Annotated in this window: 58 protein-coding genes and 1 tRNA gene (2 of these 59 only partly in view); 8 read left to right on the plus strand and 51 right to left on the minus strand. The window is 35.9% G+C overall.

Annotated features, from left to right (window positions below):
- The 15 genes from nusA to R4146_RS06120 form a co-directional block, all read right to left on the minus strand.
- Positions 1-638, minus strand: the 5' portion of a protein-coding gene (gene nusA / locus R4146_RS06050) for a transcription termination factor NusA (protein ID WP_339960526.1). It extends 460 nt beyond the left edge of the window; only the first 638 of its 1,098 coding nucleotides appear in the window; the start codon lies at positions 636-638; its stop codon lies off the left edge, out of view.
- A gap of 17 nt (positions 639-655) precedes the next feature.
- A complete protein-coding gene (gene rimP / locus R4146_RS06055) occupies positions 656-1,132 on the minus strand; it encodes a ribosome maturation factor RimP (protein WP_339960527.1) in 477 nt (158 codons plus the stop codon).
- A gap of 115 nt (positions 1,133-1,247) precedes the next feature.
- Positions 1,248-5,573 (minus strand): PolC-type DNA polymerase III, encoded by a 4,326-nt coding sequence (locus tag R4146_RS06060; protein WP_339960528.1) that lies wholly within the window; start codon positions 5,571-5,573, stop codon positions 1,248-1,250.
- Positions 5,574-5,634: 61 nt separating this feature from the next.
- Entirely contained in the window at positions 5,635-7,344 is a 1,710-nt protein-coding gene (locus R4146_RS06065; RefSeq protein ID WP_339960529.1) for a proline--tRNA ligase, read from the minus strand.
- Positions 7,345-7,368: 24 nt separating this feature from the next.
- The gene (gene rseP, locus R4146_RS06070; protein WP_339960530.1) at positions 7,369-8,643 is read right to left on the minus strand and encodes an RIP metalloprotease RseP; all 1,275 of its coding nucleotides are present in this window, start codon (positions 8,641-8,643) and stop codon (positions 7,369-7,371) included.
- Positions 8,644-8,661: 18 nt separating this feature from the next.
- Positions 8,662-9,450 carry a phosphatidate cytidylyltransferase gene (locus tag R4146_RS06075; RefSeq protein WP_339960531.1) on the minus strand — a complete coding sequence of 263 codons (789 nt, stop codon included), beginning with the start codon at positions 9,448-9,450 and terminating at the stop codon, positions 8,662-8,664.
- Positions 9,451-9,463: 13 nt separating this feature from the next.
- Positions 9,464-10,225, minus strand: a complete 762-nt coding sequence (gene uppS / locus R4146_RS06080) for an undecaprenyl pyrophosphate synthase (protein ID WP_339960532.1) — start codon at positions 10,223-10,225, stop codon at positions 9,464-9,466.
- A 371-nt stretch (positions 10,226-10,596) separates the two neighbouring features.
- Positions 10,597-11,019, minus strand: coding sequence for a hypothetical protein (locus R4146_RS06085; RefSeq protein WP_339960533.1), 423 nt, complete (start codon positions 11,017-11,019; stop codon positions 10,597-10,599).
- Positions 11,020-11,053: 34 nt separating this feature from the next.
- Positions 11,054-11,617: a ribosome recycling factor gene (frr, locus tag R4146_RS06090; RefSeq protein ID WP_339960534.1), complete on the minus strand. Its 564-nt coding sequence runs from the start codon at positions 11,615-11,617 to the stop codon at positions 11,054-11,056.
- 3 nt (positions 11,618-11,620) lie between these two features.
- Positions 11,621-12,343: a UMP kinase gene (gene pyrH, locus R4146_RS06095; RefSeq protein WP_339960535.1), complete on the minus strand. Its 723-nt coding sequence runs from the start codon at positions 12,341-12,343 to the stop codon at positions 11,621-11,623.
- A gap of 158 nt (positions 12,344-12,501) precedes the next feature.
- Complete coding sequence (gene tsf, locus R4146_RS06100) at positions 12,502-13,380, minus strand: translation elongation factor Ts (RefSeq protein ID WP_339960536.1); 879 nt, start codon at positions 13,378-13,380, stop codon at positions 12,502-12,504.
- A gap of 90 nt (positions 13,381-13,470) precedes the next feature.
- The gene (gene rpsB / locus R4146_RS06105; RefSeq protein ID WP_339960537.1) at positions 13,471-14,241 is read right to left on the minus strand and encodes a 30S ribosomal protein S2; all 771 of its coding nucleotides are present in this window, start codon (positions 14,239-14,241) and stop codon (positions 13,471-13,473) included.
- Positions 14,242-14,397: 156 nt separating this feature from the next.
- On the minus strand, positions 14,398-15,396 hold the full coding sequence (locus R4146_RS06110) for a D-2-hydroxyacid dehydrogenase (protein WP_339960538.1): 999 nt from the start codon (positions 15,394-15,396) through the stop codon (positions 14,398-14,400).
- A 73-nt stretch (positions 15,397-15,469) separates the two neighbouring features.
- On the minus strand, positions 15,470-15,730 hold the full coding sequence (locus R4146_RS06115) for a GIY-YIG nuclease family protein (protein WP_339960539.1): 261 nt from the start codon (positions 15,728-15,730) through the stop codon (positions 15,470-15,472).
- Positions 15,720-16,472, minus strand: coding sequence for a tRNA1(Val) (adenine(37)-N6)-methyltransferase (locus R4146_RS06120; RefSeq protein ID WP_339960540.1), 753 nt, complete (start codon positions 16,470-16,472; stop codon positions 15,720-15,722). Before R4146_RS06120 ends, R4146_RS06115 begins: the two co-directional genes overlap by 11 nt.
- A gap of 90 nt (positions 16,473-16,562) precedes the next feature.
- Here R4146_RS06120 and R4146_RS06125 point away from each other — a divergent pair, with 90 nt between their 5' ends.
- Complete coding sequence (locus R4146_RS06125; protein WP_339960541.1) at positions 16,563-17,189, plus strand: lysophospholipid acyltransferase family protein; 627 nt, start codon at positions 16,563-16,565, stop codon at positions 17,187-17,189.
- Between the two features lie 34 nt (positions 17,190-17,223).
- Here the strand turns inward: R4146_RS06125 and R4146_RS06130 are convergent, their stop codons facing one another.
- Together R4146_RS06130 and R4146_RS06135 are read right to left on the minus strand one after the other, a co-directional pair.
- A complete protein-coding gene (locus tag R4146_RS06130) occupies positions 17,224-17,439 on the minus strand; it encodes a YneF family protein (protein ID WP_339960542.1) in 216 nt (71 codons plus the stop codon).
- A gap of 69 nt (positions 17,440-17,508) precedes the next feature.
- The gene (locus tag R4146_RS06135; RefSeq protein WP_339960543.1) at positions 17,509-17,760 is read right to left on the minus strand and encodes a DUF896 domain-containing protein; all 252 of its coding nucleotides are present in this window, start codon (positions 17,758-17,760) and stop codon (positions 17,509-17,511) included.
- A gap of 149 nt (positions 17,761-17,909) precedes the next feature.
- Here R4146_RS06135 and lexA point away from each other — a divergent pair, with 149 nt between their 5' ends.
- On the plus strand, positions 17,910-18,536 hold the full coding sequence (lexA, locus tag R4146_RS06140; protein WP_339960665.1) for a transcriptional repressor LexA: 627 nt from the start codon (positions 17,910-17,912) through the stop codon (positions 18,534-18,536).
- Here lexA and R4146_RS06145 read toward each other — a convergent pair.
- The 10 genes from R4146_RS06145 to uvrC form a co-directional block, all read right to left on the minus strand.
- Positions 18,533-18,973 carry a nucleoside 2-deoxyribosyltransferase gene (locus R4146_RS06145; protein ID WP_339960544.1) on the minus strand — a complete coding sequence of 147 codons (441 nt, stop codon included), beginning with the start codon at positions 18,971-18,973 and terminating at the stop codon, positions 18,533-18,535. The genes lexA and R4146_RS06145 overlap by 4 nt on opposite strands.
- A 9-nt stretch (positions 18,974-18,982) precedes the next feature.
- On the minus strand, positions 18,983-20,152 hold the full coding sequence (locus R4146_RS06150; RefSeq protein WP_339960545.1) for a hydroxymethylglutaryl-CoA synthase: 1,170 nt from the start codon (positions 20,150-20,152) through the stop codon (positions 18,983-18,985).
- Positions 20,153-20,171: 19 nt separating this feature from the next.
- Positions 20,172-21,191, minus strand: a complete 1,020-nt coding sequence (locus tag R4146_RS06155) for a family 20 glycosylhydrolase (protein ID WP_339960546.1) — start codon at positions 21,189-21,191, stop codon at positions 20,172-20,174.
- A gap of 242 nt (positions 21,192-21,433) precedes the next feature.
- A tRNA-Ser gene (locus R4146_RS06160) sits at positions 21,434-21,521 on the minus strand.
- Positions 21,522-21,584: 63 nt separating this feature from the next.
- Positions 21,585-22,103: an adenine phosphoribosyltransferase gene (locus R4146_RS06165; protein ID WP_339960547.1), complete on the minus strand. Its 519-nt coding sequence runs from the start codon at positions 22,101-22,103 to the stop codon at positions 21,585-21,587.
- A gap of 24 nt (positions 22,104-22,127) precedes the next feature.
- Positions 22,128-24,446 carry a single-stranded-DNA-specific exonuclease RecJ gene (recJ, locus tag R4146_RS06170; protein ID WP_339960548.1) on the minus strand — a complete coding sequence of 773 codons (2,319 nt, stop codon included), beginning with the start codon at positions 24,444-24,446 and terminating at the stop codon, positions 22,128-22,130.
- A 14-nt stretch (positions 24,447-24,460) separates the two neighbouring features.
- Positions 24,461-24,796 (minus strand): LapA family protein, encoded by a 336-nt coding sequence (locus R4146_RS06175; RefSeq protein ID WP_339960549.1) that lies wholly within the window; start codon positions 24,794-24,796, stop codon positions 24,461-24,463.
- 14 nt (positions 24,797-24,810) lie between these two features.
- On the minus strand, positions 24,811-25,752 hold the full coding sequence (rnz, locus tag R4146_RS06180) for a ribonuclease Z (RefSeq protein WP_339960550.1): 942 nt from the start codon (positions 25,750-25,752) through the stop codon (positions 24,811-24,813).
- Between the two features lie 157 nt (positions 25,753-25,909).
- Positions 25,910-27,190 carry a GTPase ObgE gene (obgE, locus tag R4146_RS06185; protein WP_339960551.1) on the minus strand — a complete coding sequence of 427 codons (1,281 nt, stop codon included), beginning with the start codon at positions 27,188-27,190 and terminating at the stop codon, positions 25,910-25,912.
- 61 nt (positions 27,191-27,251) lie between these two features.
- Positions 27,252-29,054, minus strand: a complete 1,803-nt coding sequence (gene uvrC, locus R4146_RS06190; protein WP_339960552.1) for an excinuclease ABC subunit UvrC — start codon at positions 29,052-29,054, stop codon at positions 27,252-27,254.
- Positions 29,055-29,133: 79 nt separating this feature from the next.
- Between uvrC and R4146_RS06195 the strand changes: the two genes are divergently transcribed.
- Positions 29,134-29,307, plus strand: coding sequence for an SPJ_0845 family protein (locus tag R4146_RS06195; RefSeq protein ID WP_339960553.1), 174 nt, complete (start codon positions 29,134-29,136; stop codon positions 29,305-29,307).
- Between the two features lie 36 nt (positions 29,308-29,343).
- Here the strand turns inward: R4146_RS06195 and yihA are convergent, their stop codons facing one another.
- From yihA to rpsO, 7 genes are all read right to left on the minus strand, one after another.
- Positions 29,344-29,925, minus strand: coding sequence for a ribosome biogenesis GTP-binding protein YihA/YsxC (gene yihA / locus R4146_RS06200; RefSeq protein ID WP_339960554.1), 582 nt, complete (start codon positions 29,923-29,925; stop codon positions 29,344-29,346).
- Positions 29,926-29,970: 45 nt separating this feature from the next.
- Positions 29,971-31,215, minus strand: a complete 1,245-nt coding sequence (gene clpX / locus R4146_RS06205; RefSeq protein ID WP_339960555.1) for an ATP-dependent Clp protease ATP-binding subunit ClpX — start codon at positions 31,213-31,215, stop codon at positions 29,971-29,973.
- Positions 31,216-31,351: 136 nt separating this feature from the next.
- Positions 31,352-32,674, minus strand: coding sequence for a trigger factor (tig, locus tag R4146_RS06210; RefSeq protein ID WP_339960556.1), 1,323 nt, complete (start codon positions 32,672-32,674; stop codon positions 31,352-31,354).
- Positions 32,675-32,930: 256 nt separating this feature from the next.
- Positions 32,931-34,118 (minus strand): elongation factor Tu, encoded by a 1,188-nt coding sequence (gene tuf, locus R4146_RS06215; RefSeq protein WP_339960557.1) that lies wholly within the window; start codon positions 34,116-34,118, stop codon positions 32,931-32,933.
- A gap of 214 nt (positions 34,119-34,332) precedes the next feature.
- Positions 34,333-35,247: a hypothetical protein gene (locus tag R4146_RS06220; RefSeq protein ID WP_339960558.1), complete on the minus strand. Its 915-nt coding sequence runs from the start codon at positions 35,245-35,247 to the stop codon at positions 34,333-34,335.
- A 24-nt stretch (positions 35,248-35,271) separates the two neighbouring features.
- Positions 35,272-36,990 (minus strand): ribonuclease J, encoded by a 1,719-nt coding sequence (locus R4146_RS06225; RefSeq protein ID WP_339960559.1) that lies wholly within the window; start codon positions 36,988-36,990, stop codon positions 35,272-35,274.
- Positions 36,991-37,136: 146 nt separating this feature from the next.
- Complete coding sequence (gene rpsO / locus R4146_RS06230; RefSeq protein WP_339960560.1) at positions 37,137-37,406, minus strand: 30S ribosomal protein S15; 270 nt, start codon at positions 37,404-37,406, stop codon at positions 37,137-37,139.
- A 252-nt stretch (positions 37,407-37,658) separates the two neighbouring features.
- On the opposite strand from rpsO, the gene rpsT reads away from it, so the two are divergent.
- Complete coding sequence (gene rpsT / locus R4146_RS06235; protein ID WP_339960561.1) at positions 37,659-37,913, plus strand: 30S ribosomal protein S20; 255 nt, start codon at positions 37,659-37,661, stop codon at positions 37,911-37,913.
- 68 nt (positions 37,914-37,981) lie between these two features.
- Here the strand turns inward: rpsT and holA are convergent, their stop codons facing one another.
- The 11 genes from holA to R4146_RS06290 form a co-directional block, all read right to left on the minus strand.
- Positions 37,982-38,995 (minus strand): DNA polymerase III subunit delta, encoded by a 1,014-nt coding sequence (gene holA, locus R4146_RS06240; protein ID WP_339960562.1) that lies wholly within the window; start codon positions 38,993-38,995, stop codon positions 37,982-37,984.
- A complete protein-coding gene (locus tag R4146_RS06245) occupies positions 38,992-41,238 on the minus strand; it encodes a DNA internalization-related competence protein ComEC/Rec2 (RefSeq protein WP_339960666.1) in 2,247 nt (748 codons plus the stop codon). The genes holA and R4146_RS06245 overlap by 4 nt, the downstream gene beginning before the upstream one ends.
- A complete protein-coding gene (locus tag R4146_RS06250) occupies positions 41,239-41,721 on the minus strand; it encodes a ComE operon protein 2 (protein ID WP_339960563.1) in 483 nt (160 codons plus the stop codon).
- A 31-nt stretch (positions 41,722-41,752) separates the two neighbouring features.
- Positions 41,753-42,427: a helix-hairpin-helix domain-containing protein gene (locus R4146_RS06255; RefSeq protein ID WP_339960564.1), complete on the minus strand. Its 675-nt coding sequence runs from the start codon at positions 42,425-42,427 to the stop codon at positions 41,753-41,755.
- 63 nt (positions 42,428-42,490) lie between these two features.
- On the minus strand, positions 42,491-43,543 hold the full coding sequence (locus R4146_RS06260) for a SepM family pheromone-processing serine protease (protein ID WP_339960565.1): 1,053 nt from the start codon (positions 43,541-43,543) through the stop codon (positions 42,491-42,493).
- On the minus strand, positions 43,533-44,021 hold the full coding sequence (gene coaD / locus R4146_RS06265) for a pantetheine-phosphate adenylyltransferase (protein ID WP_339960566.1): 489 nt from the start codon (positions 44,019-44,021) through the stop codon (positions 43,533-43,535). The genes R4146_RS06260 and coaD overlap by 11 nt, the downstream gene beginning before the upstream one ends.
- Positions 44,021-44,584 (minus strand): 16S rRNA (guanine(966)-N(2))-methyltransferase RsmD, encoded by a 564-nt coding sequence (gene rsmD / locus R4146_RS06270; protein WP_339960567.1) that lies wholly within the window; start codon positions 44,582-44,584, stop codon positions 44,021-44,023. Before rsmD ends, coaD begins: the two co-directional genes overlap by 1 nt.
- A gap of 15 nt (positions 44,585-44,599) precedes the next feature.
- A complete protein-coding gene (locus R4146_RS06275; protein WP_339960568.1) occupies positions 44,600-44,860 on the minus strand; it encodes a YlbG family protein in 261 nt (86 codons plus the stop codon).
- 9 nt (positions 44,861-44,869) lie between these two features.
- Entirely contained in the window at positions 44,870-46,057 is a 1,188-nt protein-coding gene (locus R4146_RS06280; RefSeq protein WP_339960569.1) for an FtsW/RodA/SpoVE family cell cycle protein, read from the minus strand.
- 122 nt (positions 46,058-46,179) lie between these two features.
- Positions 46,180-48,015: a translational GTPase TypA gene (gene typA / locus R4146_RS06285; RefSeq protein WP_339960570.1), complete on the minus strand. Its 1,836-nt coding sequence runs from the start codon at positions 48,013-48,015 to the stop codon at positions 46,180-46,182.
- Positions 48,016-48,225: 210 nt separating this feature from the next.
- The gene (locus tag R4146_RS06290) at positions 48,226-48,510 is read right to left on the minus strand and encodes a UPF0223 family protein (protein ID WP_339960571.1); all 285 of its coding nucleotides are present in this window, start codon (positions 48,508-48,510) and stop codon (positions 48,226-48,228) included.
- A gap of 73 nt (positions 48,511-48,583) precedes the next feature.
- Here R4146_RS06290 and def point away from each other — a divergent pair, with 73 nt between their 5' ends.
- Entirely contained in the window at positions 48,584-49,144 is a 561-nt protein-coding gene (gene def, locus R4146_RS06295; protein ID WP_339960572.1) for a peptide deformylase, read from the plus strand.
- A 32-nt stretch (positions 49,145-49,176) separates the two neighbouring features.
- Here the strand turns inward: def and R4146_RS06300 are convergent, their stop codons facing one another.
- Positions 49,177-49,617, minus strand: a complete 441-nt coding sequence (locus R4146_RS06300; protein ID WP_339960573.1) for a hypothetical protein — start codon at positions 49,615-49,617, stop codon at positions 49,177-49,179.
- Between the two features lie 190 nt (positions 49,618-49,807).
- Between R4146_RS06300 and R4146_RS06305 the strand changes: the two genes are divergently transcribed.
- The 3 genes from R4146_RS06305 to R4146_RS06315 all read left to right on the plus strand — a co-directional run bounded on the left by R4146_RS06305 (position 49,808) and on the right by R4146_RS06315 (position 52,734).
- Complete coding sequence (locus tag R4146_RS06305) at positions 49,808-50,023, plus strand: DNA-directed RNA polymerase subunit epsilon (protein WP_339960574.1); 216 nt, start codon at positions 49,808-49,810, stop codon at positions 50,021-50,023.
- Between the two features lie 2 nt (positions 50,024-50,025).
- Positions 50,026-51,708 carry a ribonuclease J1 gene (gene rnjA / locus R4146_RS06310; protein WP_339960575.1) on the plus strand — a complete coding sequence of 561 codons (1,683 nt, stop codon included), beginning with the start codon at positions 50,026-50,028 and terminating at the stop codon, positions 51,706-51,708.
- A 72-nt stretch (positions 51,709-51,780) separates the two neighbouring features.
- Positions 51,781-52,734: a diacylglycerol/lipid kinase family protein gene (locus R4146_RS06315; protein WP_339960576.1), complete on the plus strand. Its 954-nt coding sequence runs from the start codon at positions 51,781-51,783 to the stop codon at positions 52,732-52,734.
- A 41-nt stretch (positions 52,735-52,775) separates the two neighbouring features.
- On the opposite strand, the gene R4146_RS06320 is transcribed toward R4146_RS06315, so the two are convergent.
- The 5 genes from R4146_RS06320 to R4146_RS06340 all read right to left on the minus strand — a co-directional run.
- Entirely contained in the window at positions 52,776-52,988 is a 213-nt protein-coding gene (locus R4146_RS06320; protein WP_339960577.1) for a hypothetical protein, read from the minus strand.
- A 118-nt stretch (positions 52,989-53,106) separates the two neighbouring features.
- Complete coding sequence (locus R4146_RS06325) at positions 53,107-53,565, minus strand: arginine repressor (protein WP_339960578.1); 459 nt, start codon at positions 53,563-53,565, stop codon at positions 53,107-53,109.
- 12 nt (positions 53,566-53,577) lie between these two features.
- Positions 53,578-55,011 carry an arginine-ornithine antiporter gene (arcD, locus tag R4146_RS06330; protein ID WP_339960667.1) on the minus strand — a complete coding sequence of 478 codons (1,434 nt, stop codon included), beginning with the start codon at positions 55,009-55,011 and terminating at the stop codon, positions 53,578-53,580.
- Positions 55,012-55,168: 157 nt separating this feature from the next.
- Complete coding sequence (locus tag R4146_RS06335; protein WP_339960579.1) at positions 55,169-56,155, minus strand: aldo/keto reductase; 987 nt, start codon at positions 56,153-56,155, stop codon at positions 55,169-55,171.
- A 110-nt stretch (positions 56,156-56,265) separates the two neighbouring features.
- A protein-coding gene (locus tag R4146_RS06340; RefSeq protein WP_339960580.1) for a peptide ABC transporter substrate-binding protein crosses the window boundary here: on the minus strand, positions 56,266-57,671 show its 3' portion. Its footprint extends 241 nt past the window's final position; only the last 1,406 of its 1,647 coding nucleotides appear in the window; the start codon falls outside the window, past its right edge; its stop codon occupies positions 56,266-56,268.

Here is a 57,671-nt window from a genome sequence, read left to right on the forward strand (position 1 = left end):
GGAACTTCTTGTTCAAATAACCGCTTTAATAAGCCAGGGGCAGTCCGACTAACGAAGACTTGTGGTCCCTTAGCAGCATTTTCGACCTTAGTAACATATACCTTAACCTTATCTTGTGGACGGTATTCCTCATTTGGCATTTGGTTGCTAACTGGCATTACAGCTTCAACCTTACCTAAGTTAATATATACAAACCGGTTGTCAGAACGTTCCACTTCTCCTGTGATCAATTCATCTTGGTATTGACTGAATTGATTATAAACCATTTCGCGTTCAGCTTCACGAACTCGTTGCATAATAACTTGTTTAGCAGTTTGGGCAGCAATTCGACCGAAGTTTTTAGGGGTCACTTCAATCTTAATGTCATCGCCAACTTCATAACCATGACTAATTTGCATGGCATCTTTAATGCTGTATTCAGTTTGTGGGTCTTCAACGACATCAACAATCTTTTTCACAGCATAAACATGGATGTCGCCCTTCTTACCATCAAATTCTACATCTACATTTTGTGATTGACCATAATTTCGCTTATAAGCAGAAATCAATGCTGCTTCTAAAGCTTCAATAATCGCGTCTTTCTTAATCCCTTTTTCTTTTTCTAAGGCATCAAAAGCGCCTAACAGTTCTTTACTCATTATGATTCTCCTTTAAATTAAAACTTGATTGCAAGTCTTATCTTAGCAACTGCCTTTGCAGGAATTTCTAATTCTCTAAATACACTCATATCATTGTATTCAATTACTAAATCTTGATTATCATTTACCTGTTTTAAAGTTCCTTCATATACCTTATTCTTTTTGATTGGATAATATAAGGAAACATGAATGTAACTACCAATTGCTGATTCAATTTCTTGTTGATTTCGCAAGGGCCGCTCAGCACCTGGCGATGATACTTCTAAATAATATGCTTGTGGAATTGGATCAGGATCCATTGCATCTAATTTTTCACCTAATTGATCGCTAATGATTGCACAATCTTCAATTGTAATTCCCTTAGGCTTATCAATATAAACCCGTAGATACCATTTTTGGCTTTCTTTAACATATTCAACATCAAACAATTCGAAATGATGTTCATCTAAAATCGGTGTTAAGACGTCTTTCACAATCTCAGGAACGTTACTCAATTTGTATGCATACCTCCTATAAAATCCAATAAAAAGAGTGAGCATCCCTGCTCACTCTTTTCAACGAGTATTAATTACTTAATTAAATATACCATATTTGTGGTTAAAACTCAAATCAAAGCATGTCGAACAAGCTTAGTTGATTCTCATCTGGCAAGCCCTTTAGGACTCCATTTTCATCCATAAAGTCAATGATCTTTTTGGACACCTTTCCCCGTTTAGCAAGATCTTCCTTAGAAATAAACGCCTTATCTTCACGCGCTGCTACAATTTGTTTAGCAACGTTTAAGCCTAATCCCGGAATCGATCTAAATGGAGCTAATAGTTTATTATCCTCAATTAACCACTTATCAGCATCAGATCGATTTAAATCAATCATTTCGAATTCAAAACCCCGTTCTAGCATTTCATTAGCCAATTCCAGCACCGTTAATAAATTCTTATCCTTAGCTGATGCGTCATTGCCTTGATCTTGAATCGCTTTCATTGTTTCTTTAACGGATTCCTTACCACTGGCCATTGCCACGATATCAAAGTCATCCGCCCGAATCGAAAAGTATGCTGCATAGTATACGATTGGAAAGTAAACTTTAAAGTATGCCACCCGTAAAGCCATCAAAACATAGGCTGCCGCATGGGCCCGTGGGAACATATACTTAATTTTTAAGCAGGACTCAATATACCATTCTGGCACATTGGTGCTACGCATCTTAGCTTGCCATTCATCAGAAATACCACGACCTTTCCGAACTGATTCCATGATTTGAAATGATGTTTCAGAATCAAGTCCCCAGTTAATTAAATCGGTCATAATATTGTCCCGACATCCGATTACGTTAGCAATCGTAGCGGTTCCTTCTTTAATAATTTCATCGGCATTCCCTAACCATACGTCGGTACCATGTGATAGTCCGGAAATTTGTAGCAATTGAGAATAGTTTTCGGGATGTGTTTGTTCCAACATCCCCCGTACGAACTTAGTTCCAAATTCTGGAACCCCAAGCGTTCCCGTCTTAGATTGAATTTGTTCGGGCGTAACCCCTAATACATCGGTCCCAGAGAAAATCGACATCACCCCGGGGTCATCCATAGGAATCGTTTGAGGGTCCACCCCAGATAAATCTTGGAGCGTTCTAATCATCGTAGGATCATCATGCCCTAAGATATCCATCTTTAAGATATTATCGTGAATTGAATGGAAATCAAAGTGTGTAGTTTCCCACTCTGCTTGTTGGTCATTGGCCGGATATTGAATGGGCGTAAAGTCAAAAATATCCATATCACTTGGTACGATAATAATCCCGGCTGGATGTTGTCCGGTAGTTCGCTTTACCCCCACAGCACCCTGTGCTAATCGATCCACTTCTGCTGATCGAATATTTTGTTCAGTATCTCGTTCATATGCTTTAACGTAACCATATGCCGTTTTGTCAGCAACCGTTCCAATTGTTCCAGCTCGATAAACGTTGTCTTCACCGAACAAGACCTTCATATAATTATGCGCAATTGGTTGATAGTCACCCGAGAAGTTCAAATCAATATCTGGAACTTTGTTTCCTTTAAACCCTAGGAACGTTTCGAACGGAATATTTTGGCCATCACCAATCATTTCAGTTCCACATTCTGGACATTTCTTTCGTGGTAAATCATATCCAGATGAATATTCACCCTTAGTGTAGAAATGAGAATACTTACATTTTGGACAACGATAATGTGGTGGCAATGGATTCACTTCAGTAATTCCAGCCATGGTAGCAACTAGACTCGATCCAACTGACCCACGAGAGCCAACTAAATAACCATCCTTGTTACTCTTAAACACCAACTTTTGCGCAATTAAATAAATAACCGAGAATCCATTTCCAATGATACTTTTCAATTCTCGATCAATCCGCTTTTTAACTAAGTCTGGCAGGGGATCACCGTAGTAATCATACGCTTTAGTATACGTTAAGTTTTTTATTTCTTCTTCGGCACCATCAATGTGCGGTGTATATAACTTATCTTTAACTGGTCGAATATCGTCATCAATCATATCAGCAACTTGATTAGAATTGGTAACTACGATTTGATGGGCATCTTCATCGCCTAAGTAACTAAAGTCAGCTAGCATTTCATCGGTCGTTAAGAAGTGGACTTCTGGTAACGTTTGCCGATTCAATGGATTGGCACCACCTTGCGAATGAATTAAAATCTTACGATAAATATATTCATGCGGATCCAAGTAATGGACATCCCCAGTTGCAACTACTGGTTTATCCAAGTCTTTCCCCAACTGAACCATATTGCCGATAATTTCATGAAGATGATCACGATCATGAATTAATTGAGAATCAAGCATTGGTTGATAGTCAGCTTGGGGTTGTACTTCGAGATAATCATAGAATTTGGCTTTTTCTCGAGCTTCTTCCATCCCCTTTTGCAGCATTGCCATGAATACTTCCCCAGAAGAACAAGCTGATCCAACTAAAATTCCTTCACGATATTTAGTAAGGAGACTTCGTGGAATTCTCGGGACCCGATAAAAGTACTTAACATTGGATAATGATACCAACTTAAATAAATTTTTAAGGCCAGCTTGCGTCTGTGCTAGTAATGTCACATGAAATGGCCGAGCGTGTTTATACGCATCATGTTCAGTCATATGCTGATTCAATTGATCATGATATTGAATTCCATACCGGTCTTCAGCTGCTTTGACAAAGATGTAATTTAAGTGCCCGGTACTTTCAGCATCATAAACGGCCCGGTGATGATGTTCCAAGTTCACATCAAACTTTTTAGCTAGGGTGTTTAAACGATAACTCTTTAAGTTCGGATACAGGAATCGGGCTAACGGTAACGTATCAATAATCGGATTTGGGATGTGATCCATTCCTAGTCGCTCATATCCTACGTTCATAAAGCCAACATCAAACGTAACATTATGCCCAACTACAATTGCATCACCACAAAATTCTCTAAAGGCCTTTAATACCTCAGCTTCACTCTTAGAACCACGCACCATGTCATCAGTAATGGATGTTAAATTAGTGGTAAATTCACTCAAGTCAAAGCCTGGATCAATAAATTCTTCAAATTGATCTACAACGTTATTGTGGACCATCTTAACCGCTGATACTTCGATAATCTTATCATAAATGGCAGACAGTCCTGTGGTTTCAATATCAAAAACAACGTAAGTAGCCGTTTTTAGTGGCGTATGGGCATCATTAAATGCAATCTTCATTCCATCATCGACTACATTAGCTTCGACCCCGTAAATCATTTTTAAGCCGTTTTTCTGGCCAGCGCTATATGCAGCTGGAAAGCCCTGTAGTGCAGAATGATCGGTAATTGCTAGTGCTGAGTGCCCCCATTGTTTAGCCCGTTTAGCATAAGCATCAATTCCATCGATTGCATCCATTTGACTCATGTTCGTATGCAAGTGTAATTCAACTCGTTTTTCCTCAGCTGTATCCTTACGTTCTTCATGTTTGACTGTATTAATATCAAACGCATTCATTGTTAGTTCATGGGTAAAGTTATCTTCTTGAACACTTCCGCGTAATTTAAGCCAACTGCCCTTTTGGATGGCTTCAAATTGCGCTTCATCTTGTTCGTTCCGTGAAAACTTTTTAACTACGATTGATGAACTAAAATCAGTAATTTTAATGATTAAAAGTTGCCGTCCAGACCGTAATGAGCGAATTTCCTTATCAAAAACGAATCCCGTTAACACCACTGAACGTTCTTCTTGGTTCACATCAACCAACTTCGTAATTTCGGCATCAGCACTGATGGCCTTACCAAATAAAACTGGTCCATTACTTTTAGGTGCTGCCTTAGGACTATTAGCTCGTTTTTCATTTGCTGCTTTGATGGCATTAATTGCCTTTTGTGCAATTTTAGCATCATTTTCAGCCTTATTATTTTTAAACTCTTGAATTTTAGCCTGGGTTTCATTTTGATCAACAAATGTATGAATATTAAATTCAGGGAATCCGCATCGATGGTAAGTATCTTCGATGGGTCCAAGCGCTGAGTTAACTAGAAAATCTTTTACGATATCATTTTCAGCGACTAAATTAACCCGGTTATTATCAACAGATGGCACACTCGTATCACAAATTTGTTTAACCATGACCGAGTTAATCCCACTATTATTAACGACCCAATCCCAATACGCCTTAATTAAATGGCTATTTAACTTAGGTTGGTCTACCGTAATATCAAAACTCACATTAGCCAATGGCTTAAAGGTAGTTAACAGTCGATGAACAAAGTCGTTGAACACGTTAAATGGTAATTGTTCTTTAAAATGTAGCTTAAAATGCCACGCATGGGTTTGTTTATGAATATCTAGTTGATCAATTCGTGCGCCATCAAAACATTCATCATTTTGATGGTCGGATAATTCCAATTGGCTCAACAGCTTGTTAAATAATTCATGTTTATCCAATTATTTAATCCCCCTTAATCAGCAATAAAACAGGGCTGATGAATACCAGCCCTGTTTAGTTCTAATTCAATTCTTTTTGCAAAATTCCAATCGTATTGGTAATTTCAGCCTGCTTAACTTCTAATGTTTCACCAGTTTTTCTGATTTTAATTTCAACAATTCCTTCACTCGCTTTTTTACCAACTGTAATACGAATTGGAATTCCAATTAAATCAGAATCAGCAAACTTAACCCCAGCTCGTTCTTTTCGATCATCCACTAGGACTTCATAACCAGCTTGTTTTAAATCTGCTTCGATGTCATTTGCTAATTGCATTTGGTCATCTTTCTTCGCGTTGACTGGAATCACGTGAATATCAAATGGTGCAATTGAAGTTGGCCAAACTAATCCATTTTCATCTGCTTGTTGTTCAGAGATTGCAGATAATAACCGACTAACCCCAATTCCATAGCTCCCCATGATCATTGGCGTTTTACGTCCATTTTGATCTAATACTTCAGCACCAAGAACTTTAGAGTAACGAGTCCCTAATTTAAAGACATGCCCAATTTCAATTCCCTTAGTAAACTGAAGTTTTTCAGAACCATCAGGTGATAAATCACCCTTTTGCACAAATCTAAAGTCACCATAATCATCAACTTTAAAGTCACGATCTGGATTAACATTAACGTAGTCATAACCAGTTTCATTAGCACCAACTACGGTATTAACCATATCTTTAACTGCTTGATCAGCCAATACCTTGATGTCATCATTAATACCAATTGGGCCTACATAACCAGCTTCAGCACCCATATACTTTTTAACTTGCGCTTCATCAGCAACATCTAAGTAATCAGCACCTAGGTAGTTTTGTAATTTAACATCATTAACATCATGATCACCACGAACTAGGACCAACACTGGTTGTTCATCAGCGATGAATAGAACACTCTTGATGATTTGACTAGGTTCAACAGATAAGAACTTAGCTAATTTTTCAATGGTCTTAGTATCTGGCGTAGCCTTCTTAGTCAATGCTAATGGCTCAGCATCGTTCTTACTTGGAATATAAGCAGATTTAGCCATTTCAATATTAGCAGCATAATCACCATTATCAGAATAAACAATGGTGTCTTCACCCACTGCAGCTGGTGCAGAGAATTCAATAGAGTCAGATCCACCCATTGCACCACCATTACCAATGATCATCCGGTAATTAAGGCCAATTTCATTAAAAATATTGCAGTACGCTTTTTCCATTTCATGATAAATCTTATCTAGACCAGCTTCATCAACCGTAAATGAATATGCATCTTTCATAATAAATTCACGGCCACGTAGTAACCCATACCGCGGACGATCTTCATCACGATACTTAGCTTGGATTTGATAGAGTACCAATGGTAATTTTTTGTAGGAATCCACTGAACTCTTTAATAGTTCAGTAAATGTTTCTTCATGAGTAGGTCCTAAAATAAAATCTGTATCATGACGATTTTTAAATTTAAATAATTCTGGGCCATAAGTGGCATACCGACCAGAATCCTCCCATAACTTGGCAGGTAATACGGCTGGCATTAACATCTCATTAGCATTAATCGCATCCATTTGTTCCCGAATTATTTTTTCAATTTTGGTGATTACTCGATAAGCCAATGGCAAATAAGCATACATTCCTGCTGATACTTGTCTAATGTAACCAGCTCTCAACATCATTTGATGGCTAAGTGCTTCCGCACCATTTGGCACTTCTTTTAATGTAGGAATTAACATCGCAGATTGTTTCATTCAAACACACCTCTAACTTAAAATTTAATGGATAAAGAATCTCTCAATATCGTTCCATGTTACTAGAACCATTAAAACGACCATAAAAGCAAATCCGATAAACGTAACCACGGTCTCGACCTTTTCAGATGTCCGCTTCCGTCTAATTGCTTCAATAATATTCATAATAATTTTACCACCATCTAGGGCTGGAATTGGCAATAAATTCATAATTGCTAAATCAATTGATAAATAAGCAATGAAATATACGATTCCAGTTAATCCTAAACTAGCAGCTTGTTCAGTATGAGCAAAGATGGCTACCGGTCCACCCAAGTCATTTAAACTAAAGTGTCCTGTAATCATCGTTCCAATTGCTACTAACAACGTCTTAACCATCGCAAAGGTTTGGGTAAACCCTGATACTAGCATGGCACCTAAATTGGTATTAATGCCCCGGGTGATTCCAATCTGGGCTGATTTTTTGCCGTTACTAGTAATTACCTTCGGCTTTAATTTAATTTGATCAGTTTGATTACCACGTTCCACCGTTAAGTTAACCGGACGGCCATTCGTTTTATCTGAAATATTGGTAACTAACGCAGTCCAATCGTTAGTCTTAGTTCCGTTAACAGCAGTAATTCGATCCCCATCTTTTAATCCAGCATCTCGCGCAACACTATTGGTTTTTGCAACTTGAATTTGATTTGAATTCGTCAAAACGCCACCTTGTAAGAACGAAAAGATTGTAAACGCAACAATTGCCAAAACAACGTTATTAAATACACCAGCAAAATTAGTTAGCATTCGTTTCCAAACTGATGCTGATTGAACTTGTACATCTAATGGTGCAATCTGAATGGCTGTCCCGTCTTTTTCAATAATCATGGCATCATGATCAACAGAATACCGTTTTACGTTAGACTCATCACCATTTTCATAACCTTCAATCCAAAGGCCCTTTTCTAGGTCTGCATTAGTAACTACTAGTGGAATTCCTTTAAATAAAGAGTTCTTATTACTAGTGTTAATTTGTTCTACCTTATCTTGATCATTTAACTTCAGTGATACGGTCATTCCGGGACGAAGGCTTTCTTCATCATCATATCCACCAGCCATTCGAACGTATCCACCTAATGGCAATAGTCGAATGGTATAGGTAGTTCCGTTATAATGGTGAGCAAAGATTTTGGGACCCATTCCAATTGCAAATTCACGAACCATAATCCCTGATTTTTTAGCAACAATAAAATGGCCAAATTCGTGAACTGAAACTAAAATCCCAAAAACAATAATGAAAGCAATTATAGTTGTAATCATTGTTGTGCTTCCTTTCTATTAAAGAATATTAAATAAGTGTAGTACTGGTAGTACAAACAATAAACTATCAAAACGATCTAAAATCCCACCATGGCCTGGTAAGATTTTACCAGAATCCTTTACGTCATAATGACGTTTTAAGGCGGATTCTACTAAATCACCAAATTGTCCCATTACTGATGCCACAATTGTAATTAACAACATTGGCACTAATGAATAAAAATGCTGTGGGAAAATAACCGTTAACGCCGTACAAACAATCGTTGCTAATAGTGAACCACCAATTGAGCCTTCCCAAGTCTTATTAGGGCTAATATGAGGGGCTAATTTATGTTTACCAAAGTGTTTACCAAAAATGTAGGCACCACTATCAGTTAGCCACACAATCAACAATGCATAAAACACAACGTTAAGGCCAGTAGAACGAGCCATAATTAAATAATGAAAACCAATTCCAACGTAAAAAATAGCTAGCGTCGAAATTCCAACATCATCAAAGTTAAACCGATTCTTTGTAAAAACCATTCGTAATAATAACAACATTACAAATATGTACAAAATAAATGTAGCTGTTAAATAACTTGGCATCATGTTAATTAATCGGTTGGGTGCAATTAAGAACATACATCCGACAAACGCAATTATTGACTCTGGTGAAACAATAATCATCTTTTTCATTAATAAAATTTCACCCAATGCCACTAATCCGAGTGCAAAAGTTAAAATATCAAGCCAAATTCCACCTAACAATAGGACTGGAATAAAAATGCATAGTGCAATTACTGCAGTAATAACTCTTTGTTTCATCATGAACTCCTTATTATTTTGATTTAATGCCACCAAACCGCCGATCACGATTCTGGAATTCTAAAATAGCATTATTAAGTGTATCTGCATTAAAGTCAGGCCATAGACCATCCGTGAATACTAATTCACTATAAGCAATTTGCCACAACAAAAAATTAGAAATTCGTTGTTCACCGCTAGTTCTGATTAACAAATCAGGATCAGCATAAGGCGCTAATGATGAGGTCATCAAATGCTTTGCAAATAATTGCTCATCAATGTCACTAGGATCAATTGTTCCTGCTTGAACGGCTTCAGCAATTGATTGCGTTGCAGAGACAATCTCACTTCTAGAGCCGTAATTTAAAGCAAAGTTCAACACCATTCCATCACATTGAGCAGTATCATCCATTGCCTTTTGAACCACCTGTCTGGTGGCATCCGGTAATTTATCAATATACCCCATTACATTCACTTGGACATTATTTTCAATTAATTCTGGAACAAAAGCATCAAAAAACTTACCAGGCAAGCTCATTAAATAACTAACTTCTTGTTCTGGACGTTTCCAGTTCTCAGTCGAAAAGGCATACAAGGTCAATACCTTCACTCCTAGATTACTAGCAGCTTTAGTAATCGTTTTGACCGTTTCCATCCCACGCTTATGACCAGCAATCCGTGGTAAATGCCTTTTTTGGGCCCAACGACCATTCCCATCCATAATAATTGCAATATGTTTAGGAATGCGTTCTAAATCAACTTTAGATGATGCTTGTTTCTCTTTTTTTCCAAACATATAAATCTGCTGTATAAAACATAGAAAAGTAGCTGACTTTTCAGTTTTATATCCTTTCGTATATAAATTGCTATTTGACTTGCTTCCATTAACACCAATATTCTGACGTTTAACCATTAGGTAATCACATTGATCATCTTTTGAAGCACCTGGATACCATTTAGTATCTCGGACATAGCCTGCCCGCAGTTTCCGTTTTTGATTGTATTAATTTTAATGATTTCATCACGGCATGATGCTCACGATTATCTAGGAACTCACCATTCCGCTACTTTTTATGAAACAAATAAAGGATGAGTAAATACCCATCCTTTATATCATACATTATTTAAATTAGATTAACCACCTGAATAAAACGAATTGTTAATCAATTATTTTTGGTCTGGGCGTTGAATTAATCTCCATTCACCACGGTTACTTTCAATTAAAGTATTAAAGTACTTTAATAAGCTATTTGCTTCTTCTGGTTCTCTTTCACCTAGCATGTTAAGACCTTGACCAGTTGGAATTGGTTCTGACAAATCAGTAATTTCATTACCATTTTCGATCTTAGCTTTAGAAAAGGCAATAATCCAATCATCGGCGATTAACTTAGAAACAACAATAAATAAGTTAAAATCATCCCGAACATAAGCAGGCATTACATAAATGTCATCTTGAAGTGCTTCTAGTTTATTACCAGCGTAATTTAAAAATTCAGTGTTCCCATTAACAACCGGTTGGTTTAACCGGAAAACCATATTATTAAATTCTTCTGAACCTGGTGTGATTTCTACATTTTCTTCTTCAGCCATAAAACATTACCCCTTTAAAAATAAATTTTATTTATTAATTATTGGTGATTTCTTTTTCCTTATCGCTAACAATCGTGTCAACACCCTTGATAGCGTCATCAGTAATCTTTTGCACTTGGTCTTCTAAGCGATGAACTTCATCTTCAGTAAAGTCATCGTCCTTACTACCCTTTTTAACCGCATCCATTGCTTCACGGCGAACGTTACGCACGGCAACTTTACTTTCTTCACCGACTGCTTTAACTTGCTTAGCAAGTTCTTGACGCCGTTCTTCAGTTAGTTGAGGGATTACTAAACGAATTACACTTCCGTCACTAGCTGGGTTCAAGCCTAAGTCAGCTTCGTAAATTCCCTTTTCAATGTCACTAAGTGAACTTTCATCATAAGGACTGACCATGATTACTCGTGGTTCTGGAATTGAAATCGAAGCAACTTGGTTAACTGGTACTTCTGCACCATAGTAGTTAACCTTTACTCGATTTAGGATACTGGCATTGGCGCGTCCAGCTCGAATACTAGATAATTCGCGTTCCAAAACATCTTGTGCTTTTTTCATTTTGGACTTTGCATTATTTAAAATATCATTTGAATTAGCCATTAATTAGTTCTCCTTTACTGTTGTACCAATTTGTTGACCTAAAACAACCTTTTTAATGTTGCCAGGTTTATTTAAATTAAATACGACTAATGGAATTTGGTTATCCATTGCTAATGAACTAGCGGTGGTGTCCATCACGCTTAATCCTTCATTAATAATGTCCATATAAGTTAGTGTATCATATTTAACGGCATCAGGATTAACATTTGGATCGTCTGAATAAATTCCATCAACCCCATTCTTAGCCATTAAAATAGCATCAGCATGAATTTCAGCGGCTCTTAATACTGAAGTAGTATCAGTTGAGAAGTATGGGTTACCAGTCCCACCAGCGAAAATAACAACACGATTCTTTTCTAGATGCCGGACTGCCTTTCGTCTAATGTATGGTTCAGCAATTTGTCTCATTTCAATTGATGTTTGAACTCGAGTTGGGACACCAACTGCTTCTAAATTATCTTGAAGTGATAATCCATTCATTACAGTTGCTAACATTCCAATGTAGTCAGCTTGTGCTCTTTCCATTCCCATTTTAGAGCCAGCTTCACCACGCCACATGTTACCACCACCGACAACAATTGCAACTTGGATTCCAAGGTCATAAATTTGCTTAATTTCCTTGGCCATTGAACGAATTACTGGTAGATTGATTCCAAATCCTTGTTCACCGGCAAGTGCCTCTCCACTAAGCTTTAAGATTATTCGCTTATACTTTAGGTCTGACATTGTTTTTCCTCCCCAAACTTTTTTATATCATGATAATTCTATCATAATATTAACAATAGTGATAGCTTATATACATCATCAGACGGGCAATTTAAACTTATATCAATAATTATTACAAAAAAAGCGTGCCCATGGCACGCTCTTTTATAAATCATTAATTATTTAATTTGACCATTTACTTCGTCAGCGAAGTTAGTTTCTTGAACTTCGATACCTTCACCAACTTCGTATCTAGCAAATGCCTTTAATTGAGCACCCTTACTTTCAACGAACTTAGCAACAGTTTGGTCAGTATCCATAATGAAATCTTGATCAGCTAAACTAATTCCTGCAAGGAACTTGTTTAAACGACCTTCAACCATTTTTTCAACGATGTTTTCTGGCTTGCCTTCATTTAAGGCTTCCTTCTTAAGCATTTCACGTTCGTGATCTAAACGATCCTTAGGAACATCGTTACGGCTTAAGAATTCTGGGTTAGCAGCAGCTACGTGCATAGCAACTTGCTTAGCAGTAGCATCATCAGCACCATCAATAAGTACTAATGCAGCAATTAAACCACCATTGTGTAAGTAAGCACCAAAATGACCATTAGCACCCTTTTGGAATACTTGGAAACGACGAAGTGAAACCTTTTCACCAGTAATTTGAGTAGTCCGAATGATACTGTCATTAATGCTACCATCTGGAGTAGATAGTGCTAATGCTTCATCCATGTTAGCTGGGTTGTTAGCAGCAATAGTATTAGCAATTAAATCAACTAACTTTTTGAAGTCATCGTTAGTAGCAACGAAATCAGTTTCAGCATTAACTTCAACGATCGCAGCATTGTCACCATCAATAGCGATTTGTGATAAACCGTTAGCAGCAACGTTACCACTCTTCTTTTCAGCCTTAGCAATTCCCTTTTCACGTAAGTAATCAAGGGCCTTCTTTTCGTCACCGTCAGAAGCAACTAATGCCTTTTTAGCATCCATCATTCCAACGCTAGTCTTTTCACGTAAATCTTTAACTTGAGCAGCAGTAATTTTAGCAGCCATATTAATTTCTCCTTTTATAAACAATAATAAAGGCTGACTCAAACCTAGGCCTTAGCGGTCCATAATTGAGTCAGCCCAAGTGCTTTATAATTATTCGTTATCTTCTTTTACATCGTCAGCATTTTCGTCAGACTTGTTTTCAAAGTCATTTTCGCTAACGCCTTCTTCACCTTGGTTACCTTCAATGATAGCATCAGCGATAGCATCAGCCATCTTGGAAGTAATAAGACGAACAGCACGGATAGCATCGTCATTTGATGGAATGACAACGTCTACTACATCAGGATCTGAGTTAGTATCAACCATTGCAACGATTGGGATGTTTAAGATGTGAGCTTCGTGGACAGCAATAGCTTCCTTACGAGGATCAACAACAAATAAAACATCTGGAACCTTAGGCATATCTTCGATACCGCCTAAGAAGTATTCTAACTTAGCCATCTTCTTGTTTAGAAGAGAAACTTCCTTCTTTGGAAGTAAGTCAAAAGTACCATCAGTTGACATCTTCTTTAACTTCTTAAGGTAAGCAATCCGCTTTTGAATTGTATCCCAGTTAGTTAAAGTTCCACCCAACCAACGGTGGTTAACGAAGTATTGGCCAGCACGAGTAGCTTCTTCTTCGATTGAGTTTTGAGCTTGCTTCTTAGTACCAACAAAAAGTACAGTAGCACCCTTTGATGCTTCATCCTTCATGAAATTGTAAGCAGCATCTACTAACTTAACAGTCTTTTGTAAGTCAATAATGTAGATTCCGTTTCTTTCAGTAAAGATGTATTCCTTCATCTTTGGGTTCCAGCGACGAGTTTGGTGTCCAAAATGAACACCGGCTTCTAATAATTGTTTCATTGAAATAACAGCCATGATATTTCCTCCATATAAATAAGTTTTTCCTCCCCATCGATCAACTAACTTCACAACTTAAATTAATAAGCACCGGCAAAGTCATCACGATAGGTGTGAAATATTAACTATATAATTATACAAAATCATCAGGATAATTACAATAGTTAGTTCGAATTATTTTTTAACAATTTTATCTGATTCACCAGTACTAATCACATCTCGACTAGCATCAAGTGACGTATTAACCATGCTTTGTACAGCTGTTTTAGTATAAAAGGCAAGGTGAGGCGTAACTAAGACATTATCGCGTTTTAGTAAGTTTTTGATGCGTTCATCAGAAATAGCGTCGAAGCTACCAAAGTCATGGTTAAAGATTCCAACTTCATCTTCATACACATCTAAAGCAGCGCCACCTACTTTACCACTATCTAAAGCTCGCATTAAAGCATCAGTATCAATCAATGAACCTCGTGCTGGATTTAAGATAATCACGCCATCCTTCATTTCGGCAAATGTTTTATCATTTAACATGTGTTCATTTTCTTTTACTGCTGGAGCATGAAGTGAGATAACATCTGCTTGTTGATATAATTCATCAGGCGTATCAACATAAATTCCTTCCTTTTCCAATTCAGGATTTTTGAAGATATCATATGCAATCACTTTAGCACCAAAGCCCTTATAAATTTGAATTGCAGCCCGACCAATTCGACCAGTCGCAAAAACTCCAACCGTCAATTGGTTCAATTCAGTTGCAATATTAGGAGCCCACGTTAAGTTTCCATTAGAAATCTTACGATTATAAATCTTGGTATTTCTTAGTAATTGCATTAATTGAGTAACTGTAAATTCAGCGATTGCTTGTGGAGAATATGCCGGTACGTTAGTAACCTTAATGTTATTTTGATTTGCAGCTGCAAAATCAACGTTATCCACCCCAACGTTTCGTAATGAAAGTACTTTTACGCCGAAGGAGCCGAGTTGATTTAAAATTTCTGCTGAATATGGAGCTTGTTGAAACGCAACCACTCCATCAAATCCATTTGCATTGCCAACAGTATCAGTAGTCAAAATATCGCTATCGATTTTAACATCGACATTTGGATTATTTGATTCCCATTCCTTTAAAAATGGTTTTTCATCATCACGAACTCCATAAACAATAATTTTCATAGCCTTAAGTTACCTCCTAAAATTTTTTCACAATTATAATTATAACATTCAGATCAGCATCCGACTATCAACTTTAATTTAGCTTATGCTTTTTTAAAAAGGCTACTTTAGCCCGCCGACTTTGATGTTTAAATGCATACTCAGCTCTAAGGGCATCCCCTTTGCTCGGAAATGATTGATGATAAATCATTTTAACTGGCAAGTGACTTCTCGTGTACTTAGCGCCACGACCAGTTTGATGCTGTTCAAGGCGACGTTTTAGATCAGTTGTAAAGCCACCATAAAACGAACCGTCCCCACACTCTAAGACATACATATAGTAATTAGTTGCCATATAAAACTCGGTGGATGGATTCTGTATATTCATCAGAATGATCTTGATAAACGGTAATGGCCGGCTTGATTTTTAACCCACCTGCTCGACCGTCCTTAATTCCTGAAACTAAAATCATGTTGGAATCACGATCTGAACGAGGATAAATAAATGTAATTTCCTTGGGGACTAGCCGGTTCGCCTGCATCTTATCTAGCAGTTCAATCAACCGATCTGGTCGATAAACAAAAAAGCACCGACCATTGGTTTTTAAAAGACCGCTCGTAATTGATAGAACCTGATTTAAGTTGGTCTTAATTTCATGACGCGCAATGGCTAAATATTGATTAGGATTTTTTTTGCTAGTATCTAAATCAGCAAAGTATGGTGGGTTACAAGCAACTACATCCACAGAGTCCTTTGGAATCTGAGCATATATATCGTTAATATCTGTATTATAAACGGTAATTTGATTCTGTAGATCATTCAACTGAACACTACGCTGCGCCATGTCTGCAAGCTTTGATTGCAACTCAACTTCATAGATCATCCCATTAGTCTTATGAGCACTAAACAATCCTACTGCTCCATTACCAGCACATAGATCCACTAATTTAGTTTTAGGACTTTTGGATACGGAAATAAAATCAGCCAATAAAACTGCATCTAATGAAAACGAAAACACGTTTGGGTTTTGAATAATTTTAATATCTTGACTATATAACTGATCAATTCTTTCATCATCTTTTAAAGCTACTTTCAAGTTTTTCAACCCCATTATAAAAATTTCTTGCAATCAAATATATTTCATAGAATAATAGCTAATGTATATTCATTTAGGAGGCAATATTACATGTACTCATTTTTAAGAATCATTGCTAAAATTATCTTTGCAGTGGTTAATGGCAACATTCACGTGAAAAATAAAGCCAAATTACCTGATGGAAATTATATTTTAGTTGGTCCCCATCGCGCATGGTTCGATATGATTGTCTTTGCCCTTGTGGCGAGTCCTAAAAAATTCACATTTTTAGCTAAAAAGGAACTATTTAACAATTTTATTTTAAGATATATCTTAAATAAAGTAAACGCAGTCCCCGTCGACCGTGATAATCCGGGACCATCTGTAATTAAAGATCCCGTCAAAATACTAAAGCAAACAGACCTTTCAATTGTTATCTTTCCAAGTGGCACTCGTCATTCAGAAGATTTAAAAGCTGGCGCTATTTTAATTGCTAAACTATCTGGAACGCCAATGGTTCCAGTGGTCTATCAAGGACCATTATCATTTAAAAAACTATTTACTCGCAAGCCAATTACGGTTTCATTTGGTGATCCAATCTATGTTGACCGTAAATTAAAAATCAATACTGAAACTGAACAAAAACTTGAACAAGAAATGCAAGCTAGTTTTGACCAATTAGATCGATCAATCAATCCAGACTTTAAATATGTTGACGTTTCAAAAAAAGCAAAATAAAATAGCAGCCAAATTAATTTGGTTGCTATTTTTATTAACTGCGATTTTTCATCGTGTTCATCATTTGTCTTAATTTCTTTTGAGACGGTTTTTGTCCCATTTGTTGCATCATTGCACTTAATTGATCTTCACTGATTGGTGGATTGCTCTTTAGATAAGATTCCATGTACTTGCGAGCAGCAAAGAAACCAATTGCAACCCCAGCAATCAATGCAATAATCACGATTAAAATCCAAAGTCCAGTACCCATAACTACACCTCCTAGTATCTAACATACTAATTTTACACAATTAGCATGTAATTTAAAAGAGATGAATCATTAATCGTCACGAAGACCCTTACCACGTTGGATATCACGAACCTTCTTAGGCGTAACTTCTTTACCATCTTTATTATAAACTTTCATCATTTCTACTTGTGATCTAAAGTTTTCCTTAAAACGCTTCAAGTATTGTTTCCGAAGCTTGCCTTGTTCTACTTTTTCTAATTCTGATAGTCCTTCTGCCTTTGCTTTGTGGGCTAATTCATTAATTCTAGGAATGATTTTCATTAGTTCTTTATCTTCAGCCATAATAATCCTCCTCGGTTATTTAATATTTATAATAAGATTACACTTTTTTGATATAATATTCAAACAAAAGCACCCGAACATTTGTTTTACACCCCTTCTGTTTTATGCTAATATAGCTTGTAATATACTATGTGAGGAGGTGGATTAAAATTTCAAAAGTTGAGTCAAGACAAATTGCGATTCTTAGATACATTTGGCATTCAATTAAAAAACAAGGTTATCCACCAACGGTACGTGAAATCTGTGAGGGCGTCAATCTATCATCAACTTCAACTGTCTACGGTCATATTAATCGGCTCGAAAAAAAAGGATTCTTAAAAAAGAATCCTTCAAAAACGAGAGCACTTGAAATTACTGAATTAGGGATGAAAGAATTAGATGTAAATGCTAGCGACAGTGAAATGCCATTACTTGGCGATGTAGCTGCTGGGGTCCCCATTTTAGCAATTGAAAATGCTACCGAGTATTTTCCAATTCCACCCCAATTTAAGCATTTATCAGATTCATTATTTATGCTGACCATTAAGGGAAATAGTATGGTCAATATTGGGATCTTGAATCAAGATCAAGTCATTGTTAAAAAACAAAGTACCGCTGAAAACGGTGAAATTGTGATTGCAATGAACGATGATAACGAAGTTACTTGCAAACGTTTCTTTAAAGAAAATGGGCACTATCGCCTACAGCCTGAAAATGATACCATGAATCCGATTATTTTAGACCATGTTTCAATCATCGGTAAGGTCATTAGTTTGTATCGCCCTAATATTGTTTAAATTAACGGTCCTTCATACGGGATCGTTTTTATTTTGTCAAAATCGTATTGGAGAACTTCATCAGCAGTTGTTAAATAGGCCACAATGCTATTGGAAATCATTAGGTTCACAGTACCTTCATTTTCATGAAGGGCTACTACTTGCTTACCCAATTTAGTTGCATACCCAATTTCAAATGCCGTTCCACTATCAACGTGTCCATCGACAAAGTCTAGAACTGCTACTACCATATCACTTGCTTCTAGTTCCTTAATATCTTTGTCGTAAGCCTTCTTACCCCAAGCTGATGTACCAATTTGTTCATCTGGAAAATTAGCGGTTCTAGGACTAAAGAAACTTTTAACGGTCGGGTTATTGGTTAATGCTTCTTCTAATCGTTCAATTCGCGCAATTTGATCTTCATCAAAAAATGGACCTGCTAAATAAATTTTTTTCATTTTAAATTCCTACTTTCGATTAATGTATTGGCGTTGATTATTTTTAACGCCGGTAAATATAAACTGAGCATTGTCATTAGCGGGCGTTAGCGTTAAATCACCCGCTTTAATTGCTGGCCATGCATTAAAAATGGCTTCATATTGATCAACTGAAACGACCCGACGATTATTAATCATTGTTTGCATTCGTTGCGCCCGTTGTTCATCATAAAAATCACTTTCGATTTGGCCAACAAAGAACTCACCCTGGGCACCAGAACCATAGCTGAATAATCCCACTGAATCGCCTGGCTTTAATTGTCGATCATTATCAATTAAGGATAATAAACTTAAATATAACGAACCAGTATATAGATTACCAACTAACTTATTGTATTGACTACCAAATCCAAACGCGGTTTTTAAATCATTTTGTTGCTGTTCATCTACTTCTGGTAAAACTGAACGTAATCCTTTAATTCCCATTTTGGGATACGGTAAATGAAAGATCATTGCACTCATATCATTTAATGTAATCCATGTTTTTTGTTTATATTGATTCCACGTTTCTTGAAAGAAATTAACGTAAACATCATTGGAATAATGGCCATCCACAATGGCTTCAGTCGTATAAAGTGGACGCCAAAAATCCATAATATCCTTCGAATAAAAGGTACTAATCCCATTAAACGATATTATCTTAGGATCAGCACTCACAATCATTGCAACGGCACCACCACCTTGGGTAACTTCACCCGGAGTGTTCAATCCGTATCTTGCTACATCCGCACCAATTACCAGGGCTTTTTTATCAGGATGCAATTGTACATAGTCACGTGCCATTTGAAGCCCTGCAGTTGCCCCATAGCAAGCTTGTTTTATTTCAAATGCCCGTGCATTTGGACTTAAATTTAATAGCTTTTGTAAGTAAATAGCGGCCGACTTAGAATTATCAACCCCTGTTTCAGTGCCAAAAACCACTAAGTCAATTTGCTCACGATTATCATCGTTAATAATATCAATTGCTGCATTCGCTGCCATCGTTACCACATCTTGGGTATTTGGAATTACTGATTGCATCTGTTGACCAATTCCAATCAGATATTTATTCGGATCTTCATTTCGTGCCAGCGCCAACTTATCCATTGGTAATGCCAAGTTAGGTGTGTAAAAACTGATATCGTCAATTCCGACTTTCAACATAACCCCTCATTTCATCTTAAATATATTTAACGGTATGCAAATGTTTAAAGAATTTATTTACATACACAATTGTTTTTTGGTAAACCTGTTTTGCATTATAAGCTTTAGGTGATTCACCCCAAATGGAAATAGAAGTTCCAATGTTGTTCTTACTAGTTGTCTTGTCCTTGTAACTATCCTCATTCCACATCGTTGGTTTCCATTTCTTTAAATCGTCTTCCCATTCTTGCATATTGTGTTTTCCATAGCTAGTAGGGTCTGCAATAATGTATGTAAAGTAATCATTACAGTTAATTGTTTTTAACCCTGCTTTATTAATTTCAGGAAGGGTCGCCCGATATTTAATATTTGCATTATAATCTTCCGTATCAGCAGTTTGACCACTTAAACTCCAAAAATTAATTAAAATATTTTTGTCATATTGATTTAAAACAGCCTTTCGGATACTATCATTCCAAATTGCCATCTTCAATCCCCGTTGGTTTAAGAACCGGTTCAATGCGTTATCAAATTTAACGATAGCTAAATCATCTTTGTGCGTATTGATCGCAATTTCATCACCACCGGTACTAATATAGTTTCCCTTTGGCACTAGCGAAGTATATTCACCAATAATTTGTTTAGCAATTTTTAAAGTGGCTGGTTTTTGATAATACATTTCATCATCAAAACTCATTAACGATTTAATTTCTTTTTTATACTTGGGCGTTTGTGCCAATAATTTAAGCATTGCCTTAGAATGTCCAGGAACATCAATTTCAGGCACCACTTCAACATGATGACGCATCCCATACCTTACGATATCTACTAACTGTTGCTTAGATAAGAATGCCTTGTGAGTATCCTTATTATAGTAAATATCACCTTTTTTATAGGCGTTTTGCAATGTTTGACCAATCGTTTCATTTTCGATGCCAAAACGTTGGTTATCAGTTAAGTGCAATTGAATATAATTGCCGTGTCCCCTTTGAATCGCCAAGATGTATTTCTTAATTAGTCTAGGTGAATTATACATTCGGGCACAGTCTAAATTCATCCCAATTCTTTTTTGATTCGACTGATTATGATACCCAAATCCAATTAGAAATACTATTAAAAGTCCTACGGCTGAAAAAAGGAATATCCATTTTTTACCCTTCATAAATCATAGCCTCAATTCTTTATCCGTAACTATCATTTTATAGCTATTCATAGATAATGACAATTAAATTAACACAAAATCAATTTAATCTAATAAAAAGGGCCCCAGAAATCAGCATTCTGAGGCCCTTTTTATTAAGGAGAGTACAGGAGTCGAACCTGCCCGCCGAGATTAATCGGTTCGTCGGATTTCGAGTCCGATGCATTACCGCTCTGCCAACTCTCCATAAGCACATAATGGCATTATATCAATTTGTCAAAAAATTGTAAATACCATTAATGCTATAAATTAGTATTTAAGCAGACTTAAAATATCATAACCCTTTATATTATCACGACCATGCAATTCTTCTAATTCAATTAAGAAGGCGGTCCCAACAACAATTCCACCAAGATCTTCTACTAATTCAATCGTAGCCCCGATGGTACCACCGGTAGCTAATAAATCGTCAGTAACTAGAACTCGTTGACCGGGTTTAATTGCCCCTTCATGAAGGTATAGGGATGATTTCCCATATTCTAAACCATAAGAAGCCTTCACCGTCTTGCCGGGCAATTTACCTTTTTTACGAGCTGGTGCGAATCCAATTCCTAAATCATAAGCAACTGGACAACCCACGATAAAACCACGAGCTTCTGGTCCAACAATCATGTCCACCTTTTTGTCGCGTGCATATTGAACGATTTCATCCGTTGCTTGCTTATATGCATCACCATCTTCAAGTAATGGTGAAATATCGCGAAATACAATTCCCTTTTCTGGGAAATCATTATAAGTGGCAATATAATCGTTTAAATCTAATGCCATGAAGTAATTCTTCCTTTCATTTTATCATCCAATTAGATCATTAAATAATTCAACTAAATCAGCAGAATTGGATAGTAATAGTTGTTGCTCGGACTGCAATTGTAATTGACGTTTATGATAAGCGTTCGAGGACATTAAATCCTGCTTTTTGGGGTTATCGACCATGGTCAAAATCCCTTCATTAATTGATACAAAATTAAGTTCTTGAAATACCTTAACCATAAAGATGATCAGATTACGATCAACGTTTAAGCGCTGCGCCAATTGATTTAAATTTTGATTGATTTGAACCTGAGGTTGGGAACTTAATAGCTTAAATAGCATCCCAAACTGGGTTCTGGTTGGTAATCCGCTAATATGAACAAAGTGCGGTTTAAATAAATATAAAACGACTTTGCAATTACTTAACAGCGGCGTGATTTGTTTTAAATCATCCATTGTATCCGGACAATCGACAATCGTAACTACGTTAGATAGCATTTCTGTCGACAAGTCATTATACCAAATTATATTACTTTTTTCACTAATATAAGGACGCAGCTTATCAAGTAACTTACGATGAAAAACAACATACGTCCCATCTTCTTGGAACATACTGGCATTTATAGAATCCGTTCTAAAGTCAACAATTTCAGTTCCGTCAGAACGAACATCCTTAACCATGAATTGTAAACTTTGGCGGTTGTTCCAAGAATTCATTTCAACACACCCAACTAATTGAATTGCATTCGGCATATTGTGAATCGTTTCAATATCATTGGCCATTCCAAATGCAACGGCATTTAAGCGCCGCTTAGTGCCTTTCATTATAAAACGGAGATGGGTTTTCTTACTCCCCATTGTCTGAGCATTAGTCACCATTTCTGGATGAACTTCAAAGTGTGGTTGCAAATTATCAGTTCCAAATGGGGCCATTTTGCTCAACCCTTCATATAATTGATTATCAATTTGATCAACACTAATTAAAGCATCAACAGATAACTTGGGTTTATTAGTAGTTTGCTTAGCTGGACGATGAAAATTAGCTTCTAGCATTTCTGCTACTTGCGGAACTTGGTCTTTCGCAACTGACAATCCAATTGCCATATCATGACCACCAAATTTTTCCATGTAATCACGAGCGGGTTCAATTGCTTTAAAAATGTTAAAGCCTTCAATACTTCTTCCAGAGCCCTTAGCCACTCCAGTTTCTGGATTTAAATCTAACACAATTGATGGCTTATGGTATTTATCGACAAGTCGACTGGCAACAATTCCAACGACCCCTTCATGCCAGTTAGTTCCCATGACAATTAACGTATTTTTGGCACGGTTTTTAGGGGTTTCAGCTTGTTCTGAGGCTTCCTTAAAAATATCACTAACTAACTTTCGTCGATCATGATTTAGCTGTTCAGTTGAATCAGCTAATTGCTTCGCCTTAGCATCGTCAATGGTTGTTAATAGTTCCACTCCAACATTAGCATCCCCCATCCGACCTAATGCATTTAAACGTGGACCAATGCCAAAGCCAATGCTATGCTCATTAATTGGTTTCCCAGTTAAATTAGCGTTTTCCAATAAGTCCTTTAAGCCGGGTCGCTCCGTATTTTGGATGGCTTGAAAACCAAACTTAGTCAAAATGCGGTTTTCACCAGTTAATGACACTAAATCTGCAATCGTCCCAATTGTAACTAGGTCTAGACATTCTTGAGGAATTTCATCTAATAGCGCAGTAGCAACTTTAAAGGCAATTCCAGCTCCAGAAAGATAACCAAATGAATATTCATCATCCGGATAACGAGCGTGTATTACTGCACACGCATCAGGAACCCCGCGTTCTGCGATTTCATGGTGATCAGTAATTACCACATCACAATTGTGTTGATTAGCAAAATCAACCGCATCGAATCCGGTGACTCCATTGTCAACGGTAACGATCAAAGTGGTCCCATCATTGATAATGCGTTCAAAAGCATCTACATTAGGTCCATATCCATCATCAAAGCGGTTTGGAATGTAGTAATTAACATTAGCCCCAATTTCAGTTAACGTTTCATACATAATGGCAGTACTAGTTAGTCCATCAGCGTCATAATCACCATAAACTGTAATTTGTTCATTATTTTCAATGGCCTGAGTAATTCGTTCAATTCCGATTTCCATGTCGTGAATGGCAAATGGATCACCTAGATTAGCTGGGTCAGGATTTAAAAATTGATTAATCGAATCAGCATCATGATAACCCCGGTTAAATAAGAGATTTACAATAATTGGACTTAAACTAAGTTCATTTGCAAGTTGTTTAACTTCATTCTGATCATTAATCGTGTCATTTAGTTCCCAATCGTACTTTGAATCAATCATTTAATCCCTCTCTATTATTCTGGCTTATTCGTTTGGTCAGACTTAGCTTGGTTAGCATTCTTTAACTTCTTTTCCAATGTATTAATTTTAACTTGTAGTTGGCTTACCTTTTGGTTATATTCTTGCGTCATCTTTTTACTGTTTCGACGATTACTGAAAATTGAAGATGTCGATAATAAAAAGTTAATTAAGGCCCCAACCAAAATCCATAAAATCAACATAACGATCATCGGTAGTTTTAATTGTCCAAAGCCAAAGTTAACCGCCACTGATTGAATATTTAATAACGCAAATACAACCACTAATAATGCGATTGCAATAATTAAAAACATCTTAATTTGTCTTTTCATTTCTATCATCTTCCTTAAACAGTTTGATTTTTATCAAATGGAACATCCACTACATCAAAATCTTTTACAACATAAGTATTTTTAAATACGGAACGAGCCTGTTTTTGTAACATGTTCGCCATTTTACCAGTATAACGGGAAGAAATATGGGTTAGTAACAACTTTTTCACATTTGCTTTTTTAGCCAATGCTGCAGCTTGTACGTTGGTAGAATGGTAATAGTTCCTAGCTAAACTAGCCTCTTCTTTTGAAAATGTACTTTCATGAATTAATACATCGGCATTCTTGGCAATCTTATACGAATTAGGATTTTTACGCGTATCACCAATAATTGCAATTGTCCGTCCCTTTTGAGCATGGCCAATGAAGTCTTTTCCATTAATGACCCGACCATCTGGTAATGTCACTTGCTTACCAGCTTTAATCTGCCCATAAATTGGTCCAGATGGGATCTGAGCATCCTTTAACTTATCCACCATTAATTCACCCGGATGATCGTGTTCTTCAACCCGATAGCCAAAACAAGCAATTTGATGATCTAATGCTTCTGCATATACCGTAAATTTATCATCATCAACAATTTTACCTGGTTCCGTAATTTCATTATAGATGATTTTATAAGATAACTTAGTTTTAGACACTCGCAGACTAACTTGAACAAAATCCTTAATTCCCTTTGGACCATAAATCGTTAACGGGGTATTTCCCCCCTGAAATGAACGACTGCTAAGTAATCCTGGCAGCCCAAAAATATGATCACCATGCAAATGAGTAATAAAAATCTTATTAATCTTTCTTGGTTTTAAGTTAGACCGTAAAATTTGTTGCTGGGTACCTTCGCCCACATCAAATAACCATACTGAATTACATTCATCAAGTAATCGCAAGGCGGTACAAGAAACATTGCGAAACTTGCCAGGAACTCCTGAACCCGTTCCTAAAAATTCTATTTGCATATTATTTCCTCTTATTCTATTTAAAAGTTACGTCACCTACATTGTAGCATAAGTGTTAAATCAATTTTTTAATCAATTTAAAAATCGCTATACTATCGAATTCGTTTTAATTTGATAATATAGCGGATTTGAAGTGATTATTAAACATGGTAACTAGTTAATCTTCGTAGGTAAACGAGAAATCAAGGATGTTTACAGTATCCCCATTCTTAGCACCATTATTTCGAAGGGCTTCATCAACGCCCATGCCACGTAATTGACGAGCAAATCTAAGCATTGATTGTTCATGCGTAGTATCGGTCATTAAGAATAGCTTTTCTAGCCGTGCACCAGATAGTGTCCAACTGCCATCCTCTTCATGTGTGATTGTAAATGGTTCATCATCTTCAACATTCGTTAATTCTGGTTCTTCAACATCAGTAATTGGGAACTTAGGTGTTTGATCTAATAGATCAGCAGTAGCACCAATTAATTTAGTTAACCCTTGATGAGTAACAGATGAAATTGGAATTATTTCATGAGCATGTCCTTCAGCATTCACTTGCTCAGTAAATCGCTTTAAGTTGGCTTCGGAATCAGGCATGTCCATCTTAGTAGCAACAATAATTTGCGGACGTAATAAGATGTTTTCATCATATTTAGCTAATTCTTGATTGATCTTTTGGTAATCAACAAATGGATCACGACCTTCTAATCCACTCATGTCCACTAAGTGTAAAATGACCCTAGTTCTTTCAACGTGACGTAAAAATTGAAATCCTAGCCCAGTACCAGTAGAAGCTCCTTCGATCAAACCTGGTAAATCAGCAATGATAAAATCACGACCATCATTTAGCCGTACCATCCCTAGGTTCGGTACTAAGGTCGTAAAATGATAATCAGCAACTTTGGGTTTCGAACTGGTAACAGCGGCTAGTAAAGTGGACTTCCCAACGGATGGGAAGCCAACTAGTCCTACGTCCGCTAGCAGCTTCAATTCTAGTCGAACGTTAAATCCTTCTCCTGGTTCACCATTTTCAGCAATTTCTGGTGCAGAATTTTTTGCGGAAGCAAAGTGAACGTTTCCACGACCACCACGACCACCATTGGCAACGATGAACTCATCGCCTGGCTCAATTAAATCACATATTAAGTGATTATTATCATCGTTGTACACACTGGTCCCTTCTGGAACCTTAATGACTAAATCATCACCACTACGGCCTGTCATCTTCTTATTACCACCGTTATTTCCATTAGCAGCTTTAAATTTTTGACTATAGTGGAAATCCATTAGCGTGCTCATTCCACTATCAACTTTAAATACAACATTTCCACCATGGCCACCATCGCCTCCAGCGGGTCCACCATTTGGAACATACTTTTCGCGGCGCCAACCAACGATTCCGTCGCCACCTTTACCGGCTTGGACTTTAATTTTAACTTGATCTACAAACAATGTTATTCTCCTAACCCATTTTAATTCTACCTACAATTATATTATAAGACGTGTCACTTGGCTAACTTTTATTAGTGTCTGAGGTGGGATGGCCTAAACTCAACTGAATCGTTTGCGCAACGGTACTAGCAATCCCTAGTGATTCAATTTCAGCGACACTAGCCGTTTCAATGTTTTTCATTGAGCCAAAATGTCGTAATAGCTTATTTCTGGTCTTTGGGCCGACCCCTTTAATCTCATCTAACCGGGAACTTAACGAATGTTTAGTGTGGACCTGACGATGAAAACTAATTGCAAATCGGTGCACTTCATCTTGAATTCGTTGAACTAAATAAAAGGCCTGACTTTTGGGATTTAAGTTCACTGGCTTATCAGTATCACCAAATAACAAATCTGCCGTCTTATGTTTATCATTTTTAACCATTCCAGCAACTGGAATATTTAAATTCAATTCATTTACTAAAACATCCTTAACTGCATTCATTTGAATGACTCCACCATCCATTAAAATTAAATCTGGTAGTTCAGCATGTTCCTTCAATAATCTAGAATAACGTCTGCGAATAACTTCTTTAGTACTGGCGGTTTCATCAGCATGATCAACCGTAGTCAACTTATACTTACGATATAATTTACGATTAGGCTGCCCATCTTCAAATACGACCATCGCTGATACTAAATCAGTTCCTTGAATATGTGAATGGTCAAATGCCTCAATTCGATGACCACGTTGAATTCCTAAATCATCGGTCAGTTCATTCATTGCACCGGTCGTTTTAATTTCATCTAGTTCAATTAACCGAAACTTTTCATCTAGTACTAACTTAGCATTCTTACCTGCCATTTCCAATAAATCCCTTTTTTGTCCTCTTTTAGGGGTCCTAACTGGGACAGTTAATACTTTATTCAAAACATCCTTTGGCAGCGAATCAGGGACTAAAATTTCCTTTGGTAATGGTTGATCACGTTGTTGATAAAACTGAACAATAAAGCTGGTCATTTCATCCACTGCTGAATTAATAATGGGGAATGTCTTCTTTATTCGTTTCATTAACCGCGCCTGCCGAATGAAAAAGACCTGAATTGAAACCCATCCCTTATCATAATAAAAGTTAAAAATATCACGCGGCGTATTATCTTGTGAAATAATTTTTTGCTTTTCAACGGTAGCTTCAATATATCTAAGCTGATCTCTTAAATCGGCAGCTCGTTCAAATTCTAAGTTTTCAGCTGCTTCAGTCATTTTCTTTGTTAACGTACGCTTAGCAATCCCAACATTTCCATTTAAGAACGATTTAATATGCTTAATTTGGTGTTCATATTCTGCCTTAGGCACGGTTTTAAAACAAGCCCCTAAACATTGACCCATGTGATAATATAAGCATGGGCGATGTTGAAATCCATTGCAGCGTCTTAGGGGGTACATTTTCTGTAAGAAGTTTAGCGTTTCATCAGCAGCATAAACATTTGGATATGGTCCAAAATAATAACCGCCATCTTTTTTTACGTTATTAGCAATCATAATTCTAGGATCTCGTTCGTTAGTAATCTTAATGTATGGGTAACCATTGTTTCCCTGCTTAAGCTGAATATTGAAATAGGGCCGGTGCTTTTGAATTAATGTAATTTCGAGTAAGAAGGCCTCTTTATCGGTTGAGGTAATAATAGTTTCAAAATCAGCAATCGTTGAAACTAATTTAGCAGTTTTGCCAGTATGACTACTCTTAAAGTAAGAACGCACCCGATTTTTTAGATTTTTAGCCTTACCAACATAAATAATGTGGCCATTAGCATTCTTCATCAAATAACAACCTGGTAAATCAGGCAGTAGTTTTAATTTATTTTCAATATGTTCTGAAGCCATATTTTCACTTCCTTATATGACAAATAAAGCGGTTTCTGATATTATAAAATAAAAGTCAGTACAGTCAGGAGATGTAATCATGGGACTAAAGATTAATAAACAAAATGATTTGGATAAGTTATTTGGTAAATTTGCTAGTATGGATCCAAAAGATAATGATCGTGACAAATTTATGAAAAAAGATGACAAAAAGAGTCAATCCAAAGGTAACAACAAGAATAAGATTTTATCTCAAGATAAAACCGATAAATAAGTATTTTAATAGCTCTCATAATCTGAGAGCTATTTTTTATTTGATTTGATTTTCAATCCAATTCCAAACCTGATCTTTTCCAGCCTTAGTCTTAGCAGAAAACATAACCAAATCATCATTATTAACATCAATTGCTTTATGAATCATGCTAGCTTGTTTATTCCATTTACCACCAGCAATTTTATCCATTTTAGTGGCCACTACTAACCGTGGAACGTCAAAATAGGCGAGCCATTCAGCCATTTGCTTGTCATCTTGAGTTAAGTCATGTCGACCATCAATTAACATAATAACCCCTTTTAACTGGGGTCGCTGAGTTAAATAGGTTTCAATCATATTTCCCCATTTTTCGCGCTCTGCTTTAGAAACCCGTGCATATCCATAGCCAGGCACATCAACAAAGTATAATGAATCTTCAACCTCATAAAAGTTAAGCGTTTGCGTTTTACCAGGCTGATTCGAAGTATGGGCATAGTTTTTGCGGTTAATTAAAACATTAGTCAACGATGATTTCCCAACGTTAGAACGACCCACTAATGCGATTTCAGGATAGCCAGTTTTAGGATATTGGGCAGGACTAACGGCACTAATCAATAAATTAACGTTATGAACATCCATGTAATTTCTCCTTAAAAAAAGCAGGTATCAACCTGCTTTTTCATTTTATTTTGCACTTTGTTTTAAAACAAGTTTTGGATCAGCGTGATTATCAACTGAATCTTTAGTAACGATTACTTTTTCTACATCGTCACGACTAGGTACTTCAAACATAATGTTTTCCATTACCCCTTCAATGATGGATCTTAATCCACGTGCCCCAGTATCACGTTCAATCGCTAACTTAGCCATGGCCTTAAGCGCATCTTCATCAAAGTCTAATTCAACATTATCCAATGCTAGTAACTTCTTATATTGTTTTACTAAGGCATTCTTAGGTTCAGTTAAGACCCGTACTAAATCGGATTCTGTTAATTTGTTCAAAGCAGTTAGGATTGGTAAACGACCAATAAATTCTGGAATTAATCCAAACTTTAATAGATCTTCAGTGATAACGTGTTGCATAATTTCATTATCATCCATGTCAGCTAATTCATTATCATCAGAACCAAATCCGATTGTCTTCTTACCTAAACGATCCTTAACGATACTTTCAATTCCATCAAACGCACCACCAACAATAAAGAGAATGTTAGTAGTATCAACTTGAATGAATTTTTGTTGAGGATTTTTACGACCACCTTCAGGCGGAACGTTAGCAACCGTTCCTTCCAAAATCTTCAATAGTGATTGTTGAACCCCTTCTCCAGAAACATCACGGGTAATTGAAACGTTTTCAGATTTTTTAGCAATTTTATCAATTTCATCAATGTAGATAATTCCCTTTTGGGCTCTGTCAACATCAAAGTCAGCATTTTGTAGTAGCTTCAATAGGATGTTTTCAACATCTTCACCTACATATCCTGCTTGAGTAAGTGTCGTTGCATCTGCAATTGCAAATGGAACGTTTAAAATCTTAGCTAATGTTTGAGCTAAATAAGTTTTACCAGAACCAGTTGGTCCAATCATTGCAATATTACTCTTTTGCAATTCAGTATCACCTGGCTTATCAGTACCTAAACTCTTGATTCGCTTGTAGTGGTTGTAAACAGCAACAGCTAGCGTCTTTTTAGCTTCGCTTTGACCAATTACGTATTGATTTAATTTATCAACAATTTCAGCCGGCGTTAATGATTTAATTTCACCGCTCTTACTTTCTTGAGCTAACTCTTCATCAACAATTTGTTTACATAAATCAATACATTCATTACAAATATAAACACCAGGTCCTGCAACAATCTTTTGCACTTGATCCTGTGACTTTCCACAGAACGAACAAATTACTGGTCCTTTTTCATCATCATCAAACAAATAAATACACCTCGCATTTCCATCTAATACATATCAGTTCCAATAATATAGCATATTTTATAAAACAGATAAAATGTTTTGCTTAAAATAAAAACCAGTTAGCTAATAACGCTAACTGGCTTTTAACAATTAAGAATTATTCTGCGCTATCGCTTTTTGATTCTTTGCTAGCAGATTTAGTTTGTTTTGCACTATCTGTAATTAACTTAACAGCATCTTGAATTGCAATATCATGCTTAAGCATATCTTCTGATAAAGCACTCTTAATAGCGTCTTCTTTCATTCCATATTGCTTAGCTAAAGTCTTAACTTCTTCTTCAACGTCTTTTTCAGTTGGTTTGATGTTTTCGGCTTCAACGATTGCTTCAAGAACTAAGTTAGTCTTAACACGGCGACTAGCACCATCAGCAAATTGCTTCTTAAGATCTTCCTTAGAAGTTCCAGTTAATTGGAAGTACATTTGAGCATTGATTCCTTGTTGTTGCATGTTAGCAAGGTATTGATCCATTTGACGTTCAGTGTCTTCATCGATCATTGCTTGAGGAATGTCCTTAACTTCAGCATTATCAACTGCACCACTAATCGCTTGATCTTCGATTTCGTTCTTAGCAGCAGTTTCCTTTTCTTGCTTAAGTTGGTCTTTAACCTTTTCCTTTAATTCATCAAGGCTATCTACGTCTTCATCAACGTCCTTAGCAAATTCATCATCAAGTTTTGGTAATTGTTTTTCCTTAACTTCGTGAATCTTAACCTTAAAGGTAGCCTTCTTACCTTCTAATTCCTTAGCTTGGTAATTTTCAGGGAAAGTAACGTGAACATCAACTTCATCGCCAGCCTTGTGACCAACTAATTGATCTTCAAAGTTATCAATGAATGAGTGGGAACCTAATTCTAGTGAGTAGTTGTTAGCTTGACCACCATCGAATTGTTTACCGTCAACGTAACCATCAAAATCAATAATTACAGTGTCGCCTTCAGCAGCTGGTTTGTCTTCTTTAAGCACTAATTCAGCTTGTGATTGACGCTTCTTTTCGATTGCTTCGTCAATATCCTTCTTGTATACACGAGTATTTTGCTTTTCAACAGGAATTCCCTTGTATTCACCTAACTTAACATCAGGCTTAACAGTAACGATTGCCTTTAATACCCATGGCTTGTCCTTTTCAAGTGATTCAACATCAACTTGTGGTTGAGCAACTGGTTCGATACCAGCTTCCTTAACAGCTTCACTATAAGCTTCTGGAAGTAAGATATTTAAAGCATCTTGGTATAATGATTCTTCGCCATACATTTCATTAAAAATTTGACGAGAAACCTTTCCCTTACGAAAACCAGGGATACTAATATTCTTTTTATTCTTTTGGAAAGCTTTATCTAAACCTTCCTTAATTTTATCAGTACTAATTTCGAATGTTAATTCTCCATCATTAGTACCTTTCTTTTCCCATTTTGCAGACATGCTATTCCCTCCGAGTGAAAATTTTATTGAATTGATTTAATTTGGATCGACTAAATAGTCATCCAACTTCGTTAAACTACTAATCAAATTAGATTAATTAGTCCAAATAACTACATATAAAAGTATACCATCTTAGCTAAAATCAAGCAATTAAAGGCATCAAATCATTAGTCGATTCCAACAATATTTTAATATAAAATAAAAAAAGAGATTTGAAGCAGAGCTTCAAACCTCTTTTTAAAAAAATTAGTTAAAATTAGTCATCGATAGCAGAAACGATACCGGCACCAACAGTGTGTCCACCTTCACGAATAGTGAACTTAGTACCCTTTTCGATGGCAACTGGCTTAGTTAATTCAACCTTGAATGTAACGTTATCACCAGGCATAACCATTTCAACACCGTCTTCTAGTTCAATAACACCAGTAACATCAGTGGTGTGGAAGTAGAATTGTGGACGGTAGTTTGAGAAGAATGGAGTATGACGTCCACCTTCTTCTTTACTCATGATGTAAACTTCACCAGTAAACTTCTTGTGAGTAACAATTGAACCTGGGGCAGCAAGTACTTGACCACGAACAACTTGGTCACGGTCAACACCACGAAGTAATACCCCAACGTTATCTCCAGCTTCACCTTCGTCAAGAGTCTTACGGAACATTTCAAGTCCAGTAACAGTGGACTTCAATACGTCTTCAACAAGACCAACGATTTCAACTGGGTCACCAACGGCAATCTTACCACGGTCGATACGACCAGAAGCAACAGTACCACGACCAGTGATTGAGAATACGTCTTCAACAGGCATTAAGAATGGCTTGCTGTCATCACGTTCTGGAGTTGGAACGTATTCGTCAACGATATCCATTAACTTCAAGATAACTTCTTCTTGTTCCTTGTCACCTTGTAAAGCCTTAAGTGCAGAACCACGAACAACTGGTACATCGTCACCAGGGTAATCGTATTCTGAAAGTAATTCACGAACTTCCATTTCAACCAAGTCAACTAATTCGTCATCATCAACTAAATCAGTCTTGTTTAAGAATACAACGATGTATTCAACACCAACTTGGCGAGCTAAAAGGATGTGTTCACGAGTTTGTGGCATAGGACCATCAGTTGCGGCAACAACTAAGATAGCACCATCCATTTGAGCAGCACCAGTAATCATGTTCTTGATGTAATCAGCATGTCCTGGGGCATCAACGTGAGCATAGTGACGTTTTTCAGTTGAGTATTCAACGTGAGCAGTGTTGATCGTGATACCACGTTCACGTTCTTCTGGAGCAGCATCAATATCTGCGTAGTCTGAAGCGTCAGCTAAACCTTTGTCAGCTAAAACCTTTGTGATAGCTGCAGTTAAAGTAGTCTTACCATGATCAATATGGCCAATAGTACCAATATTTACATGGGGTTTTGTTCTTTCATAATGTTCTTTTGCCATTAATGAAACCTCCTGTTATTTTCGAAAGACTAGTATCGCGCAATTGCAATACATCTTTTAGTATTATTATACTACATCTTCTCAAAAATACAAAGTTGTATCGCTCTCAAGAAGAATCCTCTAATATTATATCCATTGCATTGCTATTTGTAAACACATAAAGGACATATTTTCGATAGTTTAGATTAAATCAAGTTTTCATTTAATTGTCAAGTTATTTTATAGAATCTACTAATTTTAATAATTTTTGTTGCCATTCATAAATCGACTTAGTCTCTGAATCCATTGACTTTAAGTCGGGACGTTGACCCCTTTGCATATCATATGCAACCGTTATCCAACGATCATAATCACTTATAATCTGGTCTGAAAATGGATATAGGTAGGCTAAAAATAAATTAAAAGTTTTGACCATGTTTTGCAATAAGTCTGGTGAATTTTGACCAAATCGAATCTCAAGTTGCCTAAAAATTGCTTTAGAACTTTTCATTTCCGCTAATGGAACTAATTGGCTTAAATTAATTTGATGTAATTGACCATCAATCCAACTAATCTCAATTTCATCTGATAGCTGTAATTCCCTAAGCACATCTAGCAAATTAAAGCGAATAGCCGGATTTAAATAGGGATCTGTTAGTGCTCCCTTAGCAGCATTAAAGTAAGCCTTAACGGGCAAATTCATTGCTTTAACAAGAGTTTCACTTTGGTGACTTAATTTACTGCCCCCAATGTGATACAAGGCGTTTGTTAATTGATCAACAACATCGCCATGTTGTTCTACATATTGATTTGATGCCTTATCTAAGCGCTGTTGTAAGATTGATTTGATTTTAAGATCATTCACTGTATTTATCATAATTTGGCTTTGGATAAAGTTTTGGTTAAGAATAAACACTTTTACCATCAACTCGAAATCTTCAAGACTATCCCGATAGTCATTAATCATTTCGAGCATGTATTCTTTAGCTTCTAAATAAGATTTATCAGCAACTAACGCCTTAACCAATAATTGATTCGCTTTTTTGGAAGGATCATTTTCATAAATCTTTTTTAAATCTGTAACCGCAATGGAATAGTGATGTTGGTCTAAATTATCATAAATCGCTTTCCATAATTGATCATAGTTCAAAATAACTAGTCACTTCCAATCAAATTATTTACGATTTGTTTTTTTACTAGTGTGATGACTCTTATGGTGTTGGTGTACTTCCATGATCACAGGCAAGATAACCGGACGCCGTCTAGTTTGTTCAAATAAGAATGAGCTTAACTTATCACGAACGTCTTGTTTTAAGTGACCCCAATCAAATTCCTTATTATCTAGATTATATTGAACTGCATCATAAACAATTTTAGAAGCCTGATTCATCAACGACTTATTAGCTTTCACATAAATAAAGCCACGTGAAGTAATCTTTGGTTGAGCAATAACCGTTTTCTTCTTACGGTTAATCGTAACTACTACCACAAAGATTCCATCTTCAGAAAGAACCTTCCGATCTCTTAAAACAATGTTTCCAATATCACCAACACCAATTCCATCAATCATTATGTCTCCGGCATCAACACTATTAGAACGAATCATCTTTTTCCCGTCGTATTCTAATACATCACCCTTAGCAGGAATGAAAATATTATCAGCTGGAAAACCAATTTCTTCTGCTACCTTAGCATGCGCTTCTAATACCCGATACTCACCTTGAACCGGAATTAAATACTTAGGGTGTAAAATATTAAGCATCAATTGCAGGTCTTCTTGGCTAGCGTCACCAGATGATTTGATATCATCTGAAATCATTTTAACTTCAGCATTAGCTCTATAAATCATATCACGAGTCCGTGCTACATTTGTTTCCATAGCAGGTGATGGAGTCGTAGCAATTACTACTAAGTCCCCTGCTTGAACGCTAATTTGGCTATCGGATGCTTGCTTACTAGTCATTCTTTGCAATGCCTTAATTGGTTCGCCCATTTTACCAGTTTGTAAAATAACTGTTTCAGATGGATCCAATTTTGCTAAGTCTTTATAACTAGGGACCAATAGATCCTTACTAGGTAAGTTTAATTTATGAAGCTTAATTGCAGTATTGACAATTTTTTGTAGTTTAGGATTAGTCAAGAAAACCCGTCGTTCACTCTTAGCTGCAGCATTAAAAACTTGTTGAATTCTTAAAATATTATAAGCAGCACAAGCAACAATGATTCGATTTTCATGATAAGCAAATGCATCATGAATGTAATTAGCAATCTTCTTTTCATTGGTACTTTCGTTTGGATTTTCTGCGTTGGAAGAATCACTTAATAATGCTAAAACGCCATTGCGACCAATATCACCTAATGCAGCATAGTCAGTTTTATAGCCTTCTGATGCGGTTTGATCGAACTTAAAATCACCAGTATAAACGATCTCGCCACTCTTAGTATTTAAGACAATTCCCATTGATTCAGGAATCGAATGCGTGGTTTTAAAGAACGTAACCGTAACATCATCAAAAATAATTTCACTATCTTCATTGATTACGTTAAAGTTATTGAACTTGCTGCTAGCTTTATTTTCTTTTACTAGGATCTTTGCCAATGCAATCGTTAGCTCAGAACCAAATACCGGTACATCAAATTCAGATAATAGATATGGCAATGCGCCAATTGCATCTGCATGTCCATGGGTTAAAAATACCCCTACAATTCGATCTCGATTTTCTTTCAAGTAAGTTAGATCAGGAATAACATAGTCAATTCCTAATAACTCATTTTCTGGATATTTTAAACCACAATCTAAAATATAAATGCCATCATTTACTTCAACAGCATATAAATTTTTACCATCTTCTCTTACCCCACCTAATGGGATAATTTTGATTTTCTCCTTCATAAGTTCACCTCAAAAATATTTTCTATTTTATTTTTTCACGTTCGATATTAATATATGGATTATTTTATCATACTTTAAAACCAAACGGATTAGTATGTATAAAAAAAGAGCGTGCTGCGATTGCAACCCACTCTATTTTAACAGTATTAACGACGAAGGCCAAGACTGTTGATTAGTTCACGATAACGTTGAACATCCTTATTACGTAAGTAAGCAAGAAGATTACGACGGTGACCAATCTTCTTCATTAGTCCACGTTGTGAATGGAAATCCTTCTTGTGTTCCTTCATGTGATTGTTGATTTCGTTGATATCAGCAGTTAAAACAGCAATTTGTACTTCTGCTGAACCAGTATCGCCATCATGACGAGCGTATTTCTTAATAATTTCATTTTTATGTGCTTGTGTAAGAGCCATAAAAAATCCCACCTTTCAATTGTATAAACACCAATGACTGAGTTACCACCAGTGAGACGGTCAATAACTAAGTCATGGCTAAAATTAAATTACTAACTAATCATACTAGAAAATAATCATTTCATCAAGTCCTTTATTTTTTGATGCTTTCATTTCATTTTAAAATAAAGAACTATTGCATTTAATAAAGTGAGTCTGTATAATGAATAAGTGTTGAATTATGGACATTACTTCGTAATTGGAGGTGAAATCATGCCAGTAATTAAATCCGCTATCAAGCGTGTTAAGACTAATGAAAAAGCAGAAAAAGAAAACATTGTACAAAAGAGTGCAATGAGAAATGCCATCAAGAAGTTCGAAAAAGCTCAAGCAGCTGGTTCTGATAATCTTGAAGAAACTTTCAGAAATGCTATTAGCAAGATTGACCACGTTAAGTCAAAAGGTTTAATCAAAGCCAACAAGGCTAGCCGTGACAAGTCACGTCTTACTAAATTATTTAACAAATAATAAAACGCTCAGTTAATAGCTGAGTTTTTATTTTGTTAAAAAGACCGTCATCAAATGGCGGTCTTTTTTTATGCAAATTTTAACATAAACATTTCAAATAATAACTCTGGTGATTCACTAGTACTTTTGAGTTGTTTTTCAATCTCAACTAGTCCTAAATAAGCTAGCTTCAAATCATTTAAATGATGTTTAGTAATAGTTCGAAGCGCCAGCTTAACTCGATATGGATGCACCTTTAACATCCCAGCAAGCTTTCCCTGACTATAGCCGTAATTCTTCAAAATCATCGTCTGCAATAACAACCTAAATTGACTCAACAGCACCGCGTTGATTTGAATTGCTGATTGACCATTCATCAGTAGTTCTTGATACAAACTAACCGCATCAGTCGTTCGTCGCTTTAAAACTAGATCAACTAAAGTAAATATATCTTGATTTAATGTTTTGGTAACTAGATTTTCCACTGCCTCTTCAGTAATCTCATGACTACGCTGACAAAATAACATCAACTTTGGTAAATCATTCATGATTACTGATAGCTGGCCATCCGTTCTTTGAACTAATTGATTCATCACTTGATTAGAAATATCATAATGATGTTGATTTAAAAACTGTTTAACATAATTAATCGTCTCAGCTTCATTAAACTCATGTAGATCAACTATGGTTGCATTTTGCTTTAATAGTTTTACCACTTTTTTACGAGCATCTAATTTATCATACGGCGCAATTAATACTAGAATCGTTGAATTAAGTGGCTGCTTAATATAATTAACTAATGTATCAACATCATGCTCCACTTTACCTTTATTTCGTTCCCCAGTTAGAAACATGGGATTGTTTATCATCACCAGTCGATGCTCACCAAAAAACGGAGCAGATAACGCATCATTCATTGCATCTGATAATGGAGTTGTTTCCATATCATAAGCAGCAAAGTTCATCGTACGTTCCTCTTCAGGGACGATTTGCGTGAATTTATTTCTTAGCTGCTCAATTAGGTAATCTTGTTTACCCGTAATTAAATACAATGGCGCTAATTTATTTTGATCAATACTATTGATTAACTGATTATAATTCATTGGCTACCTTCCTTTAATTGGGTTTCAAAGCTTGCATTCTTAATGCCACCATAACGATAGGTGATCATCCCATCCACTTGGGTATTGTATATCTTAATATTCATTGCATGTAGTTGATTCATTACTTCTTGGTTGGGATGACCATAACGATTATTCCGGCCCGCAGAAATAATGGCCACTTGGGGATTGACCTGTTTTAAAAACGATGGGGACGTGGATGTTTTACTACCATGATGACCTACTTTTAAGACATTGGTCGTTAATTGAGGTAACGCTTTAATGATTTCTAGCTCCCCATGTTGATCCAAATCACCCATAAATAAGAAGCGACGATTGGCTACTTGAGTTGATATGACCATCGAATCCTCATTCGCACCCAATCCATCAGTAAAGGGATGGTATATATTCATTAATGATTTTTCAAATGACATTCCAAACCGGGCTTGAATCAATTGCGTATTATCCATCTTACCACTAATTTTAGCCATAAAGGAATCATTATTTTGCATCCCAATTGGAATCACTAAATTATCAACCCGCATTTTAGTCAAGAAAGCAGGTAAATCTCCACTATGGTCAGCATCTTGATGGGTAATAAATAAATTATCAATCCTACTAATTCCAATACTTTTAAGATAATTAATTGATGTTTTTTCAGCATTATAACTAGTGGGCTCTGATACATTTTGTTTACCAAACACAACCTTTCCACCAGTATCAATAAGATTAACTGAACGGTTAAACGGTTCGCGAACTAAGAAGCTATCCCCTTGACCTACATCAAAGTAAGTTATTTCACCTTGTAGTGGATAGTGAACACTAATAAAGGCAACTACATAACAGCTGAATAGTAATAACGTCCGTTTTACTGTAGCACGACCTATCAATAGTAGTGTTAACCAGATCAAAATCAATGTGAACCAGATGCTTGGTTTACCAAATACAATATTACCTGGGAGGGCACCAATCCAATTCACAATCACATCAAAATAATGTAGCACAATCGCAATCCACATCGAAAGCATCGGTAAAATTGGATACACCAACATTCCAATAATTACGATTGGGAAAACAATTATTGTAAATAACGGTAAGATAAATAGATTAGCAATAAATGTTAATAGATGCCACTCGTAAATATGGTAAATAACTAGTGGGATACTAATCATGTTCATTAATATTGTCTGTTTAAAAAACGAAAAATGACTAGTAAAAATTAGCCCTAAAGATAATAAATAACTCAATTGAGTTCCTAAACTAATCAATGAACGTGGCGCAATCATTAAATTAATGATTAATGCAATTGCCCAAATATCCAAACTTTTAATTCGTAAATTAAAATAATTAATTAATAAACTAGCTTCGACCATTAAAATAGCTCTTAGTAATCCAACCGATGAGCCAGAAAAAATAAAATAAAGTGGTAATACCAGCATAATTAAAATTTGATAGTGCTCACGCTTAACTCGCATCCATATCAAAAGCAACTCGACCACCATTATAAAATAATAAACATGCAGTCCAGAAATGCTAAATAAATGAATTAGTCCTAGTTGCTTTACGCCAATCACTTCATCGTAAACATCTGCACTAGCTTCACCAATAATTAAGCTAAGAACATATAAATTCAGCGGATGCGGTAGTTGATTAGCATAATTAATCATTCGTTTACGAAAGGTGTGAATCGCATCCGTTATCGACCAATGATTTGAGTTCATAATATGATGAAGCTGCTTAATTTTAACTGAATTTGTAATATTTTGCGTTTCATAATAACGTTTAGGATTGAACTGATTGCGATTCGTTGCTGGTTCAATTAATTGAACATCTCCAGTCACTTGAATCAACTTAGTTTGGTCCATATTAGACCACTGAGCCAACTCAGCATCGGTTTTAATTGGCCCAGAAACCAACACTTTATCGTCAGTAGCAAGCAGTGTCGCCTGCCCATAAAAATAGCCAGGCTTTATCTTTAATGCATCGGCTTGAACCTTTATTAGCATTGTTTGATTTTTACTAACAGGAAGGCGTTGTTGATCTAATGAATGAAGATTATAAATACAAATCATAACCATTAAACCACCAAGTCCAAGCGCAACTAACATTAATCTAATTTGGCGTAAGGCAATAATTCTAATAATTATTAAACCCAATAGCAACCACCCTAAAATGAAGTAACCAAAAAAGATGATCGTGATCGATGCACAGAGGAGCGCAATAAAAATAATATTATTTTTTAAAATTTAATCTTTAGATAAATAGGTATCAAATGGTAATTGACTTAACGTATTTTGATCTAGCGTTACCTGTTGTAATTCAATGTGTTTTAGTTTTAATAAATGCATCGCATACTCATCGTTATTGTAATTGCGCAAGTAGTTAATTTTAACAATGCCCGCTTGTAATAACATCTTCGTACATTGTAAGCATGGAAAATCAGTAACATATATTTCTGCGCCATCAGTTGACTCGCCGAACTTTGCACATTGCAATATGGCATTCATTTCAGCATGAATCGTTCTCAAACAATGTCCATCAACCATGTAACATCCTTCATCAGTACAGTGAGCATCCCCAGCTACAGAACCATTATATCCACCAGCAATGATTCGTTTGTCACGAACTAAACTAGCCCCTACCGATAATCGATTACAGGTACTTCTAGTCGATAGTAGTAATGCCTGTAACATAAAATATTGATCCCATGGGATTCGTTGTTTATTCATTTGGTAACGTCCTTTCGATTACTGATTAGCCCTAGACCGTAATACTATCTTTAATATTTTCAAACATTTTATCACCAATGCCATCAGTATTTTTAACGTCATCGATTGACTTAAAGCCACCACTTTGTTGGCGATAATTAATAATATTGTCGGCTTTTTTCTCACCAATTCCATTAATGGTTTGTAATTGGCTCTTATCAGCAGTATTTATGTTAATTTTACCATTGCTATCACCAGAATTACTAGTCTCTGCATTCGAAGCAGTCGAACTAGAATCAGAATTTAGATGTAAATTACCTTTAATCTCGCCTTTAAGTGGAATATACACAACCTGTTGATCACTTAATTTTTGAGCCAGATTAACATTTTTTTGATCTGCATTGGACTTAAACCCACCCGCTAATTCAACTAGATCAGCAATCCTGGTATCATCTTCCACCTTATAGATTCCTGCATTTTTAACTGCACCCTTTATATCAACCACTAATTTAGAATCAGATGTAACACTGCTTGATGTTGAACTAATGGTACTAACCAACGATGCTGAACTCATACTAGTTGATTGATTATGTGATAAACCATCAAATGATTCCGTTTTAGGCTTAGTTTGCATAACTAAGATCATTCCCATGACAAACAATAGCCCCACTGAAATTCCAATCACATAGTAACGATATTGATCAATTAACTCCTTTATCCTATCCATCTGCTGACCTCCCTTCATACCCTTAAATACGAAAAAAAGATAAACTATTTCTAGTTTATCTTTTTAATTTAATTTTTTTAATTTACTTAATGCATCACTAAACGACGTAACTGGAATTACCTTCATGTTAGGAGCATATTTTTTCGCAGTCTTTACTGCTAATTCATAATTAGTTAAATGATCTGGTTCAATTGATTTAATTGCTTTCGTAGGTTTGACATATGGTGCTAAGAAGACGGTCGCACCTCTTCTTTTAGCAGCAATGATTTTTTTATCAATTCCACCAATTTCGCCTACACTACCATCAGCGTTAATTGTTCCCGTTCCAGCAATCTTTCGACCGTTTCTAATATTATTACCGGTTAACTGACTATAAATTTGAAGTGAAAACATTAACCCACCAGATGGACCACCAATTTGACCTGGATCAACTTTAATTGGAATTTTAGTAGTGACCTTTAAATCATCAGTCAATGTAATTCCAATCCCTGCTTGCTTAGTTCCTGGTAATCTAGTTAATTGTTTAGTAACTTCATGGTACTTACCGTCATGATAATAACCAATTTTCAACGGCGTCCCAATTTTTTGGCTACGAATATATTTCTGATAACCTAGTGCAGAACTAAAATGATGACCATTAACAGTAGTAATCGTATCCCCAACATGAATTGCATCCTTAAACTTTGAACTATCTAACACACTAATAATATAAATCCCACGGTAATGCTTCTTTACTTCTTTGTGTGCATAATGATAGCCGGTGTAGATAGCTTCGTTAATCGCACTTTGCATATAAAATTCCTGCAATTTATTATAAGTAGCATCATCTTGGCCACCGGTAACATCATCAATTTTTTCAATCGAGTAGTACGGATTGAGCTTAGCATAAAGATACGAAGCTGGGGTGGCTTGCGCAATTCCTACCGATGTTAGCATATATTCTCCCTTTTGCTTGTCAGGATAATTCTTAATGCTAACGATTGGTTTTAAATTATTGGCATCCCCTGGGCCCTCGATATAACGAGGTAGTGGCACTATAAAAGCAGCAACAACTAATATCAGTGCTAAAATTGCAACGCCATACTTTATAAATCGTCGCTTATGTTTATTCTTCATTAAAATCACGCTTCTGTTTTAAAAATTTGGCAACTGATTGTGGGACATATGGTGCCAATGGAATATTGAACTTATACAACTCACGCACCCTGGTTGATGATAATGATTCAAACTCGGGTAACGTAGGTAGCAATACTGTTTCGACATTAGAATTAAGTTGACGATTAAAAGTTGCCAATGATTTTTCAGCATCAAAATCCATCGCATTCCGAACGCCCCTTATTAAAACGGTTGCATTCAATTGACTGGCTAAGTCTACGATTAACCCATCAGTTGCCATTACAGATACATTCGGCAATAGCTCCACCGCAGTTTTAATTAACGTTACTCGATCTTCAATCGATAACCAACCACGTTTTTGGTTATTAATCCCTACTACTACCACCACTTTATCAAACATTGCGCTAGCACGTTTAATAATGTCTAGGTGGCCATTAGTAATTGGATCAAAACTTCCTGGAAATAATGCAGTTGTCATTAGGATTCCTCCAATATAATCTGATAAATAGAAATCACAGTTAATCCGTACTTCTTTTGGCGAATTAGTCGATAACCATCAACGTGATCATCTAACTCAGTATGATTATCCGTTTCACAAATTACCATTGAGTCAGGTGCTAATAAGTTTAGCCGCTTTAACGTTGCTAAGTCCATAACCATTTGGGCCGCTTTATATGGTGGATCCAAAAATACCATGTTGAATTTTTGATGTTGGCTTGCTAATTGTTCCAATGCTACATTCGCATTCATCTTCATCACATCAAAACGCTCTGGTTCTTTTGTCATTGCAATATTTTCACGAATGGTTTTAATTGCAGCAAACTGCTTATCAATTAGAACTGCTCGCTCAAATCCACGTGATACAGCCTCAATTGCCACACCACCTGAACCTGCAAAAAGATCCAAAAATACACCGCCATTAAAGTAAGGCCCAATCATATTAAATAAGGATTCCTTTACCTTATCAGTAGTTGGCCTAGTGAGCCGGCCTGGAACTGCCTTTAAGCTCCGTTTCCCATATTTACCTGATATTACTCTCATCTAAAATCACCCTGCTTATTCATCATCATCATCTAAACTCTGGTTATTTGAAAAACTGGTTGATAATTGAACTAGCGGAGACAATTCTACTCTTCTTACAAATTTTAATTTTTGTAAGGTTGCAATTTTGTTATGAGCATCATCAGCATCAACGTACATTACTACGTAATGCATCCGCTTCGATACATAATCAATAACACCATATTTTTTCAATAATCTGGATTGTTTAACTGAATAAACAGAAATCACTAATCCAGTTCGGTCCTTGATTTCCAAAATTAATGATCATCCCTTTAACATATTTTTACGTTGAATTTTATAACGACGACTAACTTTTAACACTAATCCTAAACATAGACACAGCGTTATCATACTAGATCCACCATAACTAATAAACGGAAAAGTAACCCCAGTAATTGGCAGAATTCCAGTAACTCCACCTACGTTAAAGTAAGTTTGTACAACAATGTAAGTAGCGGTTCCATAGCAAATTAACGTTCCATAAGAATCATTGGTATGCATTCCAAGATATAAAATGCGTCCAACAATAATGAACAATAGGACAATAATTGTTATCACACCAATAAGACCTAACTCTTCAGCAATAATAGCCATGATAAAATCAGTATTAGGTTCCGGTAAGTAGCCAGTCTTTTGGATACTGTTTCCAATCCCAGTTCCAAATAAACCGCCATTACTAATGGCATAATAAGAATTAACTAGTTGTTGTCCAACCCCATTGGCATGTGCAAATGGATCTGAAAATGCTAACACCCGTTGCATCATATAGTTACTTTGAAGCAGTTTTGATGACTTAAGGGGCCCAAATGCAACTAAATACAAGATTCCAAACGCAGCCGCTAATAAACCTACTAAGATTCGTGTTGCTCGCCGATAACTAATTCCAGACGATAAAATCATTACCAACACAATCGTAAAGTTAATTAACATCCCACCTAAATCCGGAAGAAAGAAAATAATAAATAATATTAAAGCCGTCATTAGAAAAATAAAATTATGATGCGTCCTAAATGTATACCAATTATCATAGATGCTTGGATCCTTTTCATCACGGCTAAAAGTGTAAGCATACAATACAATAAAGTAAAATTTAACAAACTCTGCTGGTTGAATCCCAAACCCAAACAGGTTGAACCAACCCGGTGATCCATTAATTGCCTGCCCTTTAAATTTCAAAAAAATAAACACCAAGAAGAATAAAATTGAAAGTATTCTTAAAATATGACCCTTTCTTAACCATTTATTCCTACAAATATAGAGCCAGATCGCAAAAAAAGTACCCAATATTACATAAGAAATCTGTTTCCATAAATAACTATTTGCTGTTCCACCATTTTGCATTGAAATATTAGAACTAGCAGAAAAAACCATTATAATTCCGATTACACATAAAACTGCATATGGAATTACAATGTAGTAATCTAAATCCTTTATTTTTTCTTTTAAACCCATTTTAATTATACTCCAACTATAACAATAATTATGTCTAATTATATCACAACATAATTACCGTTCATTGTATTGAATAAAAAAAGGATGAAGATTTAATATCTTCATCCTTTTTACACATAATATTAACCGTGACGAGCCATCTTAGCTTCTTTTTCACGTTGCTTAGTATTAAGTGTCTTCTTACGTAGACGAACATGGTGAGGAGTTACTTCACAAAGTTCATCATCATTTAAGAATTCAAGTGATTCTTCAAGTGTTAAGTGTTCTGGTTCCTTGATCTTAGCCATATCATCTGAACCAGCAGCACGAACGTTGGTTAACTTCTTACCCTTAGTGATGTTAACGGAAATATCGTTATCACGACTGTTCTTACCAACAATCATACCTTCGTATACTTCAGTACCAGGATCAGTAAAGATAGTACCACGACTTTCAATTCCCATAATAGCGTAAGTAGTTGTCTTACCTTGGTTAATTGAAACTAAAGCACCATTCTTACGACCTGGGTTCCACTTCTTAATAACTGGAAGATACTTGTCAAAACTGTGGTTCATGATTCCATAACCACGAGTAATTGATAAGAATTCAGTTGGGTAACCGATTAATCCACGTGATGGAACTAAGAAAGTCAAACGTTGTTGACCATTCCCAGTGTTTTCCATGTTTTCCATTGTACCCTTACGTTGTGACAAGGTATCAATGATAGATCCAGAGTATTCTTCTGGAGTATCAATTTGAACAGATTCGAATGGTTCACACATTTCACCATCAATTTCTCGTAAGATAACCTTTGGACGAGAAACTTGTAATTCAAATCCTTCACGTCTAAGTGTTTCAACTAGGATAGATAAGTGAAGTTCACCACGACCAGAAACAGTCCATGAACCTGGTTCACCAGTGTCTTCAACCCGTAGGGAAACATCAGTGTGTAATTCACGTTGAAGCCGTTCTAATAATTGACGAGCAGTAACAAATTCACCATCTTTACCAACAAATGGAGAAGTGTTAGAACCGAAAGTCATTTGTAGAGTTGGTTCATCAATTCTTAATACTGGTAAAGCTTCCTTGTCGCTAGGATCAACAACAGTTTCACCAACGTTAATATCTTCCATCCCTGAAACGGCAATTAAGTCACCAGCTTCAGCTTCGTCAATATCAACCTTGTTCAATCCAAGGAATCCCATTAACTTAGTAACCCGGAAGTTTTGAGTTGAACCATCCAACTTCATAACAGTAACGTTGTCACCAACTTTGATCTTACCACGGAAGACACGACCAACCCCGATACGACCTAAGAAATCATCATAATCAAGCATTGCAACTTGGAATTGTAATGGTTCATCAGAATTGTCGATTGGTGCTGGAATGGTCTTAACAATGGTATCGAAGATTGGCTTCATAGTGTGTTCTTGAGTATCTAGAGCATCATCATAGCTAGAAGTTCCATTCATAGCTGAAGCATATAGCACTGGAAATTCCAATTGGTCTTCGTCAGCACCTAATTCGATAAATAGGTCTAACACTTCGTCAACTACTTCGGCAGGACGAGCACCTTCACGGTCAACCTTGTTAATAACAACGATTGGTGTTAAGTGTTGTTCTAATGCCTTTTTCAAAACGAAACGAGTTTGTGGCATAGTTCCTTCAAATGCATCAACAACTAAAAGAACTCCATCAACCATTCGCATGATACGTTCAACTTCCCCACCGAAATCGGCATGTCCTGGAGTATCCAAGATGTTGATTTGCTTGTCACCATATTTAACGGCAGTATTCTTGGAAAGAATCGTGATTCCACGTTCCTTTTCAATTTCATTGGTATCCATGGCACGGTCACCAATTTCAGTATGTTGATCTAAAGTATCAGATTGTTTTAAAAGTTCGTTAACTAAAGTAGTTTTACCGTGGTCAACGTGGGCAATAATAGCGATATTGCGGATGTTGTCTCTTGTTTTCAAGTTATTCCTTCCCTTCACACTAATTATAAAATTAGTATTTTACAAGACTATACATAATACTAAGTAAGTATAATACAAAAGCTGCCTATAAAAAAGCGCTTTTATTATTATGCTTAATAAAAGCTGTAACAAAAAATGTCACAGCTATAAACAGCATTGTCTTAAATCATCATTATTTATAGTAACTTAATTTTTTAATGTAGTCAAAGCCTAGCCGTTTATTTTTACATTTTTAGTAGTTGAATCACGAGCTAATTTGAATACCTTAAAAATATTATATCCAGAATTACTTTCAAATTGGCGTTCAATCGTTCGCTGTTCACCCTTAGCAGGAACAATTTTTTGAAAATCTGCATAGGCATCAAGTAAGCCTACCCGATTGGCTCCATGCGGTAATTCATATGCATCTTCAACTAATTGATATAATTTACAGACCTGCGTTAATTCTTCACGATTCCAATCTTCAAAAATTGGATATTGATAATTAGGCTTCATTTAGTAGCAACTCCTTAGTTTATGGAATAAAAGTGTGATAAAATTAATAAAAAAGAATTTGGAGGCAGATATTTTGTTTTTAATGAAAGATATTGTAAGAGACGGTGACCCCGTCCTAAGACAACAAGCTAAAAAAGTGGAATTCCCATTAAGTCCAGAAGATCGTAAACTAGCAGATGATCTAATGGAATATTTAGTCGTTAGCCAGAATGAAGAACTTTGCAAAAAATATAAGCTAAGAGCTGGGGTGGGACTAGCTGCTCCACAAGTTGGCGTTAGTAAAATGATGGCATCAGTATTAGTGCCAAATGAAGAAGACCCTGAAAATCCAATTTTTAAGGATGTTATTATTAATCCAGTTATCGTCTCAAACGCGGTTCAAAGATGTGCACTAACTGAAGGTGAAGGTTGTCTATCAGTTGATGAAGACGTTCCTGGCTACGTACCACGTTCTGCCAGAATCACCCTAAAGTATCAAGATGTAGATGGTAATGAACATCAATTACGACTTAAAAATTACCCTGCCATTGTATGTCAGCATGAAATCGATCACCTTCATGGTACATTATTCTATGATCATATCGATAAAGAAAATCCTTACTCCAGATCAGAGAACGAGATTTTTATTAGCTAATCAATTGACGTTGCAAATTGCAACGTCTTTTTTTATTCGGTTAACCGATTAATATCATTAATATATTCACGAGTGGACTGATTGGTTAAGTAGGCAACTTCAACATGAATAAATTGATCGTATTGCCATAAATCCGTAATTTGAATTTCAGCATCATTGTGAGCCTGCTTACGATTTCGTGATGCCAATTCAGAAACCAGGTGTTCCTTAATAAATGTCAACTTATCGCTTACTTTTTCATCATCAGCTGCTAACTTAAATTCAAAAACTTGAATGCCACGTCCCCATACCTCTGATAATACCTTAGAACCAATAATGTCAAAGTTATAATTAGAGTGAGGCATCTGATCAATTAAATTAATCAAAACATTTCGACAATGATTTTCTGCCGCTAGTTGCTCTCGTTTAGTTGGATTCACTACAAATAAACGATGAACCAAATTATAAATAATAATTGCAATTAAAATACCCAAAAAAGCTTCCCAAAACAATCTAATCCCACCTCTTCATCCAATAATTCTTAATTTATTTTAACATGCTAAGCTTTAATCGTGGCGATACTATACTTATTATTTTGAATATGCTAAAATTATACTAAATTTGTGTGTAATACACGTGAACGATACAAAAAATTTACATAATATTTGTAAAGGAGCTAAAAATATGATTTTTAAAGTTTTATACCAAAACTCAATCAAACGTACTCCACGTAGAGAAACTACGGAAAGTATGTATGTAGAAGCTGATACTGAAGTTGAAGCTAGATCAAAAGTAGAATCAATCAAAGACTACAATATTGAGTATGTTGAACCATTAGAGGGCAATCATCTTGAATACGAAAAGAAGAGCCCTGATTTTAAAATTACGGAGATTAAATAATCATGAAAAAACTAAACGTCAAAAATAACGAAACTGCTATTTATGGCGTTGGTGGTTTAGGAGAAATTGGTAAGAATACCTATGGGGTTCAATTTCAAGATGAAATTATTTTGATCGATGCGGGAATCAAATTCCCGGAAGATGACTTATTAGGAGTTGACTACGTGATTCCCGACTATAATTACTTAGTCGAAAACAAGGACAAGATCAAAGCCCTAGTCATCACCCACGGTCACGAAGACCACATTGGTGGTGTTCCTTATCTATTAAAACAACTTAATGTACCAATTTATGCTGGACCATTAGCGCTAGCCTTAATTAAAAATAAACTAGAAGAACACGGTTTATTAAGAAGTGCAGAATTACATCGGATCGATGAAAATTCAGTTCTAAAGTTTAGAAAAACTAGTGTCTCATTCTTTAGAACGACCCACTCAATTCCTGATACATTAGGAATCGCAGTGCATACACCATCCGGAGTTATTGTTCAAACTGGGGATTATAAGTTTGACTTAACTCCAGTTACTAATCAGCCACCTGGTTTACATGAAATGGCAAGATTGGGTGAGGAAGGCGTCCTATGTTTGATGTCTGATAGTACTAATGCCGAACGGCCAGTATGGACTAAGTCAGAACGTTGGGTCGGAAAATCTGTTCGTCATATCTTCAACGAAGTTCAAGGACGGATTATTTTTGCTACTTTCGCTTCCAATATTTCAAGAATTAAAACTGCTTGTGATACTGCGTTAGCTCACAATCGTAAGATTGCTGTCTTTGGTCGTAGTATGGAAGCTGCAATTGTAAACGGACGCGAATTAGGTTATTTAGATATTCCTGATAATGCATTTGTTGATGCATCTGATTTATCATCATTACCTGCTAATAAAACATTGATTTTATGTACAGGATCACAAGGTGAACCAATGGCCGCCCTATCTAGAATTGCTAACGGAACGCACCGTCAAATCTCAATTCAACCAAATGATACAGTCGTATTTTCAAGTAATCCAATTCCTGGAAACACGGTTAGTGTGAACAAGGTAATTAATGAATTAGAAGAAGCCGGTGCTAACGTTATTCACGGTAAGGTCAATAATATCCATACATCTGGTCATGGTGGTCAAGAAGAACAAAAGTTGATGTTAAGATTAATGAAGCCTAAGTTCTTTATGCCAATTCATGGTGAATACCGGATGTTAAAGATTCATACTGAATTAGCTAGACAATGTGGAGTTCCACTTGAAAATAGCTTTATTATGGCCAATGGTGATGTATTAGCTTTAACTAAAGACACTGCCAGAATTGCTGGACACTTTGCTGCTAACGATGTTTACATCGATGGAAACGGGATTGGCGACATTGGCAACGTTGTTCTACACGATCGCCAAATTCTTGCTGAAGAAGGAATGGTGGTCGTTGTTGCTACCATTAATTTAAATAAACAAGAAATTCAATCTGGTCCAGATTTACTATCACGTGGTTTTGTTTACATGCGTGAATCTGGAAAGCTTTTGGATGAAGGTCGGAAACTAGTTTTCAGAACCATTCGTCGTGCAATGCATAATAAGCATGCTACTGAAGCAACCATTCGGAGTGCCATTATTAATGATCTACAACGATTCTTATTTAATAAGACTGAACGACACCCATTGATTTTACCAATGCTAATTATGAACAAACATTAATTTCTATTAAAAAGCGAATTCATGATTGAATTCGCTTTTTAAATTATAACTGATAAAGGAGCGTAAAACCCATTGCAAGCCAGATACCTAATCATCATTAATCCAAATGCTAATAATGGCAAATGCAAAGATACTTGGCAATTAATTAAGAATCAATTGGATGCTGGTAAAGTAGTATATCAATTCAGACTTACTGAATATCATAACCATGCTCGCTTAATTGCAGAACAATATATTAAAAAGTATCATCAAGATACATCATTTCAAAATATCTTGCTAGTAATTGGCGGTGATGGGACGCTTAATCAAGTTATTACTGGAGCTAAAAACATTGTTAAACAAGATCAAAGGTTACATGAATTTCCGATTGCATTAATTCCAGCCGGTAGAAACAATAATTTTGCCTTGGAAATGGGCATTTCATTGAACTGGTCTCAAGCGTTAAATGCTGCTTTAAGTCATACCAATCCACACGACATTAATATTGGCTACTATTACAATAATTTTAATCGTCGTTACCATTACTTTTTAAATAACATGGGAATTGGATTTGAATCAAATTTACTAAATAGTCGGCAAAAGTCACACTGGAAATGGTTCACCAATCGCTTTCATCGAATTTGCCGTTTTTGGGATATTCTAGTTAATCTTTATGAAATTAAGGAGTTCCCCCTATCACTTGTTTCAGGAGTTAATAGAGAGCAATTTTCCAAGGTTGTATGGGTAGGAATATACAACACCCCTTATTTTGATAATAATAAACGATTTATGCCAAATGCTAGCATCAAAAAACCGTCACTTGATATTATGGTGATGGAAAATAAAAATATCTTATTTGTAACTTGGGCGATTTTTTTAATGTTCATGGGAAAACGAACAAAACTAAAATCGGTTCATTATTATGAATCCAAATCCTTTAAAATCAATATTCCTTCGATTGAGTATGCCAATATTGATAATGAAGAACTAGGTGGTCATTTCTATAATGCCGAGTTCGGTATTACTACCTTTCAATTTATATACTAAAAAAGATCCGATAACTTATCCAGTTATCGGATCTTTTTGCATTAATCTTCTGAAGCGTCCATTGCTTCTAAGATCATCTTTAATGAATTACATTTCTTAGTTAGGGTTTTCATCTTACTACCGTATTCTGGCTCAATGGTAATAGTATTATTACTTGGTTTAGCTAATCGGGCAGTAGCCTCACTATGCTTTAAATGTTCCAACTCATTAAAAGCCTGTCTATATTCTACCAAAAGTTCAAATCTATTACTCACTGTAACCACTCCTAACAATTTTATCAATTTAATCTTAAATATTCGGTTTCTAAAAATAAGGCGTAATCGTAATATAACACTAAATTATAAATTTGTTAATAGTTTTGCTTAAAATTTATTAAAGATCGAGATTCAGATGATCATTAAAAATCTTGTTTACTTCGGATGCAAAATCATTATTAGCAGAAAAAATGACAATCGTATCATGACCTGCTAGCGTTCCTGAAATACAATCAAGGCTTAAGTCATCAATAATTGCCGCGAGTGTATTAGCATAACTATCCAATGTATGAACAATATTAATAAATTGGACTTGTTCAACTGAGGTAACAGAATCACTGATCATGTCATATAGATGACTCAGTTCATTTGGATTTGAATTTTTGTAGATTGTATATCGCCATTGATCACCGTCTTGTTGCTTAATAATATTCATTTCTCTAATATCACGAGAAATGGTGGCTTGCGTGGCATCAATACCATCTGCTTTTAATTTTTCCATTAATTGTTCTTGTTTGGCAATTGGAAACTGATTAATAATTCTTTCAATTGCTGCTTGACGCACTTCTTTTTTCAAACAAATCGCTCCTTAATATGAAAAACTGTCATACCCTAGAAATAATCCCAATAATGCGTAAATCCCAAAGATAAAAATTGCTACTGCGATTAGTTTTTCATACCACTTAAAAATGACGGTTTGTTGATTATCATATTTTTGTAAGTAATAAAAAACAGGAATTCCACACATGAATAAGATTGCAGTTAATAAAATAAAATGAAATCCAGCCGCATATAATAACCAGCATGTATAAATGCTAGCAACTGAACCGATCAATATGTTCTTATATTTAGATCTGCTTTGATCTAGTTGGATTGAATATTTTAATTGATAGAATGCTGAAAAGGCATATGGAATCAAAATTGCAGCACTCGAAATTGAATAAAATAAATTATACGCCCGATTAGTAAATAAGAATGTAAACATGAACGTTTGAACAATCAAATTTGTTACGATTAACGAATTAACCGGAGCCCCATTTCGATTTTCCTTAGTAAAGAACTTGGGAAATGTACCCACTTTTGAAGCTTCATAAGGTAACTGGCCTGCAAACATTGTAAATGATAGCCATGCCCCAGCAACTGAAATAATCAACCCAATATTAACGACCATTGCACCCCATTTGCCAACTACTTGTTCTAGTAATGCGGCCATTGCGGGTTGGCCTAAATGTGCTAGCCCTGATTGACTCATTACTCCAAATGAGAGCAAAGTAATTAACATGTAGATCAAAATAACGATACTTAGTCCCAATACAGTGGCACGACCAACATCTTCTCGTTTATTAGCCCTTCCGGAAAAAACCACCGCACCTTCAATTCCAATAAAGACCCATACTGTAACTAACATCGTACTCTTAACTTGTGTTAATACATCACTAAATTGAAAATGACCCGTACTAGTAAACCAGAAATCAGCTGTAAAGATTTTTAATCTAAATGAGATAATCATAATTACAATGAATAAAAAGATGGGCACTAACTTAGCAATCGTAATTACAACATTTACCAATGATGCAGATTCAATTCCTCTTAAGATCATAAAATGGCAACTCCACAATACTAATGATGCCACTGCAATTGACCATAGATTCTGACCATTCCCAAAGATAGGAATAAAGTAAGCCACCGCACTCATTAATAAGGTTGCATAACCAACCGTTCCTAATAGCGTTGATAACCAATAACCCCAAGCGGAATTAAATCCAATGTACTTTCCAAAGCCCGCTTCAGCATAACTAAATACCCCAGCATCTAGGTCTGGTCGCTTTCTAGTTAAGTTTTGAAATGTAAATGCTAATGATAGCATTCCTACTGCTGTAATCCCCCAGCCAATCAAAACTGCTCCAGCACCGGCATTAGTTGATATATCGTGCATTAAGTTAAATACACCGCCACCAACAATCGCACCAATGACTAAGCCAACTAGTTCTAATAAGCTTAGTTTTTTGCGAGTTTGATGCATTCTTATCATCGCCCCTTATTCTATATTTATACGTTTTAATTGAATATTAAAGACACATTCACTAATTATAACGCAAGTTGTTTAAAATTGCTGGGTTTTTATAAAAAAAAGGAACAGCAATAAGCTGTTCCCGTCGGATTAATACCACCGTAAATAATTATTTAGTAATTTTATCGATTGCAGCCAACTCATCATCAGTAAAACTAGTATTATCAAGTGCTTTTAAATTATCTTCTAGGTGATTAATCTTAGATGCACCAGTAATAACACTAGTAACGGTTGGGTTATTCAATAACCATGCTAAACTCATCTGAGCTAATGATTGATTACGATTCTTAGCTAATTCATTTAATGCATTGATTCTTTTAACTGCAGAGTCAGTACCATTTTTAACTAAGAAATCATTAGTACTGTGTAAGTGAATTGAATCTGGAATCCCATTCAAATACTTATCTGTTAATAAACCTTCAGCTAATGGTCCATAGGCCACTAATCCCTTCTTAGCATCAGCCAATGCATCAATGGTACCATCATCTTCAATCTTACGATTCAATAAATTATATGACATTTGATTAATAACAAATGGGGTCCGCATTTCTTTAAAGTACTTCATGATTTCTTGTTCTTCTTTATCATAGTAATTAGAGATCCCGATGTATAATGCTTTTCCAGAACGAACAATTCCATCTAAGGCCGCTGCTGTTTCCTCTAAGCTAGTATTAGGATCAAACCGGTGACTATAGTAAATATCAACATAGTCAAGTCCCATCCGTTGTAAACTACGATCTAATGCCGCTACTAACGTTTTCTTTGATGAAAAAGATCCGTAGACACCTGGCCACATATGATAACCAGCCTTAGTCGTAATAATTAATTCATCCCGGTATGGCTTTAAATCAGCGCGATAGACTTGACCGAACATTCTTTCTGCAGCTCCTGAACCAGGACCATAATTATTAGCTAAATCAAAGCTGAAAATACCTCGATCAAACGCAGCTAACATTGCAGCTTCACTATCCTTAAAATTGGCGTCATCACCAAAGCTATGCCACATTCCAAAAGATAATGCTGGTAATTGTAATCCAGAATTTCCAGCACGACGAACCATGATATCATCGTAACGATTGTCACTTGCTTTATACATAAAATCCACTCCCACTATTGTTATTATATTTAAATAATAAATTGCTTTATGATACCAGTCAAGAAAAGACAACTAAAAAAAGCTAAACTAAGTTCAGCTTTTAATAGAATTTATTTAATTGAAATTTCCTTCCAGTTGCGACTCATTCCGGTAGGACTCCAAACATATCCCTTAACATTTGTGTTCCATAATTCAGTCGTAGCTGGTTCGTAAACTGGAATTACTCCCTGTTCACGCATTAAGATTTTTTCAGCATTTGCCATATCCATAGCACGTTGCTTAGGATTATTGGCATCTCGATTATTAGCATTATTAACTAACTGATCATATTGAGAATTACTCCACTTACCAAAGTTAAAGGTACTATTAGTGGTCATTAGATCCAAGAAATTGGTTGGATCGTTAAAATCAGCTCCCCACTTAGTAAGAACGATGTCAAAATTACCATTATCTTGACGACTCATCCGAACTTTATTTGGGATATTAGATAAGTTAACTTTTAGGCCCGGTAACTTACTCAACTGTGATTGTAAAAATTCAGCTACTTGCTTCGTAGTATAATCATCATCTGTAGTTAAGTTAACCGTCAATGATTTTTTACCACTAGCGGCTAATGCACTTTGCCATAGTTGCTTAGCTTCAGTTAAGTTGTATGCAACTCCCTGTGGATATGCAGATAGTTGTTTAAAGTTTTGGTTGGTTCCAGATACTTTAAAATCATCTAACTTAGTTGGAATAAACCCATCAGGAGTTACTGATCCATCACGTAATACATCAGAAACTAAAGCTTTCCGATTAATCGCTAATGAAAGGGCCTTTCTAGCATCTTGGTTCTTAAAGATGCTTAACCGTTGTTCATTAGTTAACATATAAACCGTTGCTCCACCAATATATGATCTAAAGGCCTTATTATGCCGGTAATTAGCCACTTGAGTTCCGTTCAATGGGGTTGAATCTAGCTTATTTTGATCAAATAGTTTTAATGAGGTTGTTGGATCACTGATAACTTGTAAGTTAATTTTATTAACATGAACATTCTTCTTATCCCAATAATTAGGATTCTTAACTAATTGCCAAGTATCATTAGTTCCACTCCAGCCCTTTAAAATAAATGGACCGTCTGAATTAGTAGTATTGCTGTTAGTCCCAAACTTATTACCATATTTTTCTACAAATTTTTGTTCTTGTGGGAAGAACACTGGGAAGGCTAATAATTTCGTGAAGTATGGAACTGGTTTTTCTAAGTGAACAACTAGCTTATAATCCCCTTCAGCTGATACTCCTAATGAACTAGGCTTCATTTTACCAGATTGAATGGCGCTATAGTTTTGAATCTGGTTATATAAATATCCATACTGGGCAGCTGTCTTTGGATTAGCAGTTCTACGCCATGCATAAACAAAATCATGTGCTGTAACACTGGAACCATCTTTCCATTTAACATTTTTTCTAATATCAAATGTATATGTTTTTCCATCTTTAGATACTGTTTGCTTAGTTGCTAATGCAGGCGTGG

It is taken from the genome of Nicoliella lavandulae (genome assembly GCF_037546185.1).
Taxonomy (GTDB): Bacteria; Bacillota; Bacilli; order Lactobacillales; family Lactobacillaceae; genus Nicoliella; species Nicoliella lavandulae.

Bases quoted from the DNA above. Each gene is read 5' to 3' on its own strand.
- R4146_RS06110 (WP_339960538.1), bottom strand. From the start codon at position 15,396: ATGAAAATTATTGTTTATGGAGTTCGTGATGATGAAAAACCATTTTTA.
- R4146_RS06305 (WP_339960574.1), top strand. From the start codon at position 49,808: ATGATTTTTAAAGTTTTATACCAAAACTCAATCAAACGTACTCCACGT.
- tig (WP_339960556.1), bottom strand. From the start codon at position 32,674: ATGTCTGCAAAATGGGAAAAGAAAGGTACTAATGATGGAGAATTAACA.
- R4146_RS06065 (WP_339960529.1), bottom strand. From the start codon at position 7,344: ATGAAACAATCTGCGATGTTAATTCCTACATTAAAAGAAGTGCCAAAT.
- holA (WP_339960562.1), bottom strand. From the start codon at position 38,995: ATGAATTATAATCAGTTAATCAATAGTATTGATCAAAATAAATTAGCG.
- rnz (WP_339960550.1), bottom strand. From the start codon at position 25,752: ATGCAAATAGAATTTTTAGGAACGGGTTCAGGAGTTCCTGGCAAGTTT.
- R4146_RS06250 (WP_339960563.1), bottom strand. From the start codon at position 41,721: ATGAATAAACAACGAATCCCATGGGATCAATATTTTATGTTACAGGCA.
- R4146_RS06130 (WP_339960542.1), bottom strand. From the start codon at position 17,439: ATGGGTACTGGACTTTGGATTTTAATCGTGATTATTGCATTGATTGCT.
- R4146_RS06175 (WP_339960549.1), bottom strand. From the start codon at position 24,796: ATGAAAAGACAAATTAAGATGTTTTTAATTATTGCAATCGCATTATTA.
- R4146_RS06115 (WP_339960539.1), bottom strand. From the start codon at position 15,730: ATGGCAACTAATTACTATATGTATGTCTTAGAGTGTGGGGACGGTTCG.
- R4146_RS06085 (WP_339960533.1), bottom strand. From the start codon at position 11,019: ATGGCTGAAGAAGAAAATGTAGAAATCACACCAGGTTCAGAAGAATTT.
- R4146_RS06075 (WP_339960531.1), bottom strand. From the start codon at position 9,450: ATGAAACAAAGAGTTATTACTGCAGTAATTGCACTATGCATTTTTATT.
- coaD (WP_339960566.1), bottom strand. From the start codon at position 44,021: ATGACAACTGCATTATTTCCAGGAAGTTTTGATCCAATTACTAATGGC.
- pyrH (WP_339960535.1), bottom strand. From the start codon at position 12,343: ATGTCAGACCTAAAGTATAAGCGAATAATCTTAAAGCTTAGTGGAGAG.
- uvrC (WP_339960552.1), bottom strand. From the start codon at position 29,054: ATGGCTTCAGAACATATTGAAAATAAATTAAAACTACTGCCTGATTTA.
- recJ (WP_339960548.1), bottom strand. From the start codon at position 24,446: ATGATTGATTCAAAGTACGATTGGGAACTAAATGACACGATTAATGAT.
- rpsB (WP_339960537.1), bottom strand. From the start codon at position 14,241: ATGGCTGTTATTTCAATGAAACAATTATTAGAAGCCGGTGTTCATTTT.
- R4146_RS06290 (WP_339960571.1), bottom strand. From the start codon at position 48,510: ATGAAGCCTAATTATCAATATCCAATTTTTGAAGATTGGAATCGTGAA.
- R4146_RS06280 (WP_339960569.1), bottom strand. From the start codon at position 46,057: ATGGGTTTAAAAGAAAAAATAAAGGATTTAGATTACTACATTGTAATT.
- R4146_RS06145 (WP_339960544.1), bottom strand. From the start codon at position 18,973: ATGAAAAAAATTTATTTAGCAGGTCCATTTTTTGATGAAGATCAAATT.
- rseP (WP_339960530.1), bottom strand. From the start codon at position 8,643: ATGATTACAACTATAATTGCTTTCATTATTGTTTTTGGGATTTTAGTT.
- tsf (WP_339960536.1), bottom strand. From the start codon at position 13,380: ATGGCTGCTAAAATTACTGCTGCTCAAGTTAAAGATTTACGTGAAAAG.
- yihA (WP_339960554.1), bottom strand. From the start codon at position 29,925: ATGGATGTTCATAACGTTAATTTATTGATTAGTGCCGTTAGTCCTGCC.
- rpsO (WP_339960560.1), bottom strand. From the start codon at position 37,406: ATGGCTCTTACACAAGCACATAAAAATGAAATTATTAAGAAATACGCT.
- R4146_RS06125 (WP_339960541.1), top strand. From the start codon at position 16,563: ATGTACTCATTTTTAAGAATCATTGCTAAAATTATCTTTGCAGTGGTT.
- rnjA (WP_339960575.1), top strand. From the start codon at position 50,026: ATGAAAAAACTAAACGTCAAAAATAACGAAACTGCTATTTATGGCGTT.
- rpsT (WP_339960561.1), top strand. From the start codon at position 37,659: ATGCCAGTAATTAAATCCGCTATCAAGCGTGTTAAGACTAATGAAAAA.
- R4146_RS06335 (WP_339960579.1), bottom strand. From the start codon at position 56,155: ATGTATAAAGCAAGTGACAATCGTTACGATGATATCATGGTTCGTCGT.
- rsmD (WP_339960567.1), bottom strand. From the start codon at position 44,584: ATGAGAGTAATATCAGGTAAATATGGGAAACGGAGCTTAAAGGCAGTT.
- R4146_RS06165 (WP_339960547.1), bottom strand. From the start codon at position 22,103: ATGGCATTAGATTTAAACGATTATATTGCCACTTATAATGATTTCCCA.
- arcD (WP_339960667.1), bottom strand. From the start codon at position 55,011: ATGCATCAAACTCGCAAAAAACTAAGCTTATTAGAACTAGTTGGCTTA.
- R4146_RS06135 (WP_339960543.1), bottom strand. From the start codon at position 17,760: ATGGCTGAAGATAAAGAACTAATGAAAATCATTCCTAGAATTAATGAA.
- R4146_RS06225 (WP_339960559.1), bottom strand. From the start codon at position 36,990: ATGAAGGAGAAAATCAAAATTATCCCATTAGGTGGGGTAAGAGAAGAT.
- uppS (WP_339960532.1), bottom strand. From the start codon at position 10,225: ATGTTTGGAAAAAAAGAGAAACAAGCATCATCTAAAGTTGATTTAGAA.
- frr (WP_339960534.1), bottom strand. From the start codon at position 11,617: ATGGCTAATTCAAATGATATTTTAAATAATGCAAAGTCCAAAATGAAA.
- R4146_RS06260 (WP_339960565.1), bottom strand. From the start codon at position 43,543: ATGAAGAATAAACATAAGCGACGATTTATAAAGTATGGCGTTGCAATT.
- R4146_RS06255 (WP_339960564.1), bottom strand. From the start codon at position 42,427: ATGGATAGGATAAAGGAGTTAATTGATCAATATCGTTACTATGTGATT.
- tuf (WP_339960557.1), bottom strand. From the start codon at position 34,118: ATGGCAAAAGAACATTATGAAAGAACAAAACCCCATGTAAATATTGGT.
- R4146_RS06155 (WP_339960546.1), bottom strand. From the start codon at position 21,191: ATGAATTTAGACTGTGCCCGAATGTATAATTCACCTAGACTAATTAAG.
- R4146_RS06195 (WP_339960553.1), top strand. From the start codon at position 29,134: ATGGGACTAAAGATTAATAAACAAAATGATTTGGATAAGTTATTTGGT.